Origin of the sequence: Roseibium sediminicola (genome assembly GCF_023156505.1) — a bacterium.
GTDB lineage: Bacteria > Pseudomonadota > Alphaproteobacteria > Rhizobiales > Stappiaceae > Roseibium > Roseibium sediminicola.
This window is the reverse complement of sequence record NZ_JALNMJ010000001.1, coordinates 513,735-571,405: the sequence shown is the minus strand read 5'-3', so window position 1 is coordinate 571,405 and position 57,671 is coordinate 513,735. Positions and strand designations below refer to the sequence as shown.

Annotated in this window: 48 protein-coding genes (2 of these 48 cut by a window edge); 17 read left to right on the top strand and 31 right to left on the bottom strand. The window is 61.5% G+C overall.

Annotation, left to right across the window (positions count from 1 at the left end; genetic code table 11):
- The 3 genes from urtD to M0H32_RS02510 form a co-directional block, all read left to right on the top strand.
- Positions 1 to 212, top strand: partial view of an urea ABC transporter ATP-binding protein UrtD gene (gene urtD, locus M0H32_RS02520; RefSeq protein WP_248150282.1) — the final stretch only. The gene continues 535 nt to the left of window position 1, outside the view; 212 of the gene's 747 nt are visible here — the last part of the coding sequence; the start codon falls outside the window, past its left edge; its stop codon occupies positions 210 to 212.
- Positions 213 to 319: 107 nt separating this feature from the next.
- A complete protein-coding gene (gene urtE / locus M0H32_RS02515; RefSeq protein WP_248150281.1) occupies positions 320 to 1,015 on the top strand; it encodes an urea ABC transporter ATP-binding subunit UrtE in 696 nt (231 codons plus the stop codon).
- A gap of 226 nt (positions 1,016 to 1,241) precedes the next feature.
- Positions 1,242 to 2,525, top strand: a complete 1,284-nt coding sequence (locus M0H32_RS02510; RefSeq protein ID WP_248150280.1) for an ArgE/DapE family deacylase — start codon at positions 1,242 to 1,244, stop codon at positions 2,523 to 2,525.
- 6 nt (positions 2,526 to 2,531) lie between these two features.
- Here the strand turns inward: M0H32_RS02510 and M0H32_RS02505 are convergent, their stop codons facing one another.
- Positions 2,532 to 4,676: an EAL domain-containing protein gene (locus M0H32_RS02505; protein WP_248150278.1), complete on the bottom strand. Its 2,145-nt coding sequence runs from the start codon at positions 4,674 to 4,676 to the stop codon at positions 2,532 to 2,534.
- 333 nt (positions 4,677 to 5,009) lie between these two features.
- Here M0H32_RS02505 and M0H32_RS02500 point away from each other — a divergent pair, with 333 nt between their 5' ends.
- Complete coding sequence (locus M0H32_RS02500) at positions 5,010 to 6,317, top strand: UDP-glucose dehydrogenase family protein (RefSeq protein ID WP_248150276.1); 1,308 nt, start codon at positions 5,010 to 5,012, stop codon at positions 6,315 to 6,317.
- A gap of 272 nt (positions 6,318 to 6,589) precedes the next feature.
- Positions 6,590 to 7,342: a sugar transferase gene (locus tag M0H32_RS02495; protein ID WP_248150274.1), complete on the top strand. Its 753-nt coding sequence runs from the start codon at positions 6,590 to 6,592 to the stop codon at positions 7,340 to 7,342.
- Positions 7,343 to 7,351: 9 nt separating this feature from the next.
- On the opposite strand, the gene aroQ is transcribed toward M0H32_RS02495, so the two are convergent.
- The gene (gene aroQ / locus M0H32_RS02490; RefSeq protein ID WP_248150271.1) at positions 7,352 to 7,795 is read right to left on the bottom strand and encodes a type II 3-dehydroquinate dehydratase; all 444 of its coding nucleotides are present in this window, start codon (positions 7,793 to 7,795) and stop codon (positions 7,352 to 7,354) included.
- A gap of 194 nt (positions 7,796 to 7,989) precedes the next feature.
- Here aroQ and M0H32_RS02485 point away from each other — a divergent pair, with 194 nt between their 5' ends.
- Entirely contained in the window at positions 7,990 to 8,223 is a 234-nt protein-coding gene (locus tag M0H32_RS02485) for a hypothetical protein (RefSeq protein WP_248150267.1), read from the top strand.
- 186 nt (positions 8,224 to 8,409) lie between these two features.
- On the opposite strand, the gene M0H32_RS02480 is transcribed toward M0H32_RS02485, so the two are convergent.
- Positions 8,410 to 8,940, bottom strand: a complete 531-nt coding sequence (locus tag M0H32_RS02480) for a response regulator (RefSeq protein ID WP_345779314.1) — start codon at positions 8,938 to 8,940, stop codon at positions 8,410 to 8,412.
- Positions 8,941 to 9,235: 295 nt separating this feature from the next.
- Between M0H32_RS02480 and M0H32_RS02475 the strand changes: the two genes are divergently transcribed.
- Positions 9,236 to 9,403, top strand: coding sequence for a hypothetical protein (locus M0H32_RS02475; RefSeq protein WP_248150263.1), 168 nt, complete (start codon positions 9,236 to 9,238; stop codon positions 9,401 to 9,403).
- A 38-nt stretch (positions 9,404 to 9,441) separates the two neighbouring features.
- On the opposite strand, the gene M0H32_RS02470 is transcribed toward M0H32_RS02475, so the two are convergent.
- The 9 genes from M0H32_RS02470 to ccoN form a co-directional block, all read right to left on the bottom strand.
- Complete coding sequence (locus M0H32_RS02470; protein WP_248150260.1) at positions 9,442 to 10,098, bottom strand: class I SAM-dependent methyltransferase; 657 nt, start codon at positions 10,096 to 10,098, stop codon at positions 9,442 to 9,444.
- A gap of 83 nt (positions 10,099 to 10,181) precedes the next feature.
- Complete coding sequence (ccoS, locus tag M0H32_RS02465) at positions 10,182 to 10,331, bottom strand: cbb3-type cytochrome oxidase assembly protein CcoS (RefSeq protein WP_152502863.1); 150 nt, start codon at positions 10,329 to 10,331, stop codon at positions 10,182 to 10,184.
- Between the two features lie 4 nt (positions 10,332 to 10,335).
- Positions 10,336 to 12,582 carry a cation-translocating P-type ATPase gene (locus M0H32_RS02460; RefSeq protein ID WP_248150257.1) on the bottom strand — a complete coding sequence of 749 codons (2,247 nt, stop codon included), beginning with the start codon at positions 12,580 to 12,582 and terminating at the stop codon, positions 10,336 to 10,338.
- A 4-nt stretch (positions 12,583 to 12,586) separates the two neighbouring features.
- A complete protein-coding gene (locus M0H32_RS02455; RefSeq protein ID WP_248150255.1) occupies positions 12,587 to 13,099 on the bottom strand; it encodes a FixH family protein in 513 nt (170 codons plus the stop codon).
- A gap of 10 nt (positions 13,100 to 13,109) precedes the next feature.
- On the bottom strand, positions 13,110 to 14,573 hold the full coding sequence (gene ccoG, locus M0H32_RS02450) for a cytochrome c oxidase accessory protein CcoG (RefSeq protein ID WP_248150252.1): 1,464 nt from the start codon (positions 14,571 to 14,573) through the stop codon (positions 13,110 to 13,112).
- Between the two features lie 172 nt (positions 14,574 to 14,745).
- The gene (gene ccoP / locus M0H32_RS02445) at positions 14,746 to 15,624 is read right to left on the bottom strand and encodes a cytochrome-c oxidase, cbb3-type subunit III (protein ID WP_248150249.1); all 879 of its coding nucleotides are present in this window, start codon (positions 15,622 to 15,624) and stop codon (positions 14,746 to 14,748) included.
- Positions 15,625 to 15,627: 3 nt separating this feature from the next.
- Positions 15,628 to 15,783: a cbb3-type cytochrome c oxidase subunit 3 gene (locus M0H32_RS02440; protein WP_248150247.1), complete on the bottom strand. Its 156-nt coding sequence runs from the start codon at positions 15,781 to 15,783 to the stop codon at positions 15,628 to 15,630.
- Positions 15,784 to 15,788: 5 nt separating this feature from the next.
- The gene (ccoO, locus tag M0H32_RS02435) at positions 15,789 to 16,523 is read right to left on the bottom strand and encodes a cytochrome-c oxidase, cbb3-type subunit II (protein ID WP_248150244.1); all 735 of its coding nucleotides are present in this window, start codon (positions 16,521 to 16,523) and stop codon (positions 15,789 to 15,791) included.
- A gap of 14 nt (positions 16,524 to 16,537) precedes the next feature.
- Positions 16,538 to 18,193: a cytochrome-c oxidase, cbb3-type subunit I gene (ccoN, locus tag M0H32_RS02430; RefSeq protein ID WP_248150242.1), complete on the bottom strand. Its 1,656-nt coding sequence runs from the start codon at positions 18,191 to 18,193 to the stop codon at positions 16,538 to 16,540.
- Between the two features lie 338 nt (positions 18,194 to 18,531).
- On the opposite strand from ccoN, the gene M0H32_RS02425 reads away from it, so the two are divergent.
- Positions 18,532 to 19,446 (top strand): DMT family transporter, encoded by a 915-nt coding sequence (locus M0H32_RS02425; protein ID WP_248150240.1) that lies wholly within the window; start codon positions 18,532 to 18,534, stop codon positions 19,444 to 19,446.
- Here M0H32_RS02425 and M0H32_RS02420 read toward each other — a convergent pair.
- On the bottom strand, positions 19,443 to 20,327 hold the full coding sequence (locus M0H32_RS02420) for a LysR family transcriptional regulator (protein ID WP_248150238.1): 885 nt from the start codon (positions 20,325 to 20,327) through the stop codon (positions 19,443 to 19,445). The two genes, M0H32_RS02425 and M0H32_RS02420, sit on opposite strands and share 4 nt — an antisense overlap.
- Positions 20,328 to 20,437: 110 nt before the next feature.
- Between M0H32_RS02420 and M0H32_RS02415 the strand changes: the two genes are divergently transcribed.
- Positions 20,438 to 21,760 carry a serine hydroxymethyltransferase gene (locus M0H32_RS02415; protein ID WP_248150236.1) on the top strand — a complete coding sequence of 441 codons (1,323 nt, stop codon included), beginning with the start codon at positions 20,438 to 20,440 and terminating at the stop codon, positions 21,758 to 21,760.
- A gap of 6 nt (positions 21,761 to 21,766) precedes the next feature.
- On the opposite strand, the gene M0H32_RS02410 is transcribed toward M0H32_RS02415, so the two are convergent.
- Both M0H32_RS02410 and M0H32_RS02405 read right to left on the bottom strand, forming a co-directional pair.
- Complete coding sequence (locus tag M0H32_RS02410) at positions 21,767 to 22,825, bottom strand: AbrB family transcriptional regulator (RefSeq protein WP_248150234.1); 1,059 nt, start codon at positions 22,823 to 22,825, stop codon at positions 21,767 to 21,769.
- 100 nt (positions 22,826 to 22,925) lie between these two features.
- Positions 22,926 to 23,675, bottom strand: coding sequence for a glutathione S-transferase family protein (locus M0H32_RS02405; RefSeq protein WP_248150232.1), 750 nt, complete (start codon positions 23,673 to 23,675; stop codon positions 22,926 to 22,928).
- A gap of 90 nt (positions 23,676 to 23,765) precedes the next feature.
- On the opposite strand from M0H32_RS02405, the gene hemN reads away from it, so the two are divergent.
- On the top strand, positions 23,766 to 25,130 hold the full coding sequence (hemN, locus tag M0H32_RS02400) for an oxygen-independent coproporphyrinogen III oxidase (protein WP_248150230.1): 1,365 nt from the start codon (positions 23,766 to 23,768) through the stop codon (positions 25,128 to 25,130).
- A gap of 70 nt (positions 25,131 to 25,200) precedes the next feature.
- Here the strand turns inward: hemN and M0H32_RS02395 are convergent, their stop codons facing one another.
- The 5 genes from M0H32_RS02395 to M0H32_RS02375 form a co-directional block, all read right to left on the bottom strand.
- Complete coding sequence (locus M0H32_RS02395; RefSeq protein WP_248150228.1) at positions 25,201 to 25,914, bottom strand: helix-turn-helix domain-containing protein; 714 nt, start codon at positions 25,912 to 25,914, stop codon at positions 25,201 to 25,203.
- Between the two features lie 235 nt (positions 25,915 to 26,149).
- Positions 26,150 to 26,491, bottom strand: a complete 342-nt coding sequence (locus M0H32_RS02390) for a response regulator (protein ID WP_248150226.1) — start codon at positions 26,489 to 26,491, stop codon at positions 26,150 to 26,152.
- 143 nt (positions 26,492 to 26,634) lie between these two features.
- Positions 26,635 to 27,243, bottom strand: coding sequence for a response regulator transcription factor (locus M0H32_RS02385; protein ID WP_248150224.1), 609 nt, complete (start codon positions 27,241 to 27,243; stop codon positions 26,635 to 26,637).
- The gene (locus tag M0H32_RS02380; RefSeq protein WP_345779313.1) at positions 27,240 to 28,400 is read right to left on the bottom strand and encodes a two-component system sensor histidine kinase NtrB; all 1,161 of its coding nucleotides are present in this window, start codon (positions 28,398 to 28,400) and stop codon (positions 27,240 to 27,242) included. The genes M0H32_RS02385 and M0H32_RS02380 overlap by 4 nt, the downstream gene beginning before the upstream one ends.
- A 119-nt stretch (positions 28,401 to 28,519) precedes the next feature.
- Positions 28,520 to 29,692 carry a pyridoxal phosphate-dependent aminotransferase gene (locus M0H32_RS02375; protein ID WP_248150221.1) on the bottom strand — a complete coding sequence of 391 codons (1,173 nt, stop codon included), beginning with the start codon at positions 29,690 to 29,692 and terminating at the stop codon, positions 28,520 to 28,522.
- Positions 29,693 to 29,970: 278 nt separating this feature from the next.
- Between M0H32_RS02375 and M0H32_RS02370 the strand changes: the two genes are divergently transcribed.
- A complete protein-coding gene (locus M0H32_RS02370) occupies positions 29,971 to 33,492 on the top strand; it encodes a PAS domain-containing hybrid sensor histidine kinase/response regulator (protein WP_248150218.1) in 3,522 nt (1,173 codons plus the stop codon).
- Between the two features lie 189 nt (positions 33,493 to 33,681).
- Here the strand turns inward: M0H32_RS02370 and M0H32_RS02365 are convergent, their stop codons facing one another.
- Together M0H32_RS02365 and M0H32_RS02360 are read right to left on the bottom strand one after the other, a co-directional pair.
- Entirely contained in the window at positions 33,682 to 36,174 is a 2,493-nt protein-coding gene (locus M0H32_RS02365; RefSeq protein ID WP_248150215.1) for a putative bifunctional diguanylate cyclase/phosphodiesterase, read from the bottom strand.
- Positions 36,175 to 36,351: 177 nt separating this feature from the next.
- The gene (locus M0H32_RS02360; protein WP_248150212.1) at positions 36,352 to 37,035 is read right to left on the bottom strand and encodes a response regulator transcription factor; all 684 of its coding nucleotides are present in this window, start codon (positions 37,033 to 37,035) and stop codon (positions 36,352 to 36,354) included.
- A 448-nt stretch (positions 37,036 to 37,483) separates the two neighbouring features.
- Here M0H32_RS02360 and M0H32_RS02355 point away from each other — a divergent pair, with 448 nt between their 5' ends.
- Positions 37,484 to 38,353, top strand: a complete 870-nt coding sequence (locus tag M0H32_RS02355; protein WP_248150208.1) for an acyl-CoA thioesterase — start codon at positions 37,484 to 37,486, stop codon at positions 38,351 to 38,353.
- A 41-nt stretch (positions 38,354 to 38,394) separates the two neighbouring features.
- On the opposite strand, the gene M0H32_RS02350 is transcribed toward M0H32_RS02355, so the two are convergent.
- Positions 38,395 to 38,925 (bottom strand): hypothetical protein, encoded by a 531-nt coding sequence (locus M0H32_RS02350; protein WP_248150205.1) that lies wholly within the window; start codon positions 38,923 to 38,925, stop codon positions 38,395 to 38,397.
- 119 nt (positions 38,926 to 39,044) lie between these two features.
- Positions 39,045 to 40,697: a cisplatin damage response ATP-dependent DNA ligase gene (locus M0H32_RS02345; protein ID WP_248150203.1), complete on the bottom strand. Its 1,653-nt coding sequence runs from the start codon at positions 40,695 to 40,697 to the stop codon at positions 39,045 to 39,047.
- A 218-nt stretch (positions 40,698 to 40,915) separates the two neighbouring features.
- Here M0H32_RS02345 and M0H32_RS02340 point away from each other — a divergent pair, with 218 nt between their 5' ends.
- Complete coding sequence (locus tag M0H32_RS02340; RefSeq protein ID WP_248150200.1) at positions 40,916 to 42,979, top strand: DEAD/DEAH box helicase; 2,064 nt, start codon at positions 40,916 to 40,918, stop codon at positions 42,977 to 42,979.
- Between the two features lie 61 nt (positions 42,980 to 43,040).
- On the opposite strand, the gene M0H32_RS02335 is transcribed toward M0H32_RS02340, so the two are convergent.
- Entirely contained in the window at positions 43,041 to 43,484 is a 444-nt protein-coding gene (locus M0H32_RS02335) for a YybH family protein (RefSeq protein WP_248150197.1), read from the bottom strand.
- A 50-nt stretch (positions 43,485 to 43,534) separates the two neighbouring features.
- Positions 43,535 to 44,557, bottom strand: a complete 1,023-nt coding sequence (locus tag M0H32_RS02330; protein ID WP_248150195.1) for a ligase-associated DNA damage response exonuclease — start codon at positions 44,555 to 44,557, stop codon at positions 43,535 to 43,537.
- Positions 44,558 to 44,883: 326 nt separating this feature from the next.
- On the opposite strand from M0H32_RS02330, the gene M0H32_RS02325 reads away from it, so the two are divergent.
- Positions 44,884 to 47,388, top strand: a complete 2,505-nt coding sequence (locus tag M0H32_RS02325; protein WP_248150194.1) for a ligase-associated DNA damage response DEXH box helicase — start codon at positions 44,884 to 44,886, stop codon at positions 47,386 to 47,388.
- Positions 47,385 to 48,122, top strand: coding sequence for a ligase-associated DNA damage response endonuclease PdeM (gene pdeM / locus M0H32_RS02320; protein WP_248150191.1), 738 nt, complete (start codon positions 47,385 to 47,387; stop codon positions 48,120 to 48,122). The genes M0H32_RS02325 and pdeM overlap by 4 nt, the downstream gene beginning before the upstream one ends.
- A 118-nt stretch (positions 48,123 to 48,240) precedes the next feature.
- Here pdeM and M0H32_RS02315 read toward each other — a convergent pair whose 3' ends face one another.
- The 5 genes from M0H32_RS02315 to M0H32_RS02295 all read right to left on the bottom strand — a co-directional run bounded on the left by M0H32_RS02315 (position 48,241) and on the right by M0H32_RS02295 (position 56,089).
- Positions 48,241 to 48,579 (bottom strand): hypothetical protein, encoded by a 339-nt coding sequence (locus tag M0H32_RS02315; protein WP_248150189.1) that lies wholly within the window; start codon positions 48,577 to 48,579, stop codon positions 48,241 to 48,243.
- Between the two features lie 408 nt (positions 48,580 to 48,987).
- Positions 48,988 to 50,103: an AI-2E family transporter gene (locus M0H32_RS02310; RefSeq protein WP_248150187.1), complete on the bottom strand. Its 1,116-nt coding sequence runs from the start codon at positions 50,101 to 50,103 to the stop codon at positions 48,988 to 48,990.
- 159 nt (positions 50,104 to 50,262) lie between these two features.
- Complete coding sequence (locus tag M0H32_RS02305) at positions 50,263 to 51,042, bottom strand: TIGR02186 family protein (protein ID WP_248150183.1); 780 nt, start codon at positions 51,040 to 51,042, stop codon at positions 50,263 to 50,265.
- A complete protein-coding gene (locus tag M0H32_RS02300) occupies positions 51,039 to 51,968 on the bottom strand; it encodes a sulfite exporter TauE/SafE family protein (RefSeq protein WP_248150180.1) in 930 nt (309 codons plus the stop codon). Before M0H32_RS02300 ends, M0H32_RS02305 begins: the two co-directional genes overlap by 4 nt.
- A 146-nt stretch (positions 51,969 to 52,114) precedes the next feature.
- A complete protein-coding gene (locus M0H32_RS02295; RefSeq protein WP_248150178.1) occupies positions 52,115 to 56,089 on the bottom strand; it encodes a peptidoglycan-binding protein in 3,975 nt (1,324 codons plus the stop codon).
- A 427-nt stretch (positions 56,090 to 56,516) separates the two neighbouring features.
- Here M0H32_RS02295 and M0H32_RS02290 point away from each other — a divergent pair, with 427 nt between their 5' ends.
- Both M0H32_RS02290 and M0H32_RS02285 read left to right on the top strand, forming a co-directional pair.
- Positions 56,517 to 56,978, top strand: coding sequence for a MerR family transcriptional regulator (locus tag M0H32_RS02290; protein WP_248150174.1), 462 nt, complete (start codon positions 56,517 to 56,519; stop codon positions 56,976 to 56,978).
- A 396-nt stretch (positions 56,979 to 57,374) separates the two neighbouring features.
- Positions 57,375 to 57,671: the 5' end (the start) of an acyl-CoA dehydrogenase C-terminal domain-containing protein gene (locus M0H32_RS02285; protein ID WP_248150172.1), read on the top strand. It continues 1,500 nt past the right edge of the window; the window shows 297 of its 1,797 coding nt (coding positions 1-297); it begins with the start codon at positions 57,375 to 57,377; the stop codon falls past the right edge of the window.

Below are 57,671 nucleotides of genomic sequence, written 5' to 3'. Positions count from 1 at the left end.
GCATGACCGACGCGGAAACGGCTGAAACCGCAGAACTCTTGAAAGATATTGCCAATGATCACTCGGTCGTCGTGGTCGAGCACGACATGGTGTTTGTGCGTTCCCTGGGTGTCAAGGTCACGGTCCTCCACGAAGGCTCAGTCCTGGCCGAAGGTTCGCTCGACCACGTCTCAGCCGATGAGCGGGTCGTTGAAGTTTATCTGGGGCGGTGAGTGACCATGGTGATCCCTAACCATTGTCATCCCGGTTTGGCTGAATGCCAAGACCGGGATGACAGACGAGAAACCAGGCACGTTCGCCACCTTTAAGGTCTGAAGTCATGCTGCAAGTCGACAATATCGATCTCCATTACGGCGCGGCGCAGGCGCTGAAGAAGGTGTCGCTCACCGCCGAGACCGGCAAGGTGACCTGCCTGATGGGCCGTAACGGCGTCGGCAAGACCTCGACGCTCCGGGCCGTCTCGGGCCAGCATGGCATCAGCGCCGGCAAGATCCTCTGGGACGGCGAGGACATCTCGGCGCTGCCTGCCCATGCAAGGGCCAAGAAGGGGATCGCCATCGTGCCCCAGGGTCGCGAGGTCTTTCCGCTGCTGAGCGTCAAGGAGAACCTGGAAACCGGCTACGCGCCGATCCCGCGCAAGGAGCGGTTCATCCCGGAGACGATCTTCGAGCTCTTTCCAGTCCTGAAGGACATGCTGTCACGGCGCGGCGGCGACCTTTCCGGCGGCCAGCAGCAGCAGCTAGCAATCGCCCGGGCACTGGTCACCCGGCCGAAGCTCCTGGTCCTGGACGAACCGACCGAGGGCATCCAGCCGTCGATCATCAAGGATATCGGCCGCGCGATCTCGTGGCTGCGCGACCAGGGCACCATGGCGATCGTTCTGGTGGAACAATATTTCGAATTCGCCCGTGACCTGGCCGACGGCTATGCGGTGATGGACCGCGGCGAGATCGTGCTCTCCGGCAGTGGCGCGGATCTGTCGGAAACGGAGGTCCGGCGCTTTCTGACGGTTTGATCAGGAGATCAAGCAAACTTCAGCGTCATCCTGAGGAGGCGCCAAGCGCCGTCTCGAAGGATGGGCCACACGCTCCGGAGCAAGTGGCCGATCCTTCGATTCGGACCTTGCGGTCCTCCTCAGGATGACGCAGTCCTGTTTGGCCTCGTCCGCGATTTGACGTGCGATGCGTGATTGATAGGGTGCGAGCAAATCACCCGCCTCTTTTCGATCACGCCGGATTCCCATGCCCCTGTCTCAAGACGCCATTGCCGCCATTACCGCCGCCGTCGACGCTCAATTCGAGGACCAGGTCGACTTTCTGCAGGACATCGTCCGAGCGCCGTCGCTGCGCGGCGAGGAAGCCGGTGTGCAGGGGATTGTCGAAAAGGCTCTGAAGGGACGCGGGTATGACGTGGAGACCTATCCGCTTGATGTGGCCGTGCTGAAGGATCACCCGGCCTATTCGCCGGCAACAATCGATTATGCCGATACCTTCAATGTCGCGGGCCGGAAAACGCCTGCGACCTCCTCCGGCCGCTCGCTGATCCTGAACGCCCATGTGGATGTGGTGCCGACCGCGAATCCGGACTTCTGGACCCACCCGCCCTTCTCCGCCACACGCGTCGGCGACTGGCTCTATGGCCGTGGCGCCGGCGACATGAAGGCAGGCCTCACTGCCAATCTCTTTGCGGTCGATGCCATCGAAGCGGCCGGGTTCCGGCTGCAGGCGCCGCTGGAAGTCCAGTCGGTGATCGACGAGGAAGTGACCGGCAACGGCACGGCAGCAGCCATCCAGCGTGGTGCGCGCGCCGATGCGGTGCTGATCCCCGAGCCGACCGACGAAGAGCTTACCTATGCCAATTCAGGCGTCATCAAGTTCCGGATCACGGTCCAGGGCGTTCCCGCCCATCCGCGCGAACCGGACTCCGGTCTTAGCGCCATCGAGGCCGCCTTTCTGGTGATCAAGGAGCTACGGGGTCTTGAGGCGCGCTGGAACGCCGAGAGGCTCGATCACGCAGGCTTCGACAAGCTGTCCAATCCCGCCAGTATGAATATCGGCACGATCTCGGGCGGGGAGTGGCAGTCGTCGATCCCCTTCGAATGCACTTTCGAGGGCCGGATCGGCTTTTATCCCGGCGACCGGCCCGAGGACCGCATGGCAGCGTTCGAACAGGCCCTGAACGGACTCGGATCCCTGGATCCGCGCCTTGAAAAGGCAAACCCGCGCCTGGAATGGACCGGCACCTGCCAGGCCGGTTACCGGCTCGCCGAAGGAACGGACGCCGAGAAGCTGCTGGCAGCCGCGCATGGTGCGGTCGCCGGAACAAGCCTTCAGCGCTCCATCATGGCCTGCTACCTTGACGCCGCGCTCTATATGAACCATTGCGGCATCCCGTCCCTCACCTATGGTCCTTTGTCGAAAAACATACACGGCATCGACGAATGCGTGAGCCTGCCGTCCCTGAAGCGGGTTACCAAGACCATCGCCCTGTTTACGGCCGGCTGGTGCGGCATTGCTCCGGAATAAGCGACTTCAGGCGGCCCGTTCGGCCTTCTCGGCCAGGGAGCGAATGAAGGCCAGGCATTGGTCCGGTGCCTGCGGACGGCTGAAGAAATACCCTTGAAACCGGGTGCAGCCGAGACGTTGCAGGCGCGCGAGCTGGTCTTCCGATTCCACCCCTTCCACAACGGTGCTGAAATCCAGGCTGCGGCTGAGGTCCAGGATCGAGCTGATGATGTGTCCGCTGACCTCGCCCTGATCGGACTGGGTCAGTGAGCGGTCGATCTTGACTTCGTCGAGCGGGAGAGCCCGCAGATATCTCAGTGACGTGTGCCCCATTCCGAAATCGTCGAGTGCGATGCGGACACCGTGTTCACGCATACGCTCCAGCGATGCCAGAGCGGCGTCATCGGGAATCAGCATGGTGGATTCGGTGATTTCCAGCATCAGAACATGGGTCGGCAGAAAATGGGCGTCCAGACGTGCGAACACCCTTTGGTCCAAAGTGCCGCTCAAAATCTGGGCCGGAGCGACATTGACCGCGATCATGAAGTCGTCCGGTACGCTGCCCTGCCAGTCCTTGCGCTGCGCGCAGGCCAGATCCAGCACGAAATCTCCGAGTTCCGGCATGATGCCAAGGTCCTCGGCGAGTTGGATGATCACCGGCGGCGGGATCCGCCCGTGAACCGGATGATCCCAGCGCAGCAGGGCCTCGGCCCCGAAGGCCCGGCCGCTGCGCAGGCAGATCTGCGGCTGATACTCCAGAAACAGGTGTCCGCGCCGTTTAACGGCGATTTCCAGATCGCCCGCAAGGCTCAACGCCAGGCGCCCGAGGTCGCCAGTCCGTGACAACAACCGCTTTCCAGCCGACCTGTTATCGCCCTGCTCGGTAATAACCAGCAGGCTTTGCAGGGCCGCCTGCCCTTTCAGCGCCGCAACGCGCTCCGACAAGCGAACGAAGGGCGCATAGACGACAACGCTGATCAAAAGGCAGAGGGCCTGGACAAGCGCGCCGTTCACCGAACCGGTCACCGCATAGCCGTTGATGATCGCGGGCGTTGTCCAGGCCACCTGATGACCAGTCAGAGGCATGAAGTCGGTGCTCATGGCAAGATACATCACAATCGTGTTCACAACCGGCACCAGCAGGAACGGCAGCGCGAATATCGGGTTGAGAACGATCGGCAAGCCGTAAAGCAGCGGCTCGTTGACATTGCAGAGCGCCGGCAAGGCGGCCAGAAGGGCGAAGTTGCGTGTGCTTGGGGACCGGCTGACCAGCAGCATGGCGATGATCAGTCCGAGCGTCGCACCCGATCCTCCCATATGCAGAAGATCGAAAAACTGAGACGTAAAAATGAATTCCGGTGGCTTCCCGTCGATGACGGCGATGTTGTTGGCGATGCTGGCCGGGGCCATTTGCAAATCCTGGACAGCCTGCAGAACATTGGGGCCATGAATGCCGAACAGCCAGAACACCTGCGAAACGATAATATAGGTCAGACCGAAGCCGAGCGTGTCTGCACCGGATGTCAGGGTCTTCGCCAAGGTACCGTTGAGATCGGCTACGACATCGGTTGAGCCCAGGCTCAACAGCACGGCCTTGAGGATGGCGAACAGGATTATGGTCAGACCGGCGGCCGGCATGATGGTGAAGACGTCGCCGATCATGCCTTCCTGGCCGATCGACTTCGACTTGATCCGCAACACCTGCATCCTTGCCAGACGCAGAAACACTTCCGTCGAGCCGATGGCCACGAGAAGCGCGACCGGCAATCCGAAGCTGAGAGAGATCGCGGCCTGGAGCGTCGCCTGCTCCGTCGGCGCGACCAGCACGAAGAAACACGTGACCGTGACCATGACCACCAGAACCGGGCTGGCAATCGGAGTGCTTTCGCGGGTGTTTCTCAGATTTGAATAGACATAAGCGTAGCCGCACATGGCCAGCAGCGCGGCGATGCCGAAGGTCGAGGACACAAGGATCGACAGGACCGTGTCAAACTGCGGACCGAACAGGATTGCGAAGAAAGGCTTCAGTTCGGGAAAGGGCGGATGCTGGAAGAGAAGCGCCAAGGCACCTACCATGATCAACGGCAGTGTAAGTGCCAGCCCCCTTTGCAGGGCGTTGAGCATGGGAATGCGGCTCAAGACATCCGCGAAGCCGATGACGTCAATCTTCAAAATCGGGCCCTGTCTAAACTTTGCCTTCACAACCCACACGCCCAAAAAAAACGGCTGTTTACTAAGGCGGGAACCTGGAAGCTTGATCTTTTTCTTTTATATTACGCCCTCTTAACAAATACCCTCCTCGTATTTTTGCCATGATTTCTGGCGTTGGTGCCGCATTTGCAAAGCCTTGGGACACGCCGGCGCTGCCTTGGAAGCGGCAAATTGACGGCGCGGCCGACTTCGGGTCTGGCAATTTCCTCCGCAGGGATGTAATCCCTGCACACTTCGTCATCCTCATGGCGGCCGGCCCATGCCGGAAAGACGACCAGAAGCAGGAACATTAGAATGCGCGTTGCAATGATTGGAACCGGCTATGTCGGTCTGGTATCCGGGACATGTTTTGCAGATTTCGGTCACGTGGTGACCTGCATCGATAAAGACGTATCCAAGATCGATGCGCTCAACGCGGGCCAGATCCCGATCTATGAACCCGGTCTGCGGGAGCTGGTCGCAAAGAACGTTGCCGAAGAGCGCCTGTTTTTCACCACCGATCCGAGTGACGCGATCCGCGAAGCCGACGCGGTGTTTATCGCGGTCGGCACACCGACACGGCGCGGGGACGGCCATGCGGACCTGTCCTATGTCTATGCGGCGGCGGAAGAAATTGCCGGTCTTTTGAACGGGTTTACGGTGATCGTCACCAAGTCGACCGTTCCGGTCGGAACCGGTGACGAGGTTGAGGCGATCATCGCAAAAACCAACCCGGACGCCGAATTTGCGGTGGTCTCCAACCCGGAATTCCTGCGCGAGGGCGCGGCGATCAACGACTTCAAGCGCCCCGACCGGGTTGTTGTCGGCACAGACAGCGACAGGGCTGTCGAGGTGATGCAGGAGCTTTACCGGCCGCTCTATCTGAACGAGACGCCGATCATCGTCACCCGGCGGCGCACGTCGGAACTGATCAAATACGCCGCCAACGCCTTTCTTGCCGTCAAGATCACTTTCATCAACGAGATTGCCGACCTGTGCGAGAAGGTCGGCGCCAATGTGCAGGAAGTCTCGCGCGGTATCGGTCTGGACAACCGGATCGGCGGCAAGTTCCTGCACGCCGGCCCCGGTTATGGCGGTTCGTGTTTTCCGAAAGACACGCTGGCTCTTTCCAAGATCGCGGCCGATGCCCAGTCCAGCCTTAAAATCGTCGACAGCGTCATCGAAGTGAATGCCGCGCGCAAAAAGAAGATGGCCGACAAGGTGATCGATTTCCTGGGCGGCGACGTCAACGGCAAGACCGTCGCTCTTTTGGGTCTCGCCTTCAAGCCGAACACGGACGACATGCGTGAAGCGCCGAGCATCGACATCGTTGAAAAACTGCAGAGTGCCGGCGCGAAAATCCGTGCCTACGACCCGGCCGGCATGGAAGAAGCCGAAAAGCTGATGTCGGGCGTCATGTTCTGTGACGGCCCCTATCACGCCATTGAAAACGCGGACGTGGTTGTAATCGTCACCGAGTGGGACCAGTTCCGCGCTCTGGACCTGGATCGTGTCAAGTCCCTAGTCAACGCACCCAAGGTCGTGGACCTCAGGAACATTTACAAGCCGGATTACATGGCCGCCAAAGGGTTTGACTATACCAGCGTCGGTCGTAGCTACTGACACCAAGCCAGCTTGCAAATACAACCTGAATAAGAGGCGCCGGATTTCTACAATCTGGCGCTTTTTTTAAATGTTACCAATTTTTCACATCACTTTTGACTCTGGTTTATTGCTCCCGCGCCGCCTCCATGGTAACCAAATCCTTAATAGACAACAATTTTCCGGTTCTCGTTAACCTAGTATTAACGATATCGTAGCGCTGAAGAATACGGCCGGATATGATGGTTTTGCACATCCCCTTGTAGCGCGTAACGGGTTGAGGCTGGCGTAATTTGGCAGACGAAACAGTTTCCTACGGTGCTGAAGACCACAGCCGCGAGGCGTTGAACCTCGCAGGCTACGTCGTCTGGGGCGGTCTGGCAGCCGGGGCTATCGGCGGGACCGCGGCACGGCGGACGCGCAGGAACCGCCCGAGCCGCGCCCTCAACAGCGCCATGAAAAAAGCGCTCGACCTGACCGGCGCCACAGCGGGTCTGCTTCTGCTTTTTCCCCTCTTCGTTGCAATCTCAGTTGCAATCAAGGCAACGAGCCGCGGACCGGTCCTGTTCTGTCAAAAACGCTACGGGCGCAATGGAACTCCTTTCACCGTGCTGAAGTTCCGCACCATGCATTTGCACCAGTGCGACCCGTCCGGCGTAAGCCAGACAGTGGCCAACGACCCCCGTGTCACGACAGTCGGCTCCTTCCTGCGCAAGAGCAATTTCGATGAACTCCCGCAGCTGATCAACGTCCTCAGGGGAGACATGTCGCTGGTCGGACCGCGTCCGCATGTGCCGGGCATGCTGGCGGCCGGCGTTCCCTATGAAACCTTCGACCCAAGATACATGGCTCGGCACGAGGTTCTGCCCGGCCTGACCGGCTTGGCGCAGGTGAGCGGCTTTCGTGGTGAGACCAAGGAAGCCTATGCTGCCCGCATGCGCCTGGAATGCGACCTCGCCTATATTCGCCAGCAGTCCATTCTTCTGGACCTCAGGATCATCGCGGCGACAATCGTCAATGAATTTTTCAAAGGCAGAGGGTACTGACCCCGCCGATCAGGCTCCGCCACACAGGCTCGCCATACGCTGCAGTGCCAGAACGTAGCCCTCAACACCACATCCGGCGATCACCGCATCGGCCCGTGCCGACACGTAGGAATGGTGCCGGAAGCTCTCACGTTTGTGGATGTTCGATATGTGCACCTCGATCACCGGGCAGTCACAGGCCTTCAGAGCGTCCAGCAACGCGATCGATGTATGGGTGTAGGCAGCCGGATTGATGACAATGCCCGCGGCTTGCACTCGAGCCTCGTGAACCCAGTCGATCAGATCGTGTTCGGCGTTGCTCTGACGGAACACGATCTCCATGCCGTGAGAGGAAGCTGCCGTTTCACACATGTGGCGCACATCCTCCAGCGTCTGCGCCCCATAGATTTCCGGTTCCCTTAGGCCAAGGAGATTGAGATTCGGACCGTTCAGAATGTAGATGCTGCGTGCCATGAAATTGCCTCTTGTGCTGCCGTGGCAGCGTGCTGCGGGATTGCGGTTTTTACCAAGATTCTCGCCGTTTTTCAGCAAAACCCTGTGGACGGTTTCCGGGTGCGTCAACATCGTCTGGACATAACCTTGCGCTGATCGGCTTTACGCATTATTAACTATGAAAATCCAGGGCGAACGGAACGGCTCAACGGGAAATGATGGTAAAGCGGGAACGGCTGGACACACTTGAAGCACTGATGGCGGCGGTTGAAGGTTATCAACATCTGCCGATCGACGTGCTCTCTCAATTTCTGCTGGACCACTACACTGTTGATCTCGACGTTCTGGCGCAATTCGCCGATGCCGCTGAAGCCGAGAATACAAGCGTGCAGAACGGCACCACCTATCAGGTGGCCGATCGCAGGTCCGGCGCACAGTCCGCCGCCTGATCCCATTTCACTGAATTGACGACCTAGTCACCCGAATCTGAAGTTCGTCTTATTTCCCGGCACACTCGGAACGAGCTTCAGATTCCAAAGGGTGACTAGCAAGCATATGTTTCTAGTGTGGTTTTCGAATTTGAAATTCGCTTCGATGGTCGCTGCAACAATGAGGCGAATTTTAAATTCACCACACTAGCCGATCGCGGTGATGCCGCCTTCGTTGCCGCCTTCCTGACCGGGAGGCTGTCCCGGACCGCCTTGCCAGATCTTCTGACGGTTGCGGATTTCACGCGGGGCCGGACCGAAATAGGTTGCCGTCTTGATGAAGTCGCGCGGATGCAGGATCACGCTGGACACCCGCTGATAAAGCGATTTTGCCGAGATCGGTTTCGACAGCAATTCGTGCACACCGAGGCGGCGCGCCTCGACAATCCGGCTGCGTTCCGTATGGGCCGTCACCATGATGATCGGAATATAGGCGAAGGGATTGTTGGGGCTGCGGATCATGCGCACCATGTCGGCGCCGTCCAGGATCGGCATGACCCAGTCCAGAATGAGAATGTCCGGGTTCGCGCGGTCCATGGCCTCTAGACCGGACGCACCGTCTTCCGCTTCGACAATACGGCGCGCGCCGAACCCCTGCAGCATGGTGCGCAGGATGGTTCGCATATAGGCGCTGTCTTCGACCAGCAGGAATGTCAGCGAGGCAAGATCGAGGCTCACCTAGTCCTCCATGTTTGATCCCAGTCTTGTCATGAAAGTCTGAACAATGAGTTAGCCGTTTTTTCCACAGCTCGCCCTCCCGTTTTCACAGCACAACCTGGGCACAACTCATGGGCAGTGCAACTTCTTGCACAATTGCTTCGGAATACACGGAGCGGCTTCATGCCTTGGTAATATTGCAGCGAATTAATCTTTTGCGGGAAGCCAAATTAACGGGACTTTCAAAACTGAAGCGTCATCTTGCGGCAAAGAAAACAAACCTGATGAGCTGCCCTTGCCAACAACAGTAAGAACCATGTCACGGGAACCCGACCCTTTTGGGGAAGAAAAACCGCTCCCTTACGAGCCTCACCCCTCAGAAACAGGCGCCGGCGGACGCCTGCGGGACAACCTGCTGCTGCTTGCCGGCGTCGGCCTCGTTCTACTCGCGACGGGAATGGCCCTGTCCAATGTCCTGTCCTGACGTCCTGCCGCCTCACAAGCGGACCGGCTCGGCTTCCTTCATCTTGCGCTGAACAGCGCGACACAGCCGATCATCTCAATCCGAACTTCCTCAAACCGCAAAGCCAAGGCCGCCTCAAGGGTGTCCCGGGTGTCGTCCTCGTTGGAGAAGACCCCCTTGGAATTGTAGACTGCCATCAGTTTGCGGGCGATCCAGGAGCGCGGTGCGTCTCCCTGCAGGATCGTCGATCCGAAGACCGTGCCTCCCGGGGCCAGGTGCGGCTTGAGATGGTCGAGCAGGACCGTTTTTTCCGTCATGGTACCCGGCAGGCAGTGAAAAACGTAATTCAGCCCGACGGATTGAAACCGGCCGAGTGTTTCCGGCCAGGGGATCAGCGCATCGGCCTGAACGGTCCGGGGCTGATAGCGGCTGATCCGGGCAGCTGCCGCCTCCAGGCATTCCGCGTTCGGATCGAGCAGCGTGATCTTCGGCTGGGCGACCGGAAAGACGGCCTTGTCGAGAAAATAGCCTGTGCCGACTCCGATATCGAGGTGATCCGCCGTCAGGTGCCTTGAATAGAGATCGACCAGATGCTTGCTCGCGCAGCGCCAGATCAGGCTGTTCGACAGGCCCAGAACCAGGGCGTCATAGATGGCCAAGGATTTCCTGGAATAGACGGCATAACCAGGTTTGTGCGCCTCGGGAAACTGTTCCATGCCTCGACCTCGCAGAATTGACGAGGCTCCCGCTAGAATGCCTTAGCGGCACTGTCAAGTGCTGCCCCCCGATTGCACTGCTGTCAGTCCGGCAGATCATCGTCATCGAGGATGCGCCACTTGGCCCCTTCCAGGTCGTCATACTGACCGCTTTTCAGCGACCAGAGAAATGCGCCAAGGCCAAGCGCGCCGAGAAACAGCGCGATCGGGATCAGAAAGATCAGCACATCCATGATGTTATCCCCGTGCCTTTTGCGGAGCTGCGTTGAACGCGATCTCCGCCGTTTTTGCGCCGCCCTCGCCCCAGCGCAGTTTCAGGGCATTGACAGTCACCGCCAGGGACGAAGCGGACATGGCGACTGCGGCCATCAACGGTGTAACGAAGCCGGCAACCGCAACCGGCACGGCAATGACATTATAGAGCGCGGAGATCCAGAGATTCTGCTCAATCGCCGCCCGCGCGCGTTTCGACAGGCTGAGCGCATCGGCAACGGGCCGCAGCCTGTCGCCCAGGAAGACGGCGTCGGCGGCTGCCTGGCTGAGATGAACCGCGGAAACCGGCGACAGGGAAACATGGGCACCCGCAAGGGCCGGCGCATCGTTCAGCCCGTCGCCGACCATCAGCACCTTGCGGCCCTGACGCTGCAATTCTTCCAGCCGGGCGATCTTCTGGGCCGGCTTCATGCCCGACCGCCAGACTGAGATGCCCAGGCTCTTCGCGCAATCCTCAACGGCCGGCTGCGTATCACCGGACAGGATTTCAAGCGCAAGGTCCATCGCAGTCAGATCCTCGATGACCTCTTTGGCGTCGGGGCGCAGGCGCTGGCGGAAGGCCAGCAGGCGAACGGGCCGATCGCCAAGGCGAATGGCCAGCAGGGAGGCGCCGGGTGTCTCGGCCAGCGTGCGATCGATCTGATCCATGGACGCGCCGCAGAAAAGCGGGCTGCCCAGGCGCAGACGCTCGCCGTCGACCGTGGTTTCCAGCCCCGCCCCGGAGACTTCGGTGACCTCCGGCAAAGGGGCCAGCGCTCCGGTCGCCCTGACCAAGGCCATCGACAGAGGGTGCCGGCTCGCCAGCGCCAGACGACCGCCGAGGACGACGTCTTCGTCTTCAAGGTCGATGTTGCTGCTCAGATCCGGCTCGGCAAGGGTCAAAGTGCCGGTCTTGTCGAACAGGATGGTGTCGATCTCCGCCAGACGTTCGATGGCATCGCCCGAATTGAGCAGGACGCCGCGGCGGAACAATTGCCCGGATGCCACCACCTGGACAGCCGGAACGGCGAGACCAAGGGCGCAGGGACAGGTGATGATCAGCACCGAAATGGAAATGACCAGGGCTGGTTGCCATTCGAGCCCGGCCAGCAGCCAGCCGAGAAAGGTCAGCGCGGCGGCGCCGTGAACCAGCGGCGCGTAAAGCCGGGCGGCACGGTCGGCGATACGGACATATTTCGACTTGGCCTGGGAAGCAGCCTCCAGCAACCGGTTGACCTCGTCGAGCAGCGTCGCGCCCGAGGCGGCCTCGACACGCACCTGCAGGGCCCCTGCCCCGTTCAACGTGCCGGCATAGACCCGCTGACCGGCCGTCACAGGTACCAGCACACTTTCGCCGGTGACAAGGCTCTGGTCGATTTCCGACGTGCCGGTCTGGACGACGCCGTCAACGGGCACGCGTTCGCCGCCCGATACCAGGACCAGATCTCCGGCATTGATCTTGGACAGCGGCACTTCGCGCACGCTGCCGTCGGTGTTGATGCGCGCGGCGACTTCCGCCTTCAGTGCCGCGATATTCTCGGCGAAGGAACGCGTGCGTCCCTTCATGTTGTGATCGAGGTAACGGCCGACCAGCAGGAAAAACAGCAGCATCACGGCGGATTCGAAATAGGCGTGATGCTGGTGCTGGATCGTCTGCACGACCGACAGGGCGACAGCCAGAAACACGCCGATGACGATCGGCACATCCATGTTGAGCCGTCCTGCGGTGAGCGCCCGGACGGCGCTGGAGACAAAGGGCCGGCCGGAATAGGCAACCGTCGGCAAGGCAATCAGCGCCGACAGCCAATGGAAGAAGTCGCGGGTTTCCGGCGTGATGTCGGTGGCGTTGCCCGACCAGACGGAGACCGACAACAGCATGATGTTCATGCCGGCGAAACCGGCGACCGCCAGGCAACGCAGCAGCTGCTTGCCGGTGTTGTCCTGGCGCTGTTTCTGGCTCGCCGGGTCAAAGGGATGCGCGGTATAGCCGAGACGTGTGAGCTCGGCGACGATTTCATCGGCGCCGGTCTCGTCCTCCACCCAGTCGACGGCGAGCCGCTGGCTGGTCAGGTTGACCCGCGCCGTGCGGATGCCGGGTAGCCGTTTCAGGCCGCGTTCGATCTCACCCATGCAGGCGGCGCAGGTGATGCCGTCGACGGCAAGATCCATATGGACCGCGCCGTCCTTGCCCGGAGTTACAAAAGCCTGCCAGTCTCGTTGATGTGCCGTCACCGTGTCACTCTTTCACGAAGATCCGGTTTTCGGATTTGAACTTGCGCTCGCCGTCCTTGCTGATCAGAAGAACCAGCGTCCAGTTGCCGGGTGCCAGATTGTCGACGTCACCGACATAGCGCCCGCCGCCATCGGCATGGAACGTCACCCGCAGATCGGCCCCGTCGTGGACAGGGTTGCGGAGCATGGCGTTGAGCTCGATCCCGTAAAGGGGCTCGCCGGCCGCATCCTTCGCGGTGACGACCAGTTTGCCCGTTTCGGCGTCCGACCGGACCAGCTCACTCGACACCTGCCAGTTCAAGTCAGCCTGCAACTTCGCGGCGGCAATCTCCTGATTGTAGGCCTGACCGGCCTCGTAGGAACTTTCCACCACCACGCCCGGAAAGGATCCGAGCGCGAGGTAGATGAAGACCGCATTGGCGGCAAAGACCACGCCGAAGAAGCCGAGCAGCCAGGCGAGCACCGTCTTGCCGGTGATCGCCTTAGGGTCTTTCATGTTCGATTGAACCATTGTCATCTGTTGCTCCTCAAGGCTTGTCCGGCGCTTTGAACGTGTCCCTGGCGGTCACGACCTCGCCCATGACACTTTCGGTGATGCGGAAGGTCACCGGCGTCGAATGCGGCATCTTCTCCCATGGCGGCGAGGTTACGAGGATGCGCACTTCGCGTGTGGTGTCCGGCCCGACGGAAATGATCGGCCGGCCGGCGAAACTCGCGTCCACTCCAACAGCTTCGACCAGCGTATTGGGCGGCATGCCTTCGACATGCAGCATGAAGCTGCGGTCATGGCGGCGCTTGTTGGCAAGTCGCACGGTGTAACCGTTGCGGACCGTGCCGTCCGACTGCTCGACAAAGACCGGATTGCGGTCATGCAGCACGCTGATATCGGCAAAGTCACGGGTCATAAGCGCGAACAGCATGATCGCACCGACCAGGGCGATTACCGCCGCATAAATGACCGTGCGCACCCGGACGATCTCGTACACCGGCTCCTTGCCCTCGATCCGGCGCTCGATGTTCTCGTCCGTATCATAGGCGATCAGCCCGGTCGGTTTGCCGATCTTGGTCATGATGTTATCGCAGGCATCGATGCACAGCCCGCACTGAATGCAGTCCAGCTGCATGCCCTTGCGGATGTCCACGCCGGTCGGACAGACCTGGAAGCACTGGTAGCAATCGATGCAGTCGCCGGCGGGCAGGCCCTGTTCTTCCAGCTTCTTGTTCTGTTTCAGCGATCCGCGCGGCTCGCCCCTGTCCCAGCGATAGGTGACGTTGAGCGCCTTTTCATCCGTCAGCGCCGCCTGGATGCGTGGCCAGGGACACATGTAGATGCAAACCTGTTCGCGCATGAAACCGGCGAGCAGATAAGTGGTCGATGTCAGGATCGCGATCCAGATGTAGGCGATCATCGGCGCCTGGAAGGTCAGCAGCTGCCAGACCAGCGTCGGCGCGTCGTTGAAATAGAGCACCCAGGCACCACCGGTCCACCAGGCGATCATCAGCCAGAAGAAATGTTTGGTGGCGCGCTTGCGGACCTTGTCGAAGGTCCAGGGATCCTTGTCGAGCGCAATGCGCTCGCGCCGGTCGCCCTCAACCTTGCGCTCGACCCAGAGGAACAGGTCGGTCCAGACAGTTTGTGGGCAGAGATAGCCGCACCAGATGCGGCCGGCGACCGCGTTCATGAGGAACAGGGCAACGGCCGCGATGATCAGGAGGCCGGTGAGGTAATAGACCTCCTGGGGCCAGATCTCGATGAAGAAGAAATAGGCGCGTTTCGCGTCCATATCGATCAGAACCGCCTGATCGGGCGCGTTCGGTCCGCGGTCAAAGCGGATGAAGGGCAGGAAATAATAGATGCCCAGGGTGATGAACAGCAAAGTCCACTTGATCCTGCGGAACAGGCCGTGGGTAGCCATGGGATAGATCTTCTTGGCCGACGCGAACCATTCTTCCGAATGCGCGCCCTCCTGCGTGTCGGTGTCCGTGGACATACCGTCCGTCCTTTTCAACGCGACCCCGCCCCAATGGGATCCTGATAAAACCAGATGCCGTCAATCATGAACGACATGGGCTCAAAATAAACCGGCGCAAAGCGTCACACTTTGCGCCGGATCAATTTGCTGGGCGGATCCGGCGTTTTTGTCGCACCGGACCCTGTCAGGATTACTGACCGCCACCGAAGGAGTGGACGTAAACGGTCAGCGACTTGATTGTTGCCGGGTCCAGGCGATCCGCCCAGGCTGGCATGACGCCGTTGCGCGGGTTGTTGACCTGCGCCTTGATGGCTTCGAGCGACTTGCCATAGAGGTAGTTCGCCGAGGTCAGGCTGGGAGCGCCCATTTCCTGGATACCGCCCAGGTTATCGCCGTGACAGGCCGCGCAGTTGTCCACATAGAGGGTTTCTCCGGCAGCCAAATCAACACCGTCCTCGGTCTCCAGACCGGCACGGGAGGCGACGTAGTTGGACACCTGATTGACCTCTTCGCGGCTCAGGATCTCGTCCCTGCCGAAAGCCGGCATGTCACCGATGCGCGTGTCATCGTTACCTGCACGAATGCCATACTCAAGCGTGGTATGGATGTCGTCCAGCGTACCGCCCCAGAGCCAGGTATCGTCCTGCAGGTTCGGATAGCCTTCCGCGCCCGTACCGCCGGAACCGTGACACGGTGCGCAGTTGTCACCGAAAGCCGCCTGGCCGTTGGCCAAAGCAAACTGCAGCAGTTCCTGATCGGCAGCGACCTCCTCCAGGGAGGCGGCGACGATCTTGTCGGCGAATTCGGACCGGCCGGCGACGACGTCGTCATAGGCCTGGATCGCCTCAAGGCGCTGGTTGGCCCCCAGCACACCGGAGGTGTAGCTGGAGATCAGCGGCCAGGACGGATAAAGCACCCAGTAGATCACTGCCCAGACGATGGTGACGTAGAACAGGTACAGCCACCATTTCGGCAGAGGATTGTTGAGCTCCTTCAGACCGTCCCATTCATGGCCGGTGGTTTCGACCCCGGAGATCTGGTCGACTTCCTTGTTATGTGTGTCTGCCATCTATCAATCCTCCCGAAACGGGATCTGAGCAGCGTCGTCGAACTTTTTACGGTTCTTGGGCCACAGCGCGTAGGCCAGAACGACAGCGAACAGGAGCATGAAGTAGAGAAGGCCCCAGGTTTGAGCGAAGCCTGCGAATGCGGAATATGTCTCGTTCATCGCCCTTACCTCGCGTTGGCCTTGTCGTCATAGATCGAGAAGTCGACCATGGTTCCGAGCACCTGGAGGTAGGCGACAAGCGCGTCCATCTCGGTGACTTCACCCGGATTGCCGTCGAAATCGCGGATCGTGGCGGTCGGCCAGCGTTCCTCGAAGGCATAGGCGGCATCCGTGTCCGGCTTGGCCTGGCCCCAGAGATCGCTTTTGGCGTTGGCGATCTGCTCTTCCGTGTAGGGCACACCGACGATGGTGTTGACCGAAAGGGCCGCTTCGATGTCACGCGTGTCCAGCTTGTTTTCCGCCAGGAACGGATAGCCGGGCATGATCGAGGCCGGGACCAGTGAGCGCGGATCCTTCAGGTGTTCCACGTGCCAGTCGTCGGAATACTTGCCGCCGACGCGGGCAAGGTCCGGACCGGTACGTTTCGAACCCCACTGGAACGGGTGGTCGTACATCGACTCCGCCGCCAGCGAAAAATGGCCGTAGCGCTCCATCTCGTCGCGCATCGGGCGGATCATCTGCGAGTGGCAAAGATAACAGCCCTCGCGGATGTAGATGTTCCGACCGGTGAGCTCCAGCGGCGTATAGGGCCGCATGCCTTCCGTCTTTTCGATCGTGCTCTTCAGGTAGAAGAGCGGCGCGATCTCGACCAGGCCGCCAATGGCGACCATGACCAGAATGCCGACCAGCAGGACGAAGGAGTTCTTTTCAAAGACTTCGTGTTTTTTCCATGCAGACATTTTCAAAGCCTCCCTTATTCGGCCGGAGCCAGGGAGCCAGCCGGCGTGGCATCGGCTTCTTCAGCCTCGCCGTGACGGACGGTCATCCAGAGATTGTAGGCCATGATCAGGGCGCCGACCACGAAGAGCGCACCGCCGAGAGCACGGATGATGTAGAAGGGATGCATCGCTTCCACGGTCTCCACGAAGGAGTATTCCAGGAAGCCGAGGCTGTCATAGGCGCGCCACATCAGGCCCTGCATGATCCCGGACACCCACATTGCGGTGATGTAGAGGACGATGCCGAGTGTGGACAGCCAGAAGTGCCAGTTCACCAGCTTCAGCGAATAGAGGTTCCTCTTGTTCCACAGCCATGGAACCAGGCAGTAGATCGCGCCGAAGGAGATGTAGCCAACCCAGCCGAGTGCGCCGGAATGCACGTGGCCAATGGTCCAGTCGGTGTAGTGCGACAGGGAGTTGACCGAGCGCAGGCTCATCAGAGGGCCTTCGAAGGTGGACATGCCATAAAAGGCGACCGAAACCACCATCATGCGCAGAACCGGATCGGTCCGCAGCTTGTCCCACGCCCCCGACAGGGTCATCAGGCCGTTGATCATGCCACCCCAGGAGGGCATCCACAGGATGATCGAGAAGGTCGCGCCGAGGGTCGAGGCCCATTGCGGCAGGGCCGTATAGTGCAGGTGGTGCGGACCGGCCCAGATGTAGATGAAGATCAGAGCCCAGAAGTGCACGATCGACAGGCGGTAGGAGTAGACCGGACGATCAGCCTGCTTCGGAATGAAGTAGTACATGATGGCCAGGAAGCCTGCGGTCAGGAAGAAGCCCACAGCGTTGTGACCATACCACCATTGCACCATCGCATCCTGCACACCCGCCCAGACGATGTAGGACTTCGTCGAATAGATCGAGACCGGAATCGTCAGGTTGTTGGTGACGTGAAGCAAGGCGATCGTGACGATGAACGCCAGGTAGAACCAGTTGGCCACATAGATATGCGGTTCCTTGCGCTTCCAGAGTGTGCCGAGGAACAGGAGCAGATACATCACCCAGACGATGGTCAGCCACAGGTCGGCATACCATTCCGGCTCGGCATATTCCTTGCCCTGCGTCGCGCCGAGCAGGTAACCCGTGCCGGCGATCACGATGAAGACGTTGTAACCGAGAATCACGAACCAGGGCAGGATCTTGCCGGGCATGCGTGCGCGGCAGGTCCGCTGGACAACATACATGGAGGTCGCCAGCAGCACGTTGCCGCCGAAGGCGAAGATCACCGCGGACGTGTGCAGCGGCCGCAGACGGCCGAAGTTGGTCCAGGGCAGATCGAAGTTGAGCGCCGGCCAGGCCAGCTGCAACGCGATCACCAGACCAACCGTAAAGCCGGCGATGCCCCAGAACATTGCCGCGATTGTGCCGAACTTGACCGGCCCCATATTGTAGTTGGGTTTGCCGTCGATCTCGGCCGGGATCACTTCCCCGCCGTCGTCGAAGTATTTTTTGAAGATCAGAAAGACACTGACGGCGGCGAACAATGCGCCGATGCCAGCGTGAAATGCCATGACCTGGTCAAAGGTCTTGCCTGCTACGATGATGCAGGCAAATGCAAGCAGCACGAGGAAGATGGCGAACCCACCTTCCTCGAGCGAGACCATTTTGGCCTTGTTTTGTGCCATTTTAGCGCCCCAGTCCTTAAAATCGTTACAAGGTGCCAACGATGGCACGACCATGCACACGACTCTCGAAAAGCCGCGTTGATTCATATCAAGAAGCTACCGGCGAAGCGGGTTGAAATGGACATGCATTCTGTCGCGCAAGACCGGCAGATTGTCGCAAGCGAAGAAATCTCCGGCACTGAACCGGCGGCCGCAGCGTCATTGTCCTTTCGCCTACCGGCAGCCGGACACAGTTGACTTTTGCGGCGCGATCCCGCCTCACTCATCTCCTCTCCGAAGCGCCCTCCCACGGACAATTGGTCCGGTTCCGGCCCCTTTTCCGACAAAGGTTTTCATCCTTGACTTCGACGTCCCTCAAATCCGCGTTTCTTTCCCCCAACGCCGCCGGCAGTGTCTGGATGATCGCGGCCATGGCCGCCTTCGCGCTGGAAGACGCGTTCGTGAAACGGGCCGCCCTGCACCTACCGGTCAGCGAAGTGCTGCTGCTGTTCGGCGCGGGTGGCGCACTGCTTTTCTGGGGCCTTGCCACGCTGAACCGCGAATCCGTGTTCAATCGCGATGCGCTGTCGCGAGTCATGCAGATCCGATTTTGTTTCGAACTCGCCGGCCGCCTGTTCTACGTGCTGGCTTTGGCATTGACGCCGTTGTCGTCGACAACTGCGATCCTGCAGGCCGCCCCGATTTTCGTGGTTCTGGGCGCCGCGCTGTTCTTCGGCGAGACGGTCGGCTGGCGCCGCTGGACCGCCATTGTGATCGGCCTCATCGGCGTGCTCATCGTGCTACGACCGGCGGGCGACAGTTTTTCGCTCCTGTCCCTGCTTGCCGTCATAGGCATGCTGGGCTTTTCCGGACGCGATCTGGCCAGCCGGGCCGCACCGGCCTCGCTGAGCACCAATCTGCTGGGGTTCTACGGTTTCCTGACCATCATCATCGCCGGAGCCCTGTTCGGTGCCTGGGACAGGTCGCCCCTGGTCATGCCTTCATCGCCTTCCTTGCTTGCCCTGGCCGCCGCTGTCGGCTGTGGGGTCTTTGCCTATAGCGCGCTGATGAAGGCCATGCGCACGGGCGAGGTCGCCAGCGTCACCCCATTCCGTTATTCGCGGCTGCTTTTCGGCGTTCTGCTCGGGGTCGTCTGGTTCGGCGAAACCGTCGACCTTCAGATGCTGATCGGCTGCGGCGTCATTGTCGGCTCCGGCCTGTTCATCCTGTGGCGCGGCAACAAGGCCAAACGCATCAAGACGCCACGAGGCTAGCCGTCTGAAACTGAAAGCCTGCGCAATTCCGAAGCAAGCGTATCGACCACCGCGTTGCCACGTCCACCGGGCAGGCTCCAGAGGGAAATTCTGTCCTTGAGCGGCACAGAAACGGGAAAAGGCGCAACCAGCGCTCCGGAAGCCAGATGACCCGCGACCAACGATCTGTGGGCCATCAGAACACCGGCGCCGCTCAAAGCCTCCTGCACCGCCAGCGAATAGAGCGAGAAGACAGGCCCTTTTGGCGTGAATTCCCGACCCGGCAAGGCTTCGTCCGCCCAGATCTGCCAATCCCGTGCCCAGGCGCTGTCTGTCAGGCAGACAGCCTCCAGGAGATCTTCCGGCCGCTGCAACGTTGTCGCGACCGCCCTGGTGCAGACCGGAAGCAGGTCATCCTGTGCAACCGCCGAACTGCCGTCCGGCGCATAAAACAGGCACAGATCGAACGGAACCCGTTTCAGGTTGGGTGGCGTCTCCATGGCGGTGATCGAGATATCGACCTCCGGGAGCGTCTCCCGAATGGCCGGCAATCTCGGCGCCAGCCAGAGTTCGGCGAGTGCCGGCAGTGCCGCAATGTGAACCTTCCCCGGTACGGCTTCCCGCCTAAGCTCCGTAACGGCCAGCCCAAGACTGTCGAAGGCGGCGACAAACCCCGGCAGGGCCCGCCGTCCCAGCGGTGTCAGATCGACGCCACGAGCATGCCGAACAAACAGGGCGCCGCCAATCTCCTGTTCGAGCGCCTTGATCTGGGCAGCGACAGCGCCCGGCGAGACCTGGAGTTCTTCGCCAGCCAGCGCGAATCCGCCCAGCCGCGCGGCGGCTTCAAACGCTCTAAGCGCGTTCAGCGAAGGCAGTCTCGGAAAAGGCGGTGCAACCGGCATCAACAAGACCTAATTTTTCTAGCCCTTGAAATTCTAAAATCTGGTTTGCGCGCAATCAAGAGGGTGATGAAACTGTAAGACATGGAAATCGCACAGCAAGGAGCTGAAGCATGAGTGTTGTGGACCTTTGCCCTTGGCTGCCGGAAGCCGCCATCGCCCGTATCGATGGCATCACGGAAGCGACCGCCAGCCTGTCGTCCAGGGATCTCGCGGCGCGCATCGAAGCGGTTGCCGGGGCGAACAAGACGATCCACGAGCGCGACTGTTTCAATCTCAACCCCGCTACCAATGTCATGAACCCGCGCGCCGAGTCCCTGCTCGCCAGCGGCCTCGGGTCGCGCCCGTCCCTTGGCTATCCGGGTGACAAATACGAGATGGGCCTCGAAGCCATCGAGGAAATCGAGGTGATCGCGGTGAACCTTGCTTGCGAAATCTTCAAGGCGTCCCACGCGGAGATCCGGGTTGCTTCCGGCGCCCTCGCCAATCTCTATGCCTTCATGGCAACCACCAAACCGGGCGATGCGATCATCGCCCCGCCAGCGTCGGTCGGCGGTCATGTCACCCACCACGCCCCGGGCTGCGCCGGTCTTTATGGGCTCGACATTCACGAGGCCCCGGTGGACGCGGACGGGTACACGATCGATCTGGACGGGCTGCGCTCGCTAGCGCTGAAGGTCCGGCCGAAGCTGATCACCATCGGCATGAGCCTCAACCTTTTCCCCCATCCGGTCCGGGAGATCCGCGCCATTGCCGACGAGGTCGGCGCGCACGTGCTGTTCGACGCCGCCCATCAGTGCGGCATGATCGCCGGCGGCGTCTTTGCCGACCCGCTGGCCGAGGGCGCGCATCTGATGACCATGAGCACCTACAAAAGCCTCGGCGGCCCGGCCGGCGGGCTGATGGTCAGCAACGACCGGGGCCTTGCCCGGAAACTCGACGCAATTGCCTTTCCGGGCCTGACGGCCAATTTCGATGTCGCCAAGTCCGCGGCCCTGGCGATCACGCTGCTGGATTGGCGCGATTTCGGCAAGGCTTATGCCGAGAAAATGGCGGCTACCTCCGGGGCCCTCGCGGACGCGCTTGCCACGGACGGCCTGCCTGTCTTTGCCACGTCAAAGGGCGTCACCGCCTCACACCAGTTTGCCCTGGAGGCGGCCGCCTTCGGCGGGGGCCAGACGGCGTCCAAAAAACTGCGCAAGGCCGGGTTCCTTGCCTGCGGCATCGGCCTGCCGATTGCCCCGGTCGAAGGCGACATGAACGGTCTGAGGATCGGCACGCCGGAGCTGGTGCGCTGGGGCATGGACGTCGAGCACATGCCGGAACTCGGCAATCTGATTGCCGAAGCCTTGCGCTCGAACGACCCGGCTGCCATGGCGGGGCGTGTTGCCGACTGGCGGCAACAGTTCGACAGTTTGCATTTCATCCACGGTTGATGGGGCTTATTGCTCTTCGGTTTGCCGCCGCCCAAGCACCAGCCCCGTGACGAAGGGTAGGAGCAGGACCATGCCCGTGAAGCGGGCGATCTGGTGGGCGGCGACGAAGGCTGGGTCGAGATCCAGCATGAAGGCAAGCAGCGTCATTACCTCCAATCCGCCTGGCGCATAAGCGAGCAGCGCCTGGCCGAACGGGATGTCGACCAGGTTCGAGACCAGCAGCGCGCCGGCGATCGATGTCAGGAACGCGGCGGAGAAGGCGGCTAGCGATGCACCGAGCACGCTCAGGAACTGGCGCAGTGTCATGTTGGCGAACCGGCAACCGATCATAGCTCCCATCATCACGAAACACGGCACCACCACATATTGCGGCAGCACCAGTGTCAGCAGTCCGGAGGCATTCAGCCCGGCACTCATGAAAAATGCCCCGGTCATCCAGCCGCCCGGAACGCGGAGCTTGACCGCAAGCCAACTTGCCACGAGGCACAGGGGCACGCCGATCAGGATTTCCCGCAAGCTGGAGACGAGCGGCGCGCCTCCATCCCCATGGATCCCGCCACTGGAGGACACGACCGCGAAGGGCAGAATGGCCACCAGAACGAACAGGCGCAGCGATTGGCTGGAAGCTATGCGGGGCAAGTCGGCACCACGGTCGGTCGCGAGCGCGATCACATAGGACAGCGCGCCCGGGATCGCGCCGAAATAGGCCGTTTCCCGCGACCACTTGGCGCCGAAATGCAGCACCATGTAACCGACAAGGGTGACGCAGACGACGACCACCACCAACAGCGCCATGGAGAACGGCCATTCGCCGACCCGTTCGACCACATCCGGTCGCACGCCCGCCCCCATGGAGATGCCGATCGCAACGAAGAGCGCATCGCGCAGCCGGTTCGGCAACAGGGTTGGCGCGCCTGCCAGTGTCGCAACGGCGACGAACACCATCGCTCCGGAGAGCCAGGCGGCCGGCAGGCCCAACCAGTGAAAGACCGCCCCGCCAAAGGCGGCAATGACAAGCGTCAGGCCCAGGCGGGCAGCATCAGCCTGAAAGGAAGAAAGTGTCATGAGCAACCGGATATCATCTACAGACATCCGGTGCTATATCGCCGTCTTTACGACTTCTCATGATTGATTGCATGGATCAACATGATCAATTTAATCAATGCTAGCCCGTGACGCCCGGGAGGCTGACCGGTTTCGGCTGTGTGAAGGGCAAGCCTTCGATCAGCTCCTGGTCACAGGCGCGGCGGATGGCGGGCCGCGTTTCAAGCGATGCGCACAGGGCGCGCAGACGCGGTGTCCCGGAAAGATCCCACTTGCCCTTGTTGCCGTAAATCTGGGTCCAGCGCGCGCAGGCGGCGAGATAAATGTCAGCGACGGTGAAGTCCGGTCCCAGCAACCAGGGACCGCCTGTGGTTTCAAGCTCCGCCTCCAGATGCAGGAACCCGGCGGAGATTCGTTCGAGCAGCGTGTCGGCGAACAACTGGTGCCTTGTTTCATCGGGCAGATAACGCCCGACCTTGAAGGAAATGCGCAGATCCGAATGCAACGTGTTCGACAGGAAAAACAGCCATTTCAGATAACGGCCACGAGCAGACGAGGTCTTCTCCGGCGCCAACGCCCCATGCCGGTCGGCGAGATAAAGAAGAATCGCTCCGGTCTCGAATAGTGGCGCATCCTGCCCGGGCACTTCCAGAACCGGGATCAGTCCCTGCGGGTTGAGCCGGCGATAGGCTTCCGATTTCTGTTGCGAGGTCAGCCGGTCCACGGGAACATAATCATAGGCCACGCCGAGTTCCTCCAGAACCATGCGCACCACAAGATTGGCGCTGTCGGGCGAGCCGTGCAGTCGGTAGCGCGCCACGGCGGCTTCACTGGAAAGCTGACGGTCACCTGCAGGTGGGCACTGGTTCACGGTTGACGGTCCTTTCCTTCTTTTCGGCACTTGCGACCGGCCTTGAGCAATATCAAGGCGGCGTGAAACGGCCATGGCTTAGATGACGCCATGATGAAAGATCCGCTCTCCCACGCCATGCGCAATGTACCGCGCTACACCAGCTACCCGACCGCGCCGCATTTTCATGACGGCGTCACGGCGGCGACCTATGCCAACTGGCTGAGCGCCGTTACGCCGGATGACACGCTGTCGCTCTATCTGCATGTGCCCTATTGCCGGGAGCTTTGCCATTATTGCGGCTGCCACACCAAGGCAACGCGCCAGGATGCGCCACTGAAAGCCTATGCAGCGACACTCGGCGCCGAAATCAGCCTGGTTGCCGGGCACCTGACAGACGCTGGGCCAGTCCGCCATATCCACTGGGGCGGAGGCACACCGAGCCTGCTGCCGCGGCAGAGCCTGATCGACCTCGCCGGCCTGATGCGGGTGCATTTTGACCTGGCAGAGGATCTGGAACACGCGATCGAACTCGATCCGCGCCTTGTCAGCGCGGAACTTGCCGAGACGCTGGCAATGATTGGCGTCAACCGGGCCAGCCTCGGCGTGCAGGATTTCGATCCGGACGTGCAAAAGGCCATCGGCCGGGTGCAACCCTATGAGACGGTGGCGCGCGCCGCCGCCCATCTGCGGGGAGCGGGCCTCACCGCGCTCAATTTCGATCTGATGTACGGCCTGCCGGGCCAGACACCTGCGACCATTCTGGACAGCGTCGAAAAGACCCTGTCGCTGTCGCCGGGCCGGATCGCCCTGTTCGGCTATGCTCATGTGCCCTGGATGCGCAAACACCAGCGGCTGATCGACGAGAGCACCCTGCCGTCGGCCGCCGAGCGGCTCGAACTGGCCGATCTGGCGCGCGCAGAGCTGCTCAAGGCAGGTTATGTCGCCATCGGCCTGGATCATTTTGCCCGGCCCGACGACAGCATGGCGGTCGCACTCCGGGATGGGTCGCTCAAGCGGAATTTCCAAGGCTACACCACCGACCAGGGCGACCAGCTGATCGGCTTCGGCGTCTCCTCCATCGGCAAGCTCTCTTCCGGATTTGTCCAGAACATGCCGGATGTTGGCAATTGGCGCCGCGCGGTCGAAGCCGGGCAATTGCCCGTGTCCAAGGGTCTTGCCCTTTCCACCGATGACCGCCTGCGTGGCCGGATCATCGAGGAGATCATGACCAGTTACGAATGCGACCTGACCCCGGTGTGCAAATCCTATGGCCTGACACCCGATCACCTGCAGGATGCACTCGCCGTGCTTGGCGATCTGGCCCAGGACGGTCTGGTGCGACTGGAGACCGGCAGCAACGACAATGCCAGGGTCCTGGTAACGGAGGCCGGACGTCCCTATGTGCGCCTCGCCGCGGCTGCCTTCGACGCTTATCTGGCACAGGGCAAGGCGCGCCACTCGGCGGCGGTGTGACCGGCAAGGGACGCGAAAAAGGGTCGCGAAAACGCGACCCTGCGATTAATCTGGAAACTCTCTCGGCGGGTCAGTGCATGCCGGTCATCTGGCACAGGCTGCAGACCTTGTTGAGATGGATCTTGTCTGCCTTGTCGACCCGGATCACGCCGCGGCGTTTCAGATCGGAAACCACCCGGCTGACGGTCTCGATGGTGAGGCCGAGATAGTCGGCGATTTCCTGTCGGGTCATGTGCAGCTGCAGATCAAAGCCGTCGTCGCTGTCATCGCTCGGACCGACACAGCCAACACCACCGCGTTCGGGCACCAGGTGCATCAGGAAGCTTGCCACCCGCTCAACAGCGGATTTGCGGCCGAGCAGCACGGCATGCTCGTGCAGAACACGCATCTGGTTGGTGAGGCATTTGGTCAGCGTACGCTGCAATTCATCGGATTTCTCGACATGGCGCAGCTCGATTTCCTGCACTTCCGCATCGGTCAGCGTTTCGGCTGTGCAATCGTTTTCTTCGCCGCCTGCGAGACCGAAAATATCCCCCGGCCGCAGAACCTCGACCACCTGACGGCGGCCGTCGGGCAGCAGCTTGTAGAGCATCACCGATCCCTTGACGAGCTCGTAGAGCCGCTTGGCCGGGTCGCCCTCGTAGTAGATGACGGCATGGGTCTCAAACCGGGCGGCCTTGCCACCGAAATCAGAAAATGAAGTCTTGCCGGAAGTGCAAAGCGGTACACCTTGAAGTCTTGCACCTGCGCCCTGGCCCGGGGTGCCCGCGTCGAAATAAGCCATAGTCCCTCCTTCGTGCAAATGCACGGCACTAGATTGCGGCAAAGCCGCAGAATTCCCCCGAACGCTCAATCGTCCACGCGTTGGGAAGAATGTCAGTAGCAGTGAGCGCCCCGTCCGACGCTCCGCAGCTTTCTAGGTGAACTCTAGTCTCCTCACTTGAAGGGGGAAATTCGGTCGACTGCGTAAGAGGAACTACTGATGAGTTGTATGGACGCAGTTCGCGACCCGCCCTCAGTCAGGCCATCGCCGCGGTCAGCATTTCGATCGACAGCGGTTTGCGCAACACTCTGAGGTCGGGCAGATCCCGCAATTGCCGCAGCAGACTGGTGCGCGACTTGCCGGAGATGGCAACGATTCCCGGCGGATTCGCGCGATTCATCAGCTCTATTACGACTTCGGTGCCGCATTTGCCCGGCAGGCCAAGATCAACAATGACCCAGTCCTCGGCCGAGGGGTTAGCGGCAGCCAGGAAAGTTTCACCGTCCCGATACGTCACCGGACGGTGGTCGAGATCCTCCAGCGCAATCGCCAGCGCATCGGCTACGGCCGCATCATCTTCGACAATATGAACGAACACGAACGTCAATCCTCAAAGCCGGGCGGTATTGCCAGACCTCGATCAAATATATGCCGAATTCCACTTGGTATATGTACGCATAAATACGTTTTCGAATAACTACGTATCCAGGCGGCACCGACTGATCGAAAAAATGGGCAGTCTTAACCGCCCGCCGGATGTCCCAATACAATACGGACCAGATCCGCCGCATTGCGGGCACCGAGTTTTTCCATGATCCGGGCCCGGTGCACCTCCACGGTCCTGGGACTGATGCCGAGCGTGCGCCCGGCTTCCTTGTTGGAGGCGCCGTCCGTTATTTCCTTCAGGACTTCCAGTTCACGGCGCGTCAGAAGGTCCGCTCCCTGGAAAGTCGCGGCCGTGGCCTCGTTTTGCCGCCTGGACAGCGCGATGCTTTCCCGGACCCGTTCGAGAACCGTTTCCGCGGAGAACGGTTTTTCGACAAAATCGAAGGCACCGTTGCGGATGGCTTCGACGGCCATCGGAATATCGCCCTGCCCTGAAATGATGAAGATCGGCGCCGGATAGTTTTCCGCGTTGAGTGCTTTCAGGATCTCGATCCCGGAGCGCCCCGGCATGTGCACATCCAGCATGACGCAGGCGGGAACGGACTTTTGCGCTGAGTTTACGAAAGCGTCACCGTCGGAAAAGGTCTCCACAACATAGCCCTCCATGTTGAACAGGACCGACAGCGCGTCGCGCACGGCAGGATCGTCGTCAACGATATAAATGGCCTCCGCGTCAGCTTTCATTTTTGCCGTTTCCCCCAATTGTCTGCAATCATACTGCTCATCTGCGATCCGTCCTCTTCGTCGTCGGGCGGATCCAGCGGCAAGGTCAATACAAAAGAGGCTCCCTGCCCGTCCGAAGCCGTCTCCAGACGCAGGTCTCCTCCGTGATTTTGCGCAATGGAGCGCGAAATTGCCAACCCCAAGCCAACGCCCCTGTGTTTTGCACCGGTAAAGGCGCGAAACAGGCGGTCGACCAGCTCCTTTGGCACCCCAGGTCCATTGTCCGTCACACGCAATTCGAGCCTGTCACCGTTGCGGCAGACAGACAGCACCACCTTGCGATCCGCTCTGTCGGCAACCGCCTCGCGGGCATTGCGCAACAGGTTGATCAGGATCTGCCGGATCTGCACCGGGTCCGCCTTCAGGGGCGGCAGGTCCGGTTCAATCTCGGACTGCATGAACGTCCTGGCATCGCCAGCCCCCAGTTCCGCCATTTCCAGGCAGGTTCTGACAAGGTCGTCAACATCGATAACCTGCCGCGCCGGAGCCTTTTTCTCCACCAGCTGGCGCATGCGCTGGATGATTTCGCCTGCCCGCTCCGCCTCTCGCACGGCCTTGTCGATCACCTCGAGGATCAATGGATCCAGCAGGGCCTCAGCCTTTGCCTTGCGCGACACCGACTGAAGATAAAGCAGCACCGCCGTCAGGGGCTGATTGAGTTCATGGGCAATGGCCGCGCCCATCTCGTCCAGAGCACTGATCCGGGTCATGTGCAGGAGCTGGGCCTGGGTCTTGGCAAGACGGTCTTCCATCTGTTTGCGCGAGCGCAGATCCCGCAGGATACCAATAAATTGGCGCCCACAAGGTGTCGACGCCTCTCCCACCGACAGTTCGATAGGAAACACGTTGCCGTCCTTGTGCCGAGCCATGACTTCCCGGCCGATGCCGATGATCTTTTTCTCGCCGGTGTCCAGATAGTTCTGGACATAGTGATCATGGGCTTTGGCGTGATATTCGGGCATGAGCCGGCTGACATTGCGTCCCAGAAGATCGGAGGCTTCATAGCCGAATAGGCGTTCGCAAGCCTTGTTGAAGGCAAGCACCTGGCCACGGTCGTTGATGACCACCATGCCGTCGGCAGCCGTGTCGAAAACGCTGGCAAGGCGTGCTTCCGACACGCCAGCATTTTCTTCATCCTGATCTATCACGCCGTCGCAGACCATCCTGGCACCCAAATGGAAATCGCATCCATTCAAGGTTTAAGGGGTTTCCCGTATACCAGCAACCCTACGACGGTCTAAATCGCTGGTAACCAAGCGCTAATTCGCCGCACCGCTTCTTCCAGATGGTCCGGGCTGCGCGCATAGCACAACCGCAGACAATGCTCACCGCCCGCGCCAAAGGCTGTGCCGGGCGCGAGGCCTACACCTGTCTGGCGCACAAGATCAAGTGCAAACTGGCGCGTATCGGTTACCCCTTCGATGGAGAAGAACAGATAGAAGGCCCCCTGCGGCGGCGGCACGTTGACCCGGTTCAAGCCCTTGAGTCCGTTGAGGACACACTCACGGCCCGTACGTGCCCTGGCCACCTGGCTTTCCAGGAATTCTCCCCCTTCGGTCAGGGCCGCAACAGCTCCCCATTGGATGAAGGACGGCACGCCGGAGGTCGAATACTGAATAAGGTTCTCGAACACCTGACCAAGGGCAGGCGGCGCCGAAATCCAGCCGACGCGCCAACCGGTCATCGCCCAGTTCTTGGACATGGAATTGACGAAGATAACCGGATCGTCGTCCGCGGCGATGTCGTAGAAGGACGGCGCGCGGTCACCCACTCCATAATGAAACAACGCGTAGATCTCGTCGGCTATGATCCAGAGCTCATAGCGGCGGGCGAGGTCAAGGAAGGCCTTCAACAGGTTTTCATCGGCCACCCAACCGGTCGGATTGCATGGCGAATTCAGAAACAACGCCGTGGTCTGCGGTGTGATTGCCGCCTCTATGTCCTCGATCCGCAGCTGCCAGCCGGTCTCGTCCTCGTGCATCGGCACGGTGACGGCGCGGGCGCCGTGGATTTCGATCGCGGCAGTGACGTTCGGCCAGGCAGGCGTCGGCACCACCACTTCGCTGCCGCTGCCCGATACAGCCTGAACGGCCAGCTGAATGGCCTGCATTCCAGAGCCTGTCACATAGAACCGGTCCGACGAGAAAGGGCGCTGGTAGAGACCGGAATGATACTCGGCGAGCGCTTCGCGCAGCGGAGGAATGCCTCGCTGCCAGGTGTAGAAGGTTTCCCCCCGGTCCAGCGATGCCTTGGCGGCGGCGCTGATGAAATCCGGGGTCGGCAGATCACCTTCGCCCGCCCAGAGCGGAATCAGGTCGTCACGCCCCCAGCCGGCATTAAAGACTTCGACAATGCCGCTTTCTGGCGCTTTGCGCGCGGCCGGGCTCAAGCGATCGATCAGGCTGGACACGTGGGGCAGATCCTCATTTCATTTTCGGCGCACCTTAGCGGCTTTGTCCGGTGTTGTTTCATGAAAGGATGTGAACAAGACTTCACAGTCCGTGATCGATTAGCGTTACGCCGACCGTCGCAGGCACTCTGTCTCGTTCGCAAGGCGAATAGACAGAACAACTTAGCTGTGATCCGATCAAGACTGGCCACGCATGAAATTTTCGTGCAACGGTTCGAGGCAGCCCGGCAAGAGGCGCGGCGGACCGGCAACCGGTCGGGAGGACGGTAGAACAGACCATGCTGCATGGATGGCTCGTGATATTGGCCGCGACGGCCTACATCCTGTGCCTGTTCGCCATCGCGAGCTATGGCGACCGCATGACACGCCGCAAGCCGCCGCGTTCCGGCGGACGCCCGTTCATCTACGCGCTGTCGCTTTCGGTCTATTGCACCTCCTGGACGTTTTTTGGCTCCGTCGGCAATGCCAGCCGCACCGGTGTGGAATTCCTGACCATCTATATCGGGCCACTGCTGGTCTTTGCCCTGGGCTACCCGTTGTTGCAGCGGATCATTCAGATCTCGAAGACCGAAAGCATCACCTCGATCGCGGATTTCATCGGCGCGCGCTACGGCAAGAGCCAGTCCGTTGCCGCCCTGGCAACCCTGATCGCCGTGATCGGGGTCGTTCCCTATATCGCCTTGCAGCTGAAAGCCGTGTCGCTGTCGATCACAACGATGGCCGGCCCGCTGATCTCTCCGAGTGATATTTTCACGCCGGTCTTTGACGACATTACGCTCCTGATCGCCCTCGGCATGGCGATCTTCAGCTGGGCTTTCGGCACACGGCATATCGACGCGACGGAGCATCAGGAAGGCCTGATGCTGGCGATCGCCACAGAGGCCGTCGTCAAGCTGCTGGCCTTCCTGGCGGTCGGCGTCTGGGTCACCTACTCGCTGTTCGACGGGCCGTTCGATCTTGTGCGAGCGATCACGGAAGCGCCTGAAGTCTCGGCCGTCTTCGAACGGCCGCTGAACATCGACAACTGGCTGGTCATGTCGATGCTGTCCGCCTTCGCCGTCCTGCTGCTGCCGCGCCAGTTCCATGTGACGGTCACGGAGAACAATTCCGACGCGGAGCTGCGCCGGGCGACCTGGATGTTCCCCGTCTACCTGGTGCTGATCAACCTGTTCGTGATCCCGATTGCAGCCGCCGGCCTGTTGCGCTTTGGACAGGACGTCAACCCGGACACGTTCGTGCTGGCCCTGCCGATCGACGCCGGCCAGGGCTGGCTGGCCCTGTTTGCCTTTATCGGCGGGTTGTCGGCGGCGACCGCCATGGTCATTGTCGCCACGGTGGCCCTTTCCATCATGATCTCGAACGACATCGTCGTGCCGCTGATGCTGCGGCGCCACAGCGAGGACGAGATCATCAACGCCACCGGCCAGGACATGAGCAACAGCCTGCTCACCATTCGGCGACTGGCGATCTTCGGCATCCTGCTTCTTGCCTATGCCTATTACAAGGCCGCCGGCAACACCGCCGCGCTGGTGTCCATCGGTCTGCTGTCCTTCGCCGCGATCGCGCAATTCGCCCCCGCCTTTATCGGCGCCCTGTTCTGGCGCCGGGCGACCTCTCTTGGCGCGCTTGCCGGGCTCAGCGGCGGCTTTCTGCTATGGGCCTACACGCTGCTGCTGCCGACCTTCGCAAAATCCGGCCTGATCTCGGACGGCTTCCTGGAAACCGGTCCGTTCGGGATCGGAATGCTCAACCCGCAAGGGCTGCTCGGCCTGACGATCGATCCTTTCATTCACGGCACGCTGTGGAGCCTCGGCGTCAATATCTGCCTGTTTGTCGGCGCGTCCTTCCTGCGCAAACCGCTCCCCGCGGAGACCCTTCAGGCCAATGTCTTCGTCCCGGCGGAGCTGACGCCCTCGCCCAATCTGCGCTACTGGCGCACCTCCGTCACCGCCGGCGACCTTCAGGCTACCGTGGCGCGGTATCTCGGCGAAGTGCGCACGGAGCGCTCCTTCCAGCGGTTCGCCAGCGAGCGCGGCAAGGAGCTCGACCCGAAAACGTCGGCCGACGCCAATCTGCTGCGCTTTTCCGAACAGCTCCTGGCGAGCGCCATCGGCGCTGCCTCCTCGCGGCTGGTGCTGACGTTGATGCTCAAACGGCACGACCCGTCCACCAAAGGCGCGGTCAAGCTGCTCGACGATGCCTCCATGGCGATCCAGTACAACCGGGACCTCCTGCAGACCGCGCTCGACCAGGTCCGCCAGGGGATCGGCGTGTTCGACCGCGACCTCCGGCTGATCTGCTGGAACCGGCAGTTCCGCGACATGCTCGGTCTTCCGGCCGAATATGGTCAGGTCGGCACCACACTGGACGCCATCCTGCGCTACAACGCCGAACGGGGTGAACACGGCGGCGGGCCGGTCGAGACCATCGTCGCGGACCGGATCGAAAAGCTTGTGCTCGTCCAGGAAACCTTTCAGGAAAAACTGGAATCAAGCGGCACGGTGTTCGAGGTCCGGATCAGTCCGATGCCCGATGGCGGCATCGTGACCACCTATACGGACATTACCGAACGGGTCATGGCAGAGGAGGCTCTCGCCAGAGCCAACGAGACCCTGGAACGGCGCGTGCGCGAACGCACCGAGGAGCTCACCCACGTGAACGAACGGCTGGTGGAGGCGACCCGGGCAGCGGAAGAAGCCAATATCGGCAAGACCCGGTTCCTGGCGGCGGCCGGCCACGACATCCTGCAACCGCTGAACGCCGCCCGGCTCTACGCTTCCGTGCTTGTCGACAAGCTGCAGGCAGGAGACGAAGGCGCCCTGGTGCGCAATGTCGAACTGGCGCTGGAATCGGTTGAGGACATTCTGGGCGCGGTGCTGGACATCTCCCGTCTCGACACCGGGGCGCTCAAGCCGGAACCGACCGTGTTCCGGCTTGAGGAGCTCCTGAACGGCCTCGCCCTGGATTTTCAGCCGGTGGCCGAGGACAAGGGTCTTGAACTCCGTTTCGTGTCGACCTCGGTCTCCGTGCGCACGGACCGGCGCCTGCTGCGGCGCCTGTTACAAAACCTGGTCTCGAATGCGCTCAAATACACCCAGCAAGGTCGCGTTCTTGTTGGCTGCCGACGGCGTGGCAATCGGGTCATCGTGGAAATCCATGATACCGGCATGGGTATTCCGAAAAACAAGCAGAAGGCCATTTTCCAGGAGTTTCATCGCCTGGATGACGGCATGCGTATGGCCAAGGGGCTGGGCCTGGGTCTGTCTATTGTCGAACGGATCAGCCACGTCTTGAACCATCCCGTGGACCTGAGGTCAGACGCCAAAAATGGCTCCTGTTTCTCGGTTGAACTGCCGCGCTCGACCGCCGTGCCCGACGCCGCCCCGATTCATCAGATATCCGCTCCGGTGGGCCAACTGGACGGGCTTTGTGTCGTCGCCATCGACAACGAGCCGGACATCCTGAGCGGCATGCGCCATCTTCTGACCAACTGGAATTGCAAGGTGGTCGCGGCGCCGGACGAAAACGAGGCTGCGATCGAGCTGAACAAGGCGGGCCTCAGCCCGGATGTCATCCTGGCCGACTATCATCTCGACAACGGCACCGGCATCGAAGCCATCGTCAAGCTGCGCTGGAAATTCGGTCAGCAGATCCCAGCGATCCTGATCACGGCCGACCGAAGCCGCGCAGTGCGCACCGAAGCCAGCGAGAAGGACATCGCCTTCTTCAACAAGCCGCTCAAGCCGGCGGCGCTGCGCGCCCATCTGGCACGTTGCCAGGCCGGACAGGCCGCCGAATAGCCCTGCTAAAGCATTTCAAGAATTGTTTGAAACAAGCATTGCCGACTTTGCGTTCGAGGCAGAGCCGAGAGGCAGCTAAAGTCGGCTCAGACTTTTCTCGAAATGCTATAAGGGCATCACGTCCTCCGCGCAGATAGTCTTGCCAGACATTAAACAGAATGAGCCATTCCAACCGGGAACAGCTCTTGATCAGGAGACTGAGCGCAGATCCGAGGGATTTTTCGGTGCCGTGCTGGGCGAGCGGTCTTCCCAGTCTTCCTTGCGGATTTGTGTGATATTCATCGGATTGGCGTCCGGCCTGCCGAAATAATAGCCCTGCATGGTATCGCAGCCGAGCGTCCGCAGCGCGTCGACCTGGAACTGGCGCTCCACCCCTTCCGCGGTCACCTCAAGTCCCAGATTATGCGCCAGGGCAATGACGGCCGAGATGATGGCCAGGCCATCGCTGCGCTCACCAATTTCATCGACGAAGGACTTGTCGATCTTGATCTTGTCGAACTTGTACTGCCTGAGATAGGACAGCGACGAGTATCCGGTGCCGAAATCGTCCAGAGCGATGCTGATGCCCAGGTCGCGCAGTCGTTCCAGCTTGGTCGAGGCCGAGCCGAAATCGCGCAGGAAAACCGATTCCGTGATTTCAAACACCAGACGCTCCGGTGGGAACCCTGTTTCGTCCAGAACCGCGCAGACCTGCTCGACCAGATTCGGATCCATGAACTGGACCGGCGACAGGTTGACGGCAACGCTTTCCAGCTCCGGACACCGGGCGGCGGCTGCGCAAGCTTTCTTCAGAACCCAATTGCCAAGCGGCAGAATCAGGCCGGCGTGTTCGGCAATCGGAATGAAGGTATCAGGCGGAATTTCGCCTCGGACCGGATGCAGCCAGCGCACCAGAACCTCGCTGGAGACCACCTGGCCGGAGCGCGCGTCCACGATCGGTTGGAAATCCACATTAAGCTTTTCATATTCGAAGGCTTCGCGCAGGTCGGATTCCAGTTCGCGCCGTTCGCGCACCTCGCGTTCCATCTCATGCTCGAAAGCCAGCGCCCTGCCCCGGCCGCCTTCCTTGGCCTTGTAGAGTGCGATGTCCGCCTTGCGCATAAGATCGTCGAGCGTGTCCCGGCTGTCGCGGAAGCGTGTGAACCCAACCGTTGCCCCGATGGCAAAGTCCCGCCGGCCGATCCGGAACGGCTTGCGGGTGACATTCACAAGTTCCTCGGCAAAGGCCGTGGCGGCCTCATCGCTGTCAAAGCGTCCAAGCGCCGCGAATTCGTCACCGCCGAAACGGGCCAGCAAAGTCTTGCCTTCGCTGAGCACCGTGAACCGGCTCGCCACCTGGCGCAGCAGATCGTCACCGGCCGGATGGCCGCTGGTGTCGTTGACGACTTTGAAATTGTCGAGATCGATCAGGTACAGGGTCAGCAAATCGTCGCCGAACTGGGACTGGCCCTCCATCGCCGTTTCCGCCTGTTTCAGGAACCAGCTGCGATTGCCGATCCCGGTCAGGGAATCATGCTCGGCCAGGTGAGACACCAGAGCGCTGGCCCGCCGCGCCTCGGTGATATCGGACGCCACACCGCGATACCCGGTGAAAGACCCACGATCGTCATAGACCGGACGCGCCGCGAGCGACCACCAGCGTTCCTCGCCATTGACATCGACACCGATCACGACATCTCGAAAGGATTTTTGCACTTTAAGAGCGGTTTCCAGCGTGGCGACAGCGGAGCGGGCGTCGCTTTCATCGAGTGAATAGGCCAGATCGACCATGCGCAGGGCTTCGAGTTCCGCGCGGGCCCTGCCGCTGGCATGAAGAAACCTGTCGGAAACATGTAGGAAGTGCCCCTTACTGTCCGTTTCCCAGATCCAGTCGCTGGCCTTTTCCTCAAATTCGTTCAGGAGCAATGCGATCAGTTCACCGCGCTGCTCCAATTCGGCTTCCGCCAGAAAATGCGACGCGAACAGCCAGCCCGCCGAGGCCACACTGCCGACAACCACCAGCGTGTAGCTCGTCAAGAGCAGGAACAATGGCCAGAGATCGGTGCTTTGGCCGATGACGAGCGACACAAGAGACGCCACATAGAGCATCGCCACCCAGCGGAACGCCGCTTGCGGCACCGTGGCAAGCGTGAAACCGCCGCCGCACAGCATGCCGGTGGTGACGCAGGAGGCCATCCAGATGCCATCGGCATTCCCTGAAGCAAAAGCCACAATCGGCACCACCGCCCAGAATCCGCTGAACACGGTCGCATGCAGCACCGCCTTGTTCAGCGCTCCCCGGGAGGCGATTTCGATGGGCGAACGGTTCGCCTTGAGCCATTTCAGCGTCGTGTATGTCAGGAACGCGGCAATTGAGATCACCCAGGCCGTCAGATAGCTGGCGGGCAGGAAGTCCCTGAATGTCAGCGTGATGACAATGGTATTGACGATATTGGCGAAGATAATGAATGGGGTCAGGCGCGCGATGCTGGCAATTTGCGCGGCACGGACCCTGCGCGCCAGCACGTCGTCGACAACCGGATGGCCGAAGGCCAGCAGAAACGCCCGGGTCGGATCGCTTTCCTTCTTGCCGGCCTGCTCGACGGGTCTGTAGCGCTGCGCCGCCTGAAACGACTGTCCCGGCTTCAGAAAGGCCATGCAGATCGTCTGAAGGACCAGGTTCCAGTTGGAGCTGAGCCGCATTTTGTCTCCGCAATTGGGTCTCGACTGTGCGCGGCACAGCCTCGCAGGTTCCAGCCCTACAGCCATTCCCTGAAATTCCGGTAAAAACGACGGTCAAGAATTCAAGTCACCGCGTAAATTTGCCGATAGCACCTCAAGGCGGGCCATGGCGCGGTGTGTTGCGGACCGGCTTGCGGGCTATTGAGCGCCCGCCGTCTCCGCCGCTTCGCCGCCGACCTGCCATTGGCCGGCTTCGATCTTGGAGGCCGCAATGACGGCTTGCGTCCGGCTTTCGACCCCGAGCTTTTGCAGGATCGCCGAGACATGGGCCTTGACCGTGGCTTCCGACACGGACAGTTCATAAGCGATCTGCTTGTTCAAAAGGCCTTCCGACAGCATCATCAGAACGCGCACCTGCTGCGGCGTCAGCGTGGCGAGCCGCTGAACCAGGTCCCCGCTGCCGTCATCCGCTGACATGTCCACATCGGGCGGTGTCCACATGTTTCCAGACATGACTTCGGAAATGGCCTCGCGGATCACCTCAATACCATGCGACTTCGGAATGAAGCCGGATGCACCGAATTCCACGGCACGCCGGATGGCCTGCGGGTCTTCATTGGCGGAAACGACCACCACCGGCACCCCGGAATATTGCGCACGCAAATACATCAGCCCGGAGAACCCGCGCATGCCCGGCATCGACAAATCCAGGAGGATCAGATCCACATCACCGTCTTTTTCCAGACGGGTGGTCACATCTTCAAGGGCGCCTGCTTCCTCGATCGCAGCATCCGGATATTGTGTTTCCAGGGTTTGGCGCAGCGCGCCGCGAAACAGGGGATGATCATCCGCGATTATGAATCGATACGATGTCGCCGACACGTTGCTTTTCCTCCCACACCGGCCTTGAGTTCTCAATTCGACCCTTTGTGACGCGCGCTCTTGCCTCCCCGCACGTTCAGGTCCATCGGAGCCAAGGTGGTGACTCTTTGTTGCGGCCAATTGGAAGTATGTTTGCAACACCGTTTGCGCGCAAGTCAAACCATGCTTTTGACCTACATGGCAGATTTACGGAGGTCCGCCGGACCGTCATGACGCCGTCCGCCGTCCAATGGCCCTCCCCAGCATTGCAATCACCTCTAAATATCAACCCAAGATAAGCGACAGGCTTGAAACGGCTAAAAATTAGCCTTCATCCTTTTCCGAATGGTCAGCTAAACTTCTTGTCCATAGTTTACATTTCGTGTTGATAATCAACACAAAGACAGCAACAAACGCCCTGCCCCATCAAGGCATATAATCAAGATCAACGAGTGCGCGAAACCATATTATGACCATCCAAGCGACGCTGTTTTCGTTTGTCAATCGCTGGGAATGCGATGAAAATGACCATCTCAACGTTCAGTTTTACTTCAGCCGGTTTGAAGAGGCCGACCGTCAATTCCGGCTGTTGTCGGGACTGAACGAAACCCTGGTGGGGGCTCGCCGGGTCCGCCACGTCCGGTATCATTCGGAACTCAGAACGGGCGACCTGGTCACGGTTCAGTCGAGCATTGCCTTTGACGGCCCCCACATGCTCACGGTGGTGCACGAAATGCACAACAGCGCCACCGGAACGCTGGCAGCGACAGCCCTGGACGGCTATGAACCCAGCGCCAACTCGGCCAAGACACTGCGGCAACGCTTCAAGACCTATCAGACCTCGATGATCGCGGAAGCCGCCCCCAAAGGCATTCCGGCCGGTCCGGCAAACCAGAAGGTGACGCTGGCGGGACTTGAAGCCAAGGGCGCCCAGGTCGTCTTCCGGGGCACGGTTCTACCGCGGGATATCGGTGTGGACGGCAAGGCGGATGACCGCTTCGCGCTGTCCTGCTGCACGGACGGTGTCGCCCATGTCTGGCAGCGGACACCGATGACCCATGGCTACCTGACCGAAAACGGCTTTGGCCGGGTCGCCGTTGAAATGAAGCTCAGCTGGGCGACCCCACTCAAGACCGGTGACATGATGCTGGTCATATCGGGTTTCACCAGTGTCGGCGCCAGGACCTTTTCCATGCGCCACCACCTCTTCGAAAGCCGGACCAGCCGGCTGGTGGCCACATTGGACGTCGTCGCCCTAACCATGGATCTTGCAACACGCAAGGCGGTCGACTTGCCGCCCGAAGCCCATCAGGCGATCAACAAGATGCTGATCGACTAGAACTTTTCCCGGTCGGACTGGTTCATTCTGCCTGAGCCGGCTCAGTTGCCGTCGCCGTCGAAATCCTTCTGCAGGTCGCGGACCATGCCGAAGAAGCGCCGCATGGCGCTTTCGGTGAAGGTGAGCATCTTGTCCAGCTCTTCCTCGTCCTCGCTCGTGAGCGGGGATTTGCCGTCTTTTTCCTTTTGCGGACGATCAAGGGCGGAGCCCGGCGGCAGTTGCCGCTCATCTCCGCCGGCACCGCTGTCAATCTCTTCCAGGCGCGCCGTCAGCCTGTCGACTTCGCCGGCCAACTCATTGATCTCGGCGAGATAGGCCTCTTCGGCAAGCGGGACCGGGTTGCAGCGCCAGGCGTCGTTGCGCTGCCGGCAGACGGAGACCGTGCCGTTCTGCCGGTCCACCCTCAGGATGTCTCCGTCGACCGCAACCAGGGAGTACCGGTCGGGCCGGCCGTCCGTGGCGCCCGCCACGTCCGCGGGAGCGATTTTGTCTTGCGCGGCCGTGGCCGTTGCCAGCGTTGCCGCGGTCAGTCCGCCGGCAAGCAGCGCGAACAGGGTGTTACGGATCGTCATGGTGCCTCTCCGGTGCCGGCCGGGCCGACTGTGTGTGTTTCCTGAAAGACGTGCCACGATTCCGTGACCAAAGCACGGCATATCCCGGATTTTTCGCCAGATCATCCGTCCAGAACGGCTTATTCGCGGTCCGGTAGCAGCGCTTCCAGGGTTTCCAGACGGTCGGCTTCCACCGCCGGTTTGTCCCATCTGAGCCTTGAAATACGCGGGAAGCGCATGGCGACACCGGACTTGTGACGACCCGAGCGGTTGAGCCCCTCGAAGGCAACCTCCAGAACCAGCCCGACGTCCTGGTCATGCGTGACCTCGCGCACGGGACCAAAGCGGTTGATGGTGTTGTTGCGGACAAACCGGTCGATCTTGCGAAGTTCCTCGTCGGTGAAGCCGAAATAGGCCTTTCCAACCGGAACCAGTTCCAGCCCTTCCGCCCCGTCCCGCCAGACGCCGAACGTGTAGTCGGAATAGAAGGACGAGCGTTTGCCGTGACCGCGCTGCGCATACATCAGGACAGCATCTATCAGATGGGGATCGCGTTTCCACTTGAACCAGAGCCCTTTCGGCCGTCCGTTTACATAAGGCGCGTCCCAGCGTTTCAGCATCAATCCCTCGACGGCCTCTGCGTCGTCCTTGTCCAGATGGTTCTGCGGATTGGCCCTTGCGGCGGCGATCCATTCCCAATCTTTGGCGGCCACCATTGGCGACAGGTCGATCCGGCTGTCGGCAAGTCCGGCGACAAACGCTTCCAACTTCTTGCGGCGCTCCTGAAAGGGCAGGCCGCGCAGATCCTCGCCCTCATGTGTCAAAAGGTCATAGACCCGGATGGCCGCAGGATAGTCGCGCAGCAGCTTCGGCCCGGCGGTCTTGCGATTGAGGCGCTTCTGCAGATCGGAAAAGGGCCGCACCTTGCCGTCGGACACCACCAGCAGCTCGCCGTCGATGCAGGCATCGAAAGTCAGGAGATCGACAATATCCGGAAAGGCCTTCGAAATATCCTCGCCCGTGCGGCTGTAGAGACGGCGGACGTCCTGGCCCTGCTCCGTCCGGCCCGCGGCAGCCTGGACCCTGATGCCGTCCCATTTCCACTCCACCGCAAAATCCGCGGCCGGCAATTGCTGCAGGTCCTTGTCCTCATCCAGCGGATGGGCCAGCATCACAGGCCGGAAGGGTGCCGGATCCTGCGTTTCGGGCGGACCGGCGCGGCCCTCCACCCAGGCGAACAGCGCCTCGTAAGGCGCCTTCAGCCCATGCCAGACCTCCTCGACATCGGCAACTTCCAGGGTACCAAGCCTGGCCACGGCGGACTTTGCCAGCCGTGCCGAGACACCGACCCGAAGACCACCGGTGACAAGTTTCAAAAGGGCCCAGCGACCGGTTTCGTCGAGACCATCCAGCCAGGCCGACAGGAGCCCGGGGACCTCTGTCTTTCCGGCACTTCCCAGCTGGTCGACAATTTCAGTCAACGCGGGCGCGGAAAGCATCTCTGCCTCCTCGGGGGCTTCCGGCCGCGGCCACATCAGGGCAATGGTTTCCGACAGGTCGCCGACAAAGTCATAGGACAAGGCGAACAGATGCGGATCTGCCCGCTCTGCGATTAGCGCCCGCAATAGCGCCGGTTTGGCGTGCTTGAAACTCTGCCCCCCGGTCAACGCCGCCAGAGCATAGCCCCGGTCCGGGTCCGGCGTTTCCCGGAAGTACCGCACCAGCAACGCTTCCTTGGCGAGGCGCCGCGGCTCAAGGGACAACCTGTCAAGCAGTTGGGAAAAGGCATGCATGGACGGGATCCAACCGGGAAAACTGTTTTGAAGCAAGTTCTTCCCGGCTAGATACGGTGCTAGTCGCTCCGGTCAAGGCAGCCATTCGCTGCGTGGGATGGACGGCGGCGCGATTTACCTGTATAAGCCGCGGCCATTCAAGGGCACGTGTGATATTTGCCCGATCCGGTAGACTGCTGACTGGCATGCAGATGATCCGGAGCAGTTGAAAGATCTCTATGACTGAATTGACTTCCGTCGCCCCGGCCCTGCAGGCCGCGCTGGCGAAACGTGGCTATGAAAGCCTCACCCCCGTCCAGGAAAGCGTCCTCACAGACGCCCCGCCCGAGGCAGACCTCCTGGTCTCCGCCCAGACCGGTTCCGGCAAGACCGTGGCCTTTGGCCTGGCACTCGCGCCGACCCTGCTTGGCGAAGATGAACATCTCGGCCAGGCCACCGCTCCCATTGCGCTCGCCATCGCACCGACCCGTGAACTGGCGCTGCAGGTCAAGGAAGAGCTGACCTGGCTTTACGCCGATGCCGGTGCCGTCACGACGTCCTGTGTCGGCGGCATGGACCCGCGCACCGAGCGGCGCGCGCTGGAACGCGGCGCCCATATCGTTGTCGGCACGCCGGGCCGCCTGCGCGACCACATCGAACGCGGCGCGCTGGACCTCTCCGAACTCAAGGCTGTCGTTCTCGACGAAGCCGACGAAATGCTCGACATGGGCTTCCGCGAAGATCTGGAGTTCATCCTGGACGCGGCCCCTGCTGATCGCCGCACGCTGATGTTCTCCGCAACGGTGCCCCGGCCGATCGCCGAACTCGCCAAACGCTTCCAGAAGGACGCGGTGCGCCTGTCGACCATCAATGCCCGCGAACAGCATGTCGACATCGATTATGTGGCCCATCCGGTTGCCCCGAACGAACGCGAAAATGCCTTGATCAATGTGCTGCGTCTGCATGATTCAGAAAAGGCGATCGTGTTCTGCTCAACGCGCGAAGCTGTCAGCCGGCTGACCTCGCGTCTCGCCAATCGCGGCTTCTCCATTGTTTCGCTGTCCGGCGAACTCAGCCAGGAACAGCGTTCGAGCGCGCTCGCCGCCATGAAGGATGGCCGGGCTCGCGTCTGCGTCGCAACCGACGTTGCCGCCCGCGGCATCGATCTGCCCAACCTGGATCTTGTGATCCACGCGGATCTTCCGACCGGCAAGGCAGCGCTGCTGCACCGTTCCGGCCGAACCGGCCGCGCCGGCCGCAAGGGCACTTGCGTCCTGATGGTGCCGTTCCCGCGCCGCCGCCAGGCCGAGCGCGTCCTGCATTTCGCCGGCATCACCGCGACCTGGAAAGGCGCGCCGACTGCCGATGATATCCGCGCCAAGGACAAGGAGCGCCTGCTTGCCGATCCGGCTCTCACCGTTGAGCTGGAAGAGGAAGACCGCGCGCTGGCCGCCGAACTCCTGGCCCTGCACAGCGCGGAGCAGCTCGCCGCTGCCTTTGTCAAACTGCGCCAGTCACGCCTGCCGGCACCGGAAGACGTCTCAGATCTTGACGAAAGCTCCCTCCGCGGCCGCGACGCCGGCTCCAAGGGCGGCCGCAGCGCCGAGATTACCGGCAAGTTCGAGGACGGCATCTGGTTCTCGCTGTCGCTCGGCCACCGTCAGCGCGCCGAACCGCGCTGGATCCTGCCGATGATCTGCCGCTCCGGCCACGTCACCAAGAAAGAAGTCGGCGCGATCAAGATCTTCCAGAACGAGCTCTATTTCGAAATCGCCGGCAGCCATGGCCAGCGTTTCAACGAAGTGGTCAAGCGCGACGGCACGGGCGAGGAAAATGTCACCATCACGCTGCTGGATGCGCGCGGCGGCAAGGTGCCCTCACCGCCGAAGGAAAGCGGCGGCTTCCGCCGTGACCGTTCCGGACCGCCCAAGCGCCGTCCGCGCGGCGACGCCCCGGATTACGAAAGCATGGGCCGTGAAGACAGCCTGAAGCCGGACCGTCCGAAACGCGCCTTCAAGGACAAGTTCGACGGTCCGCGCGGCAAGAAGCGGCGCCACGGCGACGACGAGGCCGCCCCGCATCATCCGGCTTATGAGCCGCTCGACATGAAGGCACTGGCCCGGGATCTCGACGGCGGCGAACGCCCACCGCGCAAAGGCCGGAACGCTGGCGCGGATGAGGGCGACAACCGCAAGCCGCGCAGCCGTCCGGCAGGCGCGAACCCCGCGCCGGGCAAGAAAAAGCCGGCCAAGAAAAACAAGCCGTCACGCTCGGAACGCAAGGCTGCCAAAGCAAACAAATAAGCTGAAGCCCGGATCTCCGATCCGGGCTTTTCGGTTTTGTGGGCCTTAGTCTGATCCGTCGTTATTCATTGACGATGCAGGCAATCACCCAGTCCGATCCGTCCTGGATCAGCTGATAATGGCAGGTGAACTCGAAGACCGCCTCGCCGTCGGTGCTTTCCTGGGTCCAGTCCAGGGTGACCAGCGCCGTGGACCCGCTGACATGGCTTGAGACGACGTGAAAATCGGAATGGCTGACGCCTTCCTTTTCAAGCGCTTTCAGCAGAACCTCGACGTTTTCGATGAGCTCTTCGTCGTCGTTGAAGACATGCCCCTTTTCATGTTGCCAGATAACGGTTGGCAACGCGAAACAGTCGCAGATCCGGTCGATGTCGTAATCGTTGAACCCGGCCTGGTAGTCGTCGAAGAGTTGGGCGATCGCCTCTTCCGCGTCGCCATTCGTGCTGGCGCCGGAACCGTTGGCCTGGCCATTGCCGGCACCTTCAAATCCACCGTCATCCGCCATGACTGCCTCCCCAAGGGACCGGTTGCCCGGTTGAAAAAGAACAGGTCCGGTCATCCGTTTGCGACCTGTCCGGAATCGGCGTCCTCGCCGTCGTCATAGCCTATCATATTGAGCGGGCGGGCCTTTCGTCCATTCAATTCGCACCAGTGCACAAGGGCGTCCTCAGCTCCGTGCGTCACCCAGATCTGCTCTGCGCCGGTTTCCATGATGGTGCGGCAGAGATCGTCCCAGTCGGCATGATCGGACAGGATCAACGGCAATTCGGCGCCGCGCTGGCGCGCCCTGGCCCGCACCCGCATCCAGCCGGACGCCATCGCGGCCACCGGATCGCCGAAGCGCCGGGCCCAGCGGTCGCCGAGCTGACCGGGCGGACAGAGCACGATCTCGCCGGCCAGCTCCTTGCCGCGCTTGCCGACCGGCTCGACCGGACCGAGCTTCACACCCTGGCTCTCGTAATAGGCGGTCAGCTTCTCCAGCGCGCCGTGGAGGTAGATGACCTTCGAATAGCCCGCGGCCCTCAGTTCCCCGATCACCCGCTGCGCCTTGCCAAGCGCATAGGCGCCGACCAGATGGGTCTGCTCCGGGAACAGTTCGAGAGAAGCGAGCAGCTTTGCGATTTCTTCGGACGCGGGCGGATGGCGGAACACCGGCAGACCGAAAGTGGCCTCGGTGACAAAGGTATCGCAGGGCACCAGCTCGAAGGGCACGCAGGTCGGGTCCGCCTGGCGCTTATAGTCGCCGGAGACGACCGTGCGCTGACCCTTCGCCGCCAGCAGCACCTGTGCGGAGCCAAGCACATGGCCGGCCGGGTGCAGGGACACTTCGACACCGCCGAGGTTAAGCCTGTCGCCATAACCGATCTCCTGGGCCTGGCCGCAGAATTCCTCGCCATAGCGGATCGCCATGATGTCGAGGGTGTGCCGCGTCGCCAGCACGGCGCCATGTCCGGCGCGGGCGTGATCGGCATGGCCATGGGTGATGATGGCTTTCTCGACCGGCCGGACCGGGTCGATATGCGCGCCAGCTTCGGGAGAATAAAGGCCCTCGGGCGTCAGGGTGAGAAGATCGGACATTGTTGATTAGATAAGTCCATTGTGGGGGTTTGTCATGATTGCGCCTGAATGGACGCTAAGCGTACAAAACATTCTCCGGTTGTCATCCCGGCCAAGCGCGGCGCGAGCCGGGACCCAGGACTCCCGGGAAGTCATTCTATTTCACCCATAGATTCAGCAGGTTCTGGGTCCCAGCGTTCACGGGGATGACATTGGGTAGAGCGCGAAAAGTTTAACTCTTCAAACGTTTCCTCCCTTTTACGCTGAAAACCCAAGCAAGAACACAAGAAGAACAAATTTCCTCACGCGCTCTCGCCTTTTGCCAACCGCTCACCTAAAACAATGCGATGGACGCCGCATTGCTTCCCAATCGATTCCAGAGCTGGTTTGCCGCGCGGGGATGGGCGCCGCGGCAACATCAGCTGCAGCTGATCGATCATCTTTCCGCTGGTCATTCCACATTGCTGATCGCGCCGACAGGCGCCGGCAAGACGCTGGCCGGTTTCCTGCCGAGCCTTGTCGAGCTGGAAGCACGCGGCAAGCGAAAGCCTGGCACGGCGGGAGACGGCATCCACACGCTCTATATCTCGCCGCTGAAAGCGCTCGCCGTTGATATCGCCCGCAACCTGGAAGCTCCGGTTTCCGAAATGGGCCTGCCGGTGAGGCTGGAAACGCGCACAGGCGACACGCCCTCCCACAAGCGTCAGCGGCAGAAACTCAATCCACCGGACATCCTGCTGACCACGCCGGAACAGATCGCCCTGCTCCTGTCGGACCCGGCCTCCGCCCGGCTGTTCGCCTCGCTGAAGACCGTCATTCTGGATGAGCTGCACGCGCTGGTGACGTCCAAGCGCGGAGACCTGCTGGCGCTCGGGCTGGCCCGACTTCGGCGGCTGGCGCCCGGGCTCAGGACCATCGGGCTTTCGGCCACGGTCGCCGAGCCTGACGACCTCAGGGCCTACCTGGTCGATCAGCCGGATCCGGAGGGTCGTGCGCTGTCGCATATGGTTCAGGTGGCCGGCGGCGCGCAGCCGGATATCTCGATCCTCGACAGCGAGGAACGGGTTCCCTGGTCCGGCCATTCCTCGCGCTATGCCATCCGCGACATCTACGAGCTGATCAAGAAGCACAAGGTCTCGCTGCTTTTTGTCAACACGCGCAGCCAGGCCGAAATGGTGTTCCAGGAACTCTGGCGCATCAACGACGACACGCTGCCGATCGCGCTCCATCACGGCTCGCTCGATGTCGGCCAGCGGCGCAAGGTGGAAGCGGCGATGGCCTCCGGCGCCCTGCGTGCGGTTGTCGCGACGTCGTCGCTCGACATGGGCATCGACTGGGGCGACATCGACCTTGTGATCAATATCGGCGCGCCTAAGGGCGCCAGCCGGCTGGCGCAGCGGATCGGCCGCGCCAACCACCGCATGGACGAACCGTCCAAGGCGGTGCTGATCCCGTCCAACCGCTTCGAGGTGCTGGAATGCCAGGCGGCGCTGGCAGCCTCCAAACAGGGCAAACAGGACACGCCGCCCCTGCGCCAGGGCGCGCTCGACGTTCTGGCCCAGCATCTGCTCGGCCTGGCCTGTGCCGACCCGCTCGACGCGGTCGCCACCCATGACGAGATCCGGTCCTCGGAAACCTACCGGCATCTGGACTGGGAGACCTTCGAGAAAGTGCTCGATTTTGTCGCCACCGGCGGCTACGCGCTGAAGAGCTATGATCAATACGCCAAGCTCCGGAAGGGTAAGGACGGGCTCTGGCGCATTGCCCATCCGAAGATTGCCCAGCAGTACCGGCTGAATGTCGGCACCATCGTCGAGGCGCCGATGCTGAAAGTGCGGCTGGTACGCTCCAAGGCCGACGGACGGCGCACGCCGGTCGGGCGCGGCGGCCGGGTGCTTGGCGAGATTGAGGAATATTTCATCGAGCAGATGGCACCGGGCGACACGTTCCTGTTCGGCGGCGAGGTCGTCCGCTTCGAGGGCCTGCGCGAGAACGAGGCCTATGTCTCGCGCACCAAGTCGGACAATCCGATGATCCCGTCCTATATGGGCGGCAAGTTTCCGCTCTCCACCTATCTCGCCGAAGGCGTCCGGGCCATGCTGGCGTCGCCGTCGACCTGGAAGGCCCTGCCGGACCAGGTCCGCGAATGGCTGGAGATCCAGCGGGACAAGTCGGTTCTGCCGGCAAAGGACGGCCTGCTTGTCGAGACCTTCCCGCGCGCCAACAAGCATTACATGGTCTGTTATCCGTTCGAGGGGCGGCTGGCCCACCAGACCCTCGGCATGCTCCTGACAAAGAGGCTGGAACGGCTCGGCGCCCGCCCGCTCGGGTTTGTTGCCAATGACTACGCCCTGTCGGTCTGGGGGCTCAGCGACCTGTCGCTGTCGTTTTCCAGCGGAAAGATCCCGCTCGACCAGCTCTTCGAAGAAGACATTCTCGGCGACGATCTCGATGCCTGGCTCGCAGACTCCAGCCTTTTGAAACGCACGTTCCGCAACTGCGCCGTGATTGCCGGGCTGATCGAGCGGCGCCATCCGGGCCAGGAAAAGAGCGGCCGGCAAGTCACCGTGTCGTCGGATCTGATCTACGACGTGTTGCGCGCTCACGAACCGGACCACATCCTGCTCAAGGCCACCTGGAACGATGCCGCCGAAGGACTTCTGGATATCTCCCGCCTGGGCGAACTTCTTGCCAGAATTCGCGGACGAATCACGCATACTGGTCTTCCACATGTCTCTCCCCTCGCCGTGCCTATTCTGCTGGAAATCGGCAAGGAACCGGTCTACGGGGAAGCCATCGACACGCTGCTGGCGGACGCGGCGGAGGAACTGATCCTGGAGGCCATGGAATGAGTGCCCTGACATCCCATTTGCGCAAATATGCTGCTGCGCCGGTATGTCATGACATTCAGATCAACGGCCAGCTGGTCGGCCTTCATGACAGCGGTGTGCTGTGGTGGCCGGACGAATCCATCCTCGTGGTCGCGGACCTGCACCTGGAAAAAGGCTCAAGCTATGCCCGACGCGGCGTCATGCTGCCGCCCTATGACACCGGTGCGACTTTGGAAAAACTCGCCGGTGTGATCGACGCCTTCGATCCTGCATGTGTCATCTGCCTGGGCGACAGTTTTCACGATCCCGACGGCTCCGACCGCTTGCCTGCCCCCTACCGCGCCATGCTGACCACGCTGCAGCTCGGCCGGGAATGGATCTGGGTGACCGGCAACCATGATCCGGTCGCGCCTGTGCGCCTGTGCGGCGTCACGGTGGATGAGGTCAAGGTCGGCCCGCTGGTCTTCCGCCACGAGCCAGTCGAAAAGGTCGGCTCCTCGGAAGCCGCCGGCGAGGTCTGCGGTCACCTTCATCCGGCCGCCCGCGTGCGCCGCTTCGGCCGCTCGATCCGCCGCGCCTGTTTTGTCACCGACAACACCCGCCTGGTGCTGCCGGCCTTCGGCGCGCTGACCGGCGGGCTCAATGTCACCGACAAGGCCTACAGCATGATCTTCCGCCGGCGCCAGTTCTCGGTGTTCATGCTCGGCAACGACCGTCTCTTCCCGTTCACCGCCAGCCGGGTCGTCGGCGACTGAAGCATTTCGAGAATTGTTTGAAACAAACATTGCCGACTTTTGCGTTCGAGGCAGAGCCGAGAGGCAGCTAAAGTCGGCTCAGACTTTTCTCGAAATGCTATAGGGCTCTAGCTCGACATCACCTTGCCAATTTGAACTTCTCCCTTCCGTAGGGCGTGTACCGCCTCACCAGCGGTACCTGAGACCCGATCTCGGGCACGGTGATGTTGCGGGCGGTCACAACGATGGTTCGCCCGTCCTGCAGCTGAACGGTCAGGACAACCTTGTGCGCTCCCATGTCGTCCTGAAGCCGAGAATGATGCATCAGGGTTCCGGACACTTCTTCCACCGACCAGTCGGTGCTGCTTTGATTTTGCCAGAGACCCAGAATGACGGCGGCGACGACGGCAACAACACCGCCCGCAACCAGCCAGATTTTAAGACGCTCCCAAAGCAGGAACCGGTCCAGTTCATTCATGTGTCACTCACAGAACCTGTCGTGAATATCGTTACAACAGCCGGTAACCCACCCAGGCCAGCACCGCGATCCCAACGACGATCAGAATGATGGTCTTGCGCAGTTCCCTGCGCAGAAAGCTGTCGAGCTGCTTGCTCATCGGGTTTCCCTGCGTCTCAAGGCGTGAGTGCTATCGGCATTGCCGCCAGAACCTTTACCAAGGTCATACCCACCGGTGTCCCCCCGGGCAAGCGAAGCGCAGACCCGGGGCCTACTCGCAGTCCCGCTTGGCAAGGTATGCGCCGGTTGTTGTTGCAGTGCCGCTTTCCTGACGCTCTGGCAGTGAGTGGGCCCCGGGTCTTCCTTCGGTCGCTCGGGGTGACACCAGAGTTTGCGGCGCATTTGCGCCACATCAGATTGCGCTCGCGATCAGGAGGCCGCGTCCTTGCTCTCCTCGCCGACCTTCACCCAGGCGACCACCAGCTCGTAGAACACCGCCAGAATGACGGGGCCCAGGAACAGCCCCAGAAGGCCGTAGGCAATCGTTCCGCCGAGGACGCCGATCAGGATGACCAGCATGGGCACGTCGAGACCGCGCGACATCAGGATCGGGCGCAGCACATTGTCGACCAGCATGACCGGGACCATCAGCACGGTGAAGGAAAGCGCCGGCACCAGCTCCCAGGAGCTCCAGGCCCAGATGATGGTTGGGATGATCACGAGCGCCGGTCCGATCTGGATGATGCACAGGAACAGGGCGATGAAGGTCAGGACGCCCGCCAGCGGCACCTTGAAGACGATCAGCAGGATACCGGTCAGGAGCCCCTGGATGACGGCGACGCCGATGACCCCGCGCGAAACATTACGGATCGTCGCGCCCGCCAGATCGACGAATTCGGCGCCGCGCGGGGCGATGATCCGGTCGGCGAAGCGCTTGGCGCCCTTAGCCAGCATCGGACCGGGTACGAACAGGCAGCCCGACAGAATGATCGAGACGATGAAGAACAGGACCGAACCGCTGAGCGCGGCCAGCATCGACAGGATGCGTCCGCCCGCCGGCACCAGCATCGGACCGACCTTGGTGATAACACCTGCCAGCCCTGTGGCGGCATGCGCCCAGGCGGCGGCGATCTTCTCGCCAATCACCGGCAATGTCGCCAGTTTCTCCGGCAGGGGCGGCAGCTTCAAGGAGCCGGCCGACAGGCCCTGCAGCCAGCCCTGCAGCGTGTCGGCCAGACTGACGATAAGAACCGCGACCGGTCCGATGACGATTGCGAGGCACACCAATGTGACCAGCACCGCCGACAGGACCTTGCGGCCACCGAGTTTTTTCGCCAGCCAACCATAGAGGGGATAGAGCGCGACGGTGAGCACGACCGCCCAGAGCAGAAACAGGAAAAACGGCGCGATCAGCTGGAGTGAAAAATAGGCGAACAGGCCCAGGACCCCGAGCCGGACGGCAATATCGATCACCCGCGCATCGACCGACGGTTCGGGTTTGCTCGTCTCGTTCGCGGGTTGATCCGAGGTCGGTTCTGTGGTCATGGCCCCTGCCCAACAAATTGAAATCTCTGCCTGTCTGACAATAACGGCACCGGCCCGAAGTACCAGCCGAAAGTGCAATGAGACGGATTGCAACGAGACGGCGCTGCATGCGCAGCAAGGAGCGCCTTGACCTATTTGGCCGCTCCTTCGAGACGGACCTCAATCCTTGCGGAAAATCACACCTGCCAGCCAGCCGGTGAAGATGGCGAGCGAGACGGCGAGCAGGCCGTAGACCAGGGAATAGTTCTGGGCAAGCTGAAAGGTAAACTGCTCGAAACCGGTCTTGGCGACATAAAGGGTCTGCTCGGTCTGCGAGACCACCTCGCCATGGTGAAACAGGAAGCTCTTCACCTTGTAATCGCCGACCGGAATATTCGCCGGCAGGGGGATGTTGGTGCGGAACATGGTATCGGTCAGGAACTTGATCGAGGTTTCCTGCTCCGAATAGAGCCCCGTTTCCTCACGCAGCCGGATGAAGGCTCGGCGGAAATCGTCGCGGTCGGCCAGCGCGACATTGGAGGAGCCGGAGACCGCCAGATTGATGTGGTTGAGACCGATGCCGAGCTCGTCCAGAACCGTCCGGTCCGCCATGTGGCCGATATCGACTGTGCTGGCGACCGCGTAAAAGGACGGCACATTCTGGAACCGCTCGGCCTCCCGGTTGACCCAGACGCCCAGAAACCTCCCCTTGCGCCGGGTGGTGATGTCCTGCGGCGGTCCCTGCACGACAATCGCCAGTTCATAGCCGCTCGGGTCGTTGGGTTGACGCACGATGTTCTGCGCCTGACCGAAGATGACGATTTCCGTGCCGGTGAAATTGGACTGGATCGAGATCATGTCCGAGGACAGCGAGGTCACCAGGTTCAGGCCGTGGTGGTTCTGCGCGAAGGCATTGGTGCAGACGAACAATGTCGCCAGAAGGAGTACCAGACGGATCATGAGCCGGCCCCCTTTCGGATCGCGATGGAATAGAAGTCGTCCGGCACCAGCAGCAGATCGACAGCAAAGCGCAACCCGACACCCAGCACCAGCAAGGCCAGCAGCAGGCGCAGCTGGTCGCCGCGTAGGTTCTGGCCCATGCGCGCGCCGAATTGCGCACCGATGACGCCGCCAATCATCAGGGTCATCGCCAGGACGATATCGACGGTCTTCGTGCCCATGGCATGGAAAACGGTTGCCGCCGCCATGGTGAACAGAATCTGGAACAGGGACGTGCCGATGACGATGCTGGTCGGCACGCGCAGCAGATAGATCAGCGCGGGCACCATCATGAAGCCGCCGCCGATGCCGAGCACGGTGCCGAGAAAGCCGATGATCGCTCCGAGCCCGACCACCGGAATGACGCTGACATAGAGTTTGGAACGGCGGAAACGCACCTTCAGCGGCAGACCGTGGATCCAGTTGTGCTGGCCGGGTTTGCGGGCCTTGGGCGCGGCACCCGACTTGCGCCGCCGGATCGCTCTAACCGATTCAAACAGCATCAGGCCGCCGATCGTGCCCAGAAAGGTCACGTAGGACAACGAAATCACCAGATCGAGCTGACCGACAGACTGCAGCACATCAAACAGAACGACGCCGACGAGCGACCCCATGACGCCGCCCGCCAGAAGAATGCTCGCCAGCTTCAGGTCGATCGCCTTGCGGCGCCAGTAATTGACCACGGCAGACGCCGAAGATGCGACGACCTGTGTGGTCACGGTCGCGACGGAGACCGCTGGTGGAATTCCGGAAAAGATCAACAGGGGTGTCAGCAGGAAACCGCCGCCGATACCGAACAGCCCCGACAGGAAGCCCACGGCCCCACCCATCGCAAATATCACGAAGATATTGACCGGAATCTCGGCTATGGGCAGGTATAATTGCACAGGGTCACGCCGGAACTGACAGAAGACTGGTAGGCAGAGGCTACATTTGAATTGGTTAAAGACCCGTGCTGGCCAGCGTGTCAACCGGCCAGCGGGTCCGTTCGGTTCGGATGGTCGAAATTAAACCAGTGCCGGCCGGTTTTCCGTCAAATCGCCTGACTTTTAAGCTCATCCATCAAACGGTTATCGACTTCCCCGGTTTCCGGCAGGCCGAGGCTGCGCTGGAACGCTCGGATGGCGCTGCGCGTACGCGGTCCCATCTGGCCGTCCGGCGTGCCGGTGTCGAAGCCGAGATAGTTCAGCTTGTCCTGAGCTTCCTTGATCATCGCCGTGTTGTCGGCGGCCTGAACCGAGGCCTTTTCGGCCGGCAGCGACGAGCTGTCGGACCAGCCCGGCTCCATGGTCACCTTGTTGGCGGAGGGATTGGGCGTTTTCAGGGTGAACTGCTCAACAGCCAGGCGCGCATTGGCCAGGGTTTCCTGATCCATCATGTTGGCGACATCGTCGCGGCGCTTGGCCGCTTCCGGATCGCCCTGATCCGCTGCAATGGCAAACCACTTGTAACTGGCGACAAGGTTCTTATCGACGCCGATGCCGCCAGCATAAAGAATGCCGAGATTGAACAGGCTGTCCTTGACCCCGTAATTGGCGGCTTCCTCGAACCATTTGGCGGCCGCGGCATAATCCGGCTGTTCGCCGCCGCCCTCCGCGAAGAGAACGGCCAGATTGTGCATGGCCTTTGCGTTGCCCGCCTCGGCGGCCTTGGTGTACCAGGCCTTGGCCTTGGGCACGTCCTTGTCGACACCGCGGCCCTTTTCGTAAAGGCTCGCGAGCCGGTACTGAGCCGGAGCGAGGCCCTTGTCCGCCGCCTTCTGATACCAGACAGCCGCCTTGGAGAGATCCGGTGCCACACCCTGGCCTTCGGTGTATTTCACACCGACCAGGAATTCGGCGGAGGCATTGCCGGCGGCGGCGGCGCTGCGCAGCGCCATCGGGCCGACGCCTTCAGGCGGCAGCGAGGCCAAAAGGTTTGACGGTGCATTGCCCGCTTCGCTCGGCTGGAAGCCCGAACTTGCATCCACGGGTGGCTCGCCGAAGCTGCCGGAGACACCAGAAGGAGGCGCAAAGGCCAGACCCGTATCCGCTTCCATCGGCCCGGCAGCGGAAGCGGCCTGAACGGTTTCCGCCTGGCTGACAGGGACCTGGCTGGCAGGGGCCGCTGCGACCGCGGGAGCGTCGCTGGCCGGCATATCGGCGGCGGGTGCAGCGCCGGCCTGCTCTGTGCCGGTCATGGTGCTCTCGGCTGGCGGCTCGCGATCTTCGGCAAGCGCCACCGGAGCGGTGTTGGCGGGCGCGGCTGCCGGAGCCGATGCCGGAGCGGCCTCGGCGGTTTCCTGGGTCTCCTGCGGAACGGCGGCAAGCTGGTCGCTATCTTCCGAGCCAGTCGAAGCCAGGCGGAACACCTGCAATGTGCCAATCAGAAGGACCACCGCAGCGGCAGTGTAAAGGATCGCGCGGCGGCGGCCTCCGGACGATTGCGGCGTCTCCGGTGCCGGCCGGTCTCCCGGCAGCACAGTGGCATCCTGGGCCTCGAATTCCCGGTCAGTGACGTCTTCCGGGCTGAGTTCCAGATCCTCCGCAGGCGCGGCCTTGTTTTCCTTGGCAGATGCCGACTTGTCGCGTTTCAGAACGTTGCGCAGCCAGCCGACGCGGGCCTTGCCGCGCTCTTCGTCCGCGTCTTCCGGCGCGTCCTCAACCTTCTGCCTTTTCTCCAGCTGAGCGGCTTCCGCGGAAGCTGCCTGAGCCGCACGGCGGGCGGCGGCGATGAAATCAGCCTTGCGGTCCCGGCCACGGTCTTCCGGCTGGACCGGCGCCGCGGCCTGCTCGGCGGCAGGTGCCGGCCTGTCCGCTTGAGGAGCGCGGCCGAACAGCGGCGCGGGTTCCTCGACCTTGATCGGCGAGAAACTTGCCGCCGGCGCGGCCGGTGCCGAATTTGACGTATCGAGCTTTTCCGCCCGCTCCAGATCGTCCAGACGTTCGGTCAAGGAACCGAGGACCGACTTGACCCCGTCAAAGGTGTTGCGGGTCCGCTCTTCGCTGCCTTCGGCCGCATCCAGCAACCGTTTCAGGTCCCCCTGGAGCGAGTTGATGGCTTCGTCATATTGTGTGTTTTTTGGCGCCGGGGCATTGGCCACCGCTTCGCGGGCGGCCTGTCTGGCAATATCCGCGACATCCTCGCGGGTCTGCGCCAGGCCTTTTTCAAGCCGTTCGAAATAGGGCGAGAACTGGTCGACGCTGAACGCCTTGGACGACGTTCTTTCGATCTGCTCGGCCAGTGCGGCAACCTTGGCGCCGAGCTGTTCAAAGCGGCCATCGTCGGTGACTTCCGCGCCTTTGGTGACGATCTGCGCAAGATCCGAAATACGCTGTTCCAGGGCTTCCGTGTTCGGAGGCGTGGCAACGCTCGCCCGCATGGATCCGATTTCCTGGCGCAGCTTGTCCAGATCCGAGGTTGTCACCGTGTCCTGCGGCCGGTCGAGCCGGGCGCTCAACTCATTGAGGCGTTCCTGCAACTGGACCATGAACTTGGTGTCGCCACCGCCACCCGCGCGCATGGTCGCCGCGTCGAGCACCGGCACGGGACGGGAGGATTTTTTCTCGATCGCGTCGATCTTGCCGGAAATGGCTTCCAGCCGTGTCTCCAGCGCCGCAAAGGCGCCGCTGTCGCCTGCCGGCAGAGGCGGGCTTTGTTCCATCCGCTCCAGCCGGTCGACAATATCGTTCAATCGGCGGTCGACCTGGTCGAGTTGATCGGTGTCGACCGGTGTTGCCCGGTCGTCGGCCATCATGCCGACGATATCCTCCAGCCTGCCCTGGAGCCGGGAAATGGTCTCCGGCTCCGGCATGCGCTGCTCCATCGCCGACAGACGGTTGTCGAGACCGCGCTGCTCGCGAGCCAGGACTTCCAGATCGTCCAGCCGGCTGGAGACAAATTTCATGCGGTCGTCGATGCCCTCGACCAGCCCCTTGATGTCGATCTGCTCGACAAAACCACGGACCTCGCGCAGTTCGGCGCGCAGCGGCTCGATGTCGGCATGGCTTTTCTGCTGAAGCAGCTCTTCCATGCGCTCGGCAATGCTGACAACCCGGTCTTCCAGGACCATCATGTGCTCGGAGCGCGGCAGCACCGCGAAGGCGTCTTCGATTTCGTTGAGACGCGCGGTCACGCCGCGCAGGATCCGCGGGTCGACAGACGCTCGGGAGAGTTCGTCCAGGCGCTGGAGGATATGGGCATAACCATGCTCCAGTGTCTGCAGAGCGCCTTCCACATTGGTGCGGCCGACCATGTCCTTCAGGTCGGCAACTTCCTTGCGGATGTCCTTTGCCAGCTGGTCGTTCTTCTTGTCGGCGCGCAGACGCTCGACCATGTCCGCCAGACGGCGCAATTCCGCGTTCTGGCGGCTGACCGTTTCGCTGGTGCCGCGCGACAGACCGCCAAGCGCGTCGCGCAGGGAGCCGATTTCCTCGCGCACCTGGTTGAAGGCCTTTTCCTGCGGTGCTCTCAGGGCGTCGATACGGCGGCCGAGATCCTTGTAGATATGCATCGAGGCGTCGCGGTTGGCGCGCGCGCTGCGCTCGCCATGCCGCCCATTGCGCGGAGCGTAGTCATGGTCATCGTGATCGTCGGAATAATAGTCGTCGTCCGGCAGGTTTTCGATGGCATAGCTGCCTGGGCGGCGCTGGCGCCGGGGCGCCGGTTCTTCCAGCTCGTCGTCGTGGCGGGCGAGGCCCTGCACCTGCTCGTCGAGGCGGTCAAGGGCGCCCATGACGTCGTCCATGCCGCTTTCCCGGCGTGGAGCCCGCCGGCGCGGTGCCGGCCGCCGGCCGCGCGATTGTTCCTGGTCGGCCAGCAGCCGGTCGAGTTCGTCGGCCACAGCGTCCAGGTCCTCGTCCCGTTCGTCATGCGGAAAGCGGTCATGGCCCCCGAGCGCCGTCGCCGTTCTGGTCAGCCGTTCAATACGGCTGCGCGCGGGTTCGCGGCGCGGAGTGTCGTAAAAGTCGTCGCTTTCATACGCATCACGGCCGCGGCGTCCTGCCTCGTGTTTCTTCCAAGCCGGCATGTCTTGACCCTGGGCTTACGGTCATTCAGACCGCTGATGGAACAGTCTGCGCCCAAATTTCGCCTAAGCGACGAGAAGCACAGCGTTTTGAAAGACTTTGTCGGTTTAGGGTAAACAGGCCGTTAATTCTTCTTGCTAATTGCGAAAACCGATTGTTTTCGAATGAAGAATCGCTATCCACAGCCCCTGTTCGAGCGAATCGCCCGGCACCGCGTTAACGAATTTTGACAAGGCGACCTTACGTGGCTGGACCTTAACGCAAACGTAAGCTAAACAAGGCGCAAGAAACCGGCTGAGCCAACTTGCGTTTATCCGCATCCGTGTCGCCCTTTTTCGCACCGGGAAAGTTTTCCCGGGTGCGGGTTTCGAAAAACTGACAACTTTAGCAATGAGCCGGCAAACGGCTTGAAGATGAGTACAAACTGCTATGAGCGAAGCGCTTTCGATCCTCAACGAAGACGACCTTGTGGACGTCGTGTCCGCAACCGATGACAGCACCAAGAAGACCCAGTTTACCATTGGCGACCTCGCCAAGGAATTCGACTGCACCCTGCGCACGCTGCGCTTTTACGAAGACAAGGGCCTCTTGAACCCCAAGCGCGACGGTCTCAACCGTGTCTATAACCGCCGCGACCGTGCCCGCCTGAAGCTGGTGCTGATGGGCAAGCGCGTCGGCTTCTCCCTTTCGGAGATCCGCGACATGCTCGATCTCTACGATCTGCGCGACGGCCAGGTTACCCAGCTGCGCGTGGCCCTTTCCAGGTTCAATGAGCAGATCGCAGTTCTGGAAGAACAGCGCAAGGACATCGAGCAGGCCATCGAGGAATTGTCCCGCACGGTCGAAATCGTGTCCGGCATGCTGAAGCACAAGGAAGCCGAAGAGGCGTAAGCCGTCTTCTTCAGCAGCGTTGACAGAAACCGTCGGCCGTTTCGCCGACGGTTTTTTTGTGCCTGCTCGTCAAGGGCGACATGGTCTGCCGCAGCGTGACGCGCAACATCTGGTATCGATTCCCGTCACCTTGAAGCAATTTTTGATTGCTTTTTGAAAGACCTCCCGCACAGCGTGATGTTGCAAACCCCCTCAAAAACACGGCTTCCCAACACGGATCCGTGTCCGCGTCCCTCGAAAATCATTCCCTTGAGCATGTTTTAGGCGTATTTTTTTGTCATCCCTTCCCTAGGGACACCACTTGCCGGACGAAATCAACACGCGTATATAGAGCCTCAAGTTGACGTTTACGGAAACGTAAACCTGAGACCAACCGGCTGATCTGGGAGGATTTCCATGCCGAGCTATTCCGCGCCCGTCGATGACACGCTTTTTCTCCTGAAAGACGTCTTTGGCTACGAACGCTATTCCAACCTGCCCGGTTTCGCCGACGCGCCGCTCGACCTGGTCGAAGCGATCCTTCGTGAAGGCGGCAAGTTTGCGGAGGAAATCCTGCAACCGCTGAACCAGACCGGGGACCAGGAAGGCTGCACCCGCAACGACGACGGCACGGTGACGACGCCCAAGGGCTTCGACGCCGCCTACAAGGCCTTTTGCGAAAACGGCTGGGGCACGCTGTCCGCGGACCCGGAC

Bases quoted from the DNA above. Each gene is read 5' to 3' on its own strand.
- urtE (WP_248150281.1), top strand. From the start codon at position 320: ATGCTGCAAGTCGACAATATCGATCTCCATTACGGCGCGGCGCAGGCG.
- M0H32_RS02510 (WP_248150280.1), top strand. From the start codon at position 1,242: ATGCCCCTGTCTCAAGACGCCATTGCCGCCATTACCGCCGCCGTCGAC.
- M0H32_RS02500 (WP_248150276.1), top strand. From the start codon at position 5,010: ATGCGCGTTGCAATGATTGGAACCGGCTATGTCGGTCTGGTATCCGGG.
- aroQ (WP_248150271.1), bottom strand. From the start codon at position 7,795: ATGGCACGCAGCATCTACATTCTGAACGGTCCGAATCTCAATCTCCTT.
- M0H32_RS02485 (WP_248150267.1), top strand. From the start codon at position 7,990: ATGATGGTAAAGCGGGAACGGCTGGACACACTTGAAGCACTGATGGCG.
- M0H32_RS02475 (WP_248150263.1), top strand. From the start codon at position 9,236: ATGTCACGGGAACCCGACCCTTTTGGGGAAGAAAAACCGCTCCCTTAC.
- M0H32_RS02470 (WP_248150260.1), bottom strand. From the start codon at position 10,098: ATGGAACAGTTTCCCGAGGCGCACAAACCTGGTTATGCCGTCTATTCC.
- ccoS (WP_152502863.1), bottom strand. From the start codon at position 10,331: ATGGATGTGCTGATCTTTCTGATCCCGATCGCGCTGTTTCTCGGCGCG.
- M0H32_RS02455 (WP_248150255.1), bottom strand. From the start codon at position 13,099: ATGACAATGGTTCAATCGAACATGAAAGACCCTAAGGCGATCACCGGC.
- ccoG (WP_248150252.1), bottom strand. From the start codon at position 14,573: ATGTCCACGGACACCGACACGCAGGAGGGCGCGCATTCGGAAGAATGG.
- ccoP (WP_248150249.1), bottom strand. From the start codon at position 15,624: ATGGCAGACACACATAACAAGGAAGTCGACCAGATCTCCGGGGTCGAA.
- M0H32_RS02440 (WP_248150247.1), bottom strand. From the start codon at position 15,783: ATGAACGAGACATATTCCGCATTCGCAGGCTTCGCTCAAACCTGGGGC.
- ccoO (WP_248150244.1), bottom strand. From the start codon at position 16,523: ATGTCTGCATGGAAAAAACACGAAGTCTTTGAAAAGAACTCCTTCGTC.
- ccoN (WP_248150242.1), bottom strand. From the start codon at position 18,193: ATGGCACAAAACAAGGCCAAAATGGTCTCGCTCGAGGAAGGTGGGTTC.
- M0H32_RS02420 (WP_248150238.1), bottom strand. From the start codon at position 20,327: ATGCCGGTTGCACCGCCTTTTCCGAGACTGCCTTCGCTGAACGCGCTT.
- M0H32_RS02415 (WP_248150236.1), top strand. From the start codon at position 20,438: ATGAGTGTTGTGGACCTTTGCCCTTGGCTGCCGGAAGCCGCCATCGCC.
- M0H32_RS02410 (WP_248150234.1), bottom strand. From the start codon at position 22,825: ATGACACTTTCTTCCTTTCAGGCTGATGCTGCCCGCCTGGGCCTGACG.
- hemN (WP_248150230.1), top strand. From the start codon at position 23,766: ATGATGAAAGATCCGCTCTCCCACGCCATGCGCAATGTACCGCGCTAC.
- M0H32_RS02395 (WP_248150228.1), bottom strand. From the start codon at position 25,914: ATGGCTTATTTCGACGCGGGCACCCCGGGCCAGGGCGCAGGTGCAAGA.
- M0H32_RS02385 (WP_248150224.1), bottom strand. From the start codon at position 27,243: ATGAAAGCTGACGCGGAGGCCATTTATATCGTTGACGACGATCCTGCC.
- M0H32_RS02370 (WP_248150218.1), top strand. From the start codon at position 29,971: ATGCTGCATGGATGGCTCGTGATATTGGCCGCGACGGCCTACATCCTG.
- M0H32_RS02365 (WP_248150215.1), bottom strand. From the start codon at position 36,174: ATGCGGCTCAGCTCCAACTGGAACCTGGTCCTTCAGACGATCTGCATG.
- M0H32_RS02355 (WP_248150208.1), top strand. From the start codon at position 37,484: ATGACCATCCAAGCGACGCTGTTTTCGTTTGTCAATCGCTGGGAATGC.
- M0H32_RS02350 (WP_248150205.1), bottom strand. From the start codon at position 38,925: ATGACGATCCGTAACACCCTGTTCGCGCTGCTTGCCGGCGGACTGACC.
- M0H32_RS02345 (WP_248150203.1), bottom strand. From the start codon at position 40,697: ATGCATGCCTTTTCCCAACTGCTTGACAGGTTGTCCCTTGAGCCGCGG.
- M0H32_RS02340 (WP_248150200.1), top strand. From the start codon at position 40,916: ATGACTGAATTGACTTCCGTCGCCCCGGCCCTGCAGGCCGCGCTGGCG.
- M0H32_RS02335 (WP_248150197.1), bottom strand. From the start codon at position 43,484: ATGGCGGATGACGGTGGATTTGAAGGTGCCGGCAATGGCCAGGCCAAC.
- M0H32_RS02330 (WP_248150195.1), bottom strand. From the start codon at position 44,557: ATGTCCGATCTTCTCACCCTGACGCCCGAGGGCCTTTATTCTCCCGAA.
- M0H32_RS02325 (WP_248150194.1), top strand. From the start codon at position 44,884: ATGGACGCCGCATTGCTTCCCAATCGATTCCAGAGCTGGTTTGCCGCG.
- pdeM (WP_248150191.1), top strand. From the start codon at position 47,385: ATGAGTGCCCTGACATCCCATTTGCGCAAATATGCTGCTGCGCCGGTA.
- M0H32_RS02315 (WP_248150189.1), bottom strand. From the start codon at position 48,579: ATGAATGAACTGGACCGGTTCCTGCTTTGGGAGCGTCTTAAAATCTGG.
- M0H32_RS02310 (WP_248150187.1), bottom strand. From the start codon at position 50,103: ATGACCACAGAACCGACCTCGGATCAACCCGCGAACGAGACGAGCAAA.
- M0H32_RS02305 (WP_248150183.1), bottom strand. From the start codon at position 51,042: ATGATCCGTCTGGTACTCCTTCTGGCGACATTGTTCGTCTGCACCAAT.
- M0H32_RS02295 (WP_248150178.1), bottom strand. From the start codon at position 56,089: ATGCCGGCTTGGAAGAAACACGAGGCAGGACGCCGCGGCCGTGATGCG.
- M0H32_RS02290 (WP_248150174.1), top strand. From the start codon at position 56,517: ATGAGCGAAGCGCTTTCGATCCTCAACGAAGACGACCTTGTGGACGTC.